This is a genomic window from Endozoicomonas sp. ALC020 (assembly GCF_049275935.1).
GTDB lineage: Bacteria > Pseudomonadota > Gammaproteobacteria > Pseudomonadales > Endozoicomonadaceae > Endozoicomonas_A.
Genome location: NZ_CP184830.1, coordinates 3,380,343 through 3,438,013, shown reverse-complemented (window position 1 = coordinate 3,438,013; position 57,671 = coordinate 3,380,343). Strand labels below are relative to the sequence as shown.

The window sequence follows — 57,671 nt, the reverse complement described above, 5'->3', positions numbered from 1 at the left end:
CATAAATTCGATCACCACAGCGGACAAAAAACCTGTGTCTTAACCGTTGTCGGGGAGGATGGCCTGCAGCGACCCTGCGGAAGAGTCTGCAAGAGCGCCAGGTCCTTGTCGTCTCACAAGCTTGGATACCACAGCGGGCAAAAAACCTGCAGTATGCTCATTGCCGATAAGGATGGCCAGCAGCAGCCATGCGGGAAGATCTGCACGAATGTCAACGCTCTGCGGTATCACAAAAAAAGCGCTCACACCGAGCAACAAACCTGTAACCTTATGATGGCCGGGGAGGATGGCCAGCAACGGCCATGCATGACGATCTGCAAGAGTCCTGCCATGATGAATCACCAAAGAAGATACCACTCCGGGCAACAAACCTGTGAAGTAACCGTGACTGGGGAAAATGGCCAACCTCGGACATGCGGCATAGTCTTCCAGAATGTTAACGCTCTGGAGTATCATAAAAAAAACGCTCACACCGGGCAACAAACCTGTGTCGTTAATATGGTTGGGGAGGGTGGTGAGCGACGGCCATGCGGAACAGTTTGCAAGAATAGCCGAGTCCTTCGTAATCACAAAAGAAATGCCCACGGCGAGCAACAGACCTGTGACCTTATGATAGTCGGGGAGGATGGCCAGCGACGACCATGCGGGAAGGTCTATAAGAATAAGTCGGTCCTTGCGGATCACAAAAAAAACGTTCACACCGGGCAACAAACCTGTGACGCTATGATAGTCGGTGAGGAAGGTCAACAGCGGCCATGTGGAAAGGTTTACAAGAATGCCAAAACCCTGACTGCGCACAAAAGAACACATCGAAAACGCAAGCCTGTTGATGTGAACCAGAAAGACAGTCTCAACCCTCCATAAGATAAAGTAAATAAATAACGACCTTTAGCAGAAGGTTTTTGAAAGAAAAAAAACTCACTTTCTTGATCTATCCTTCCTGTCTGTATACCCGGAGGCAAGGATAAAGTCATTAAATACTCACTCTTAGCGGCACCTCTGCTGCTACTTTCGCTGACTGTCGCCTGTCAGCCAGAAACCTTGACCAGGCGTTTTATTGTGGAACTTAAACAAGATTCAGTTTTTTCAAACCAGAGTTTTTCTATAAAAAAAGACCAACGTTCACTGCCGTATAGCCCGTCAGATATTACCGACAAAAACGGCTTTAAAAGACCAGATTTATCCTCCGAATATAAACGACAGTACTTTTTTAGTTACGAAGAAAAAACAACCCTCACTGAGTCGATTTCCTGGCAGTTGCTTTACGCCACGAATTTGCTTGTTGTCTTCGAACTGATCATGACCAGCAAAGCCCCTCCTCTGAGTGCTACCTCTTATTTATGGCTACCGGTAGAAGGGATTGTCACTGTCGGCTGGCTTTTGAAAAGCTATTGGAGCCCCGACTCACTTCTGTTTAAACCGATTGAGCAATCAGAAATCAGGTTGACACAGGGGAATCAGCCCTTTGCGATCACTACTATGATGCACGGCTCCGGTTATGACCAACAACAACCACAGCAACAGCCACAACAGCAAAGCCAGTCACCAGAGTCATCAGGCCAACAAGCCAAAGGCCGACCAACAAGTGCTTTCACCAGCCCTCTATCTGCTGGCTCCGGTGACGGCTACGAAGACCCTCAACAACACGCACATACTTTAGGTTTAGATTGTTTCGTTCACCCCTGTCATGGCGTTTGTAAATTCCGACCATCTTCCGAAAACATGGGGCCAGCTGAAAGGTCGCTGAATTCTGAAGAAAGTCTGGCAAACCCAACAGGAGCAACACCCGGACAAAACCCCTGCCCCCATAATTGTCTCTGCTATCGTTGCAACTGGCATTCTGATTCTGCAAATGAAACATCAAATAATCTCTTTGTCATTCAACTCCAATGCGCTTCTGGCCAAATTTTTCAAGTACATGACATTGACCGCAATTCGGTCAATACAACCGCTCCGGTGCCAGTCCCCTGTAACCTGACAAGACTTGATGAGGATGGTCAGCTACGGAATTGCGAGAAAGTCTACAAGAGTGCTCAATCCCTTTTGAATCACCAAAAAAAATTCCACACCGGCAAAAAAACCTGTCTCGCACCCGTGATCGCGGAGGATGGCCGACTGCGACCATGCGGGGAGGTCTGGAAAAATGCCGATGCCCTGTCGGGTCACAAAAAAAAGGCCCATACCGGGCAACAAATCTGTGCAGTCATAATGGTCACAGAGGATGGTCAGGAGCGGCCATGCGGAAAGGTCTGCATGAATGCCAGCGCCCTGTTGACTCACAAAAAAAGCGCCCACACCGGGCAAAGAATCTGTGATGTAATCGTGGTCGGGGAGGATGGTCAGCCGCAGCCATGCGGGAAACTCTGCAATAGTGCTGGCTCCCTCTCATGTCATAAATTCAAACAACACACCGGGAAAAAAACCTGTGACGTAACCATGGTCTCAGAAGATGGCCAGCCGCGACCTTGCGGAACGGTCTGCAAGAATGTCGGCGCTCTGCAGTATCACAAAAGAAGCACCCACACCGGACAACAAACCTGCGACGTTATGATGGTCCGGGAGGATGGCCAGCGACGGCCATGCGGAAAGGTTTGCAAGAATGCCTGTACCCTGTCAGATCACAAAAAAAGAAATCACAGCGAGCAAAAAACCTGTGATGTGATCGTGACCGATGAGGATGGCCAGGAGCGGCCATGCGGGAAAGCCTGCAAGAGTGCCTGCGTTCTACAGGAGCACAAAAGAGACACTCACTCCGGGCAACAAACCTGTGACGTTATGATGGTCGGTAAGGATGGCATGCGACGGCCATGCGGAAGAGTTTGCAAGAATCGCCGAGCCCTTTGTAATCACAAAAGAAATACCCACGCAGGGCAACAAACCTGTGACGTAATGATAGTCGGGGAAGATGGCCAGCGACGACCATGCGGGAAGATCTATAAGAATAAGTCGATCCTTGCGGATCACAAAAAAAACGGCCACACCGGGCAACAAACCTGTGATGTTATGATAGTCGGGGAGGATGGTCAACAGCGGCCATGTAGAAAAGTTTACAAGAATGCCAAAACCCTGTCTGAGCACAAGAGAACACATCGAAAACGCAAGCCTGTTGATGCGGACCATAAAGACAGTCTCAGTCCTCCATAAGGTAATGTGAATAAGTAACCACCTTTGGCAAAAAGTTTTCGACAGAAAACCACGCTTACTTTCTTGATCTATCCTTCCTCTCTGTATATCCGAAGACAAGGATAAAATCATTAAATACTCACTCTTTGCGGCACATCTGCTACTACTTTCGCTGACTGTCGCCTGTCAGGCTGAAACCTTGACCAGACGTTATATTGTCGAGCTTCAAAAGGATGCAGTTTTTTCAAACCAGATTTTTTCTATAAAGCCAGAGCAACGTGCATTCTCGGAGAATCCGTCAGGCATTGCCGACAAAAACGGCTTTATAAGATCAGATTTACTCTCTGTTGATAAACGACAAAGATTATTCAGTTACGAAGTTAAAACAACCCTCATTGAATCGATTTCCTGGCAGTTGCTTTATGCCACAAATTTGCTGGTTGCCTACAAACTGACCATGACCAGCAAAGCCTCTCCTCTGGGTGCTACCTCTTATTCATGGCTACCGATAGAAGGGATTGCCACGGTCGGCTGGCTTTTGAAAAGCTATTGGAACCCCGACTCACCGCTGTTTAAACCGGATGAACAATCAGAAATGAGGTTGACACAGGGGAGTCAGCCCTTTGCGATCGCTACTATGATTCAAGGCTCCGGATATGACCAACAACAACCACAACAACAAAGCCAGCTACCAGAGTCATCTGGCCAACAGGCCCTGCAAGCCAGCCGCCAGCCAACAAGCGTTTTCACCAGCTCTCTGTCTTCCGGCTCCGGTGACGGCTACGAAGACCCTCAACAACACTCACACACTTTGGATTTAGATTGTTTCGTCCACCCCTGTCATGGCGTTTGTAAATTCCGATTACATTCTGATTCGGCAAACGAAAGGTCAAATGATCCCTTTGCCATTCAACTTCAGGCACATGGCATTAATGACAACCCGGTCAATACAACCGCTCCTGCAGCGCCAGTCTACTGTAACCTGACAACGGTCGATCAGTATGGCCAGCTATGGAATTGCAAGGGAGTCTACAAGAACGCTAAATCCCTTTTGGATCACCAAAGAAAAGTCCATTCCGGTGAAAAAGCCTGTGTCGTGCCCGTGGTCGGGAAGGATGGTCAACAGCGACCATGCGGTAAGCTCTGCAAGAATGCCAAGACCCTGTCGGATCACAAAAGAAGGTCGCACTCCGGGAAAAAAACCTGTGACGTAACATTGGTCACAGAGGATGGCATGGAAAGGCCATGCGGGAAGGTCTGCAGGCATGCCATGGCCCTGTCGGATCACAAAAGAAACGCCCACACCGGCCAAAGAACCTGTAATCTTGCCTTGCTCGGGGAGGATGGTCTGCGACGGCCATGCGGGAAGGTCTGCAAGAATGCCATCGCCCTGTCGGATCACAAAAAAAACACTCACATCGAACAGAGAACCTGTGGCCTGACCATGGACGGAGAGGATGGTCTGCAGCGGCTATGCGGGAAGGTCTTCAGAAATATCAAAGCCCTGTCGAATCACAAAAGAAACGCCCACATCGGACTAAGAATCTGTAAGGTGCGACTGGTCCGAGAGGATGGCCAGCAGCGGCCTTGCGGAAAGGTCTGCAAGAGCGTCAGAGCTTTGTCGTATCACAAGCTTAGATACCACAATGAAAATAAAACCTGTGAAGTAATCGTGGTCGGCAAGGACGGTAAACCGCAACCATGCGGGAAGGTCTGCAATAATGCCTACATCCTGTCACTTCACAAAAAAAGAAACCACAACGGGCAAAGAACCTGTGTTGCAATCGTGGCCGATGATGATGGTCAGCAGCGGTCATGCGGGAAGGTCTGCAAGAGTGTCGGCGCTCTGCGAGATCACAAAAGATACACTCACAACAGGCAACAATCCTGTGACATAGCAGTGGATGGTAAGGATGGTCGGCAGCGGCCGTGCGGGACGCTCTGCAAGAGTGCACAAACTCTTTCAAGTCACAAAAAAACACATCAACAACGCAAGCCTGTTGATGTGGACCAGAATTAGCAAAAGGTTTTTGTCAGAAAAACAAGCTTATTTTCTTGATCTATCCTTCCTATCTGTATACCAGAAAGCAGGTATAGAATTATTAAACACTCTCTCTTTGTGACACCACTGCTGCTATCGTTGTCTGTCGTTAGTCAGGCCGAACCGTTGACAAAACGTTTTGTTGTCGAGTTCCAACAGGATCCAGGTTCTCCAAACCAGGGTTTTTCTGTAAAGCCTGACCGACGTAAATTGGCGGGTAAGCCGCCAGACATTAATGGCTTAAAAAGATATTCAGAGCCTTCTCTACATTATTTCAAACGACAAAGATCGTATGGTTATCGCATAAAAACGTTCATCATCGAGTCGATTTCCTGGCAATTGCTATACGCCACCAACCTGCTGGTTACTTACGAACTGATACTGACCACAAAAGGTACTCCTCTGAGCCCCAGCTTTTATTCATGGCTTCCTTTAGAAACAGTTGTCGCTGTCGGCTGGCTTTTAAAAAGCTACTGGAACCTCTGTTCACCACTGTTCAAACCAATTAAACTACAGTCGGCTTTTATTTTGGCACTGGGGATGCATCCTTTTTCGGTCACTATTATGATGCCTGGCTCTGAAAATGAACAACAAAAGGGCCAACCATCAGGATGCTCTGACCAACAAACCCCCGTTACAACCACACATCCTATAAGCTATTTCACCAGACTTCAGTATTCCGGCTCTGGTGATGGTGACAAAGCCCCCCACCAACAACACACGTTGGATTTAAACTGTTTTGTCTATTCCTGCAATGGCGTTTGTAGATTTCGATCAGCAGCCGGACCGGGCCCACACTGCAACTTGATTGAAGGACACTGCTCGAGATCCATCAATGATTTTGATGCTTTAAGCGCTCCGGATTTCCGACAAAACCCACTTTTTGAAACATTGAACAGTCTACCTGACATTCAACACCATAATGCGCAAATACCCGGGAATGAATCTGCCACCACTGAAGATTTGATTATCATCAACGGGTTACTCAATCTTCGAAATCAAAGCTCTTTTAAAGTAACACAACAAACGACAACAGGATCATACCAATGGGTTAAAAAACCACGTCATCTTTCAACAGGTATCAGGCATGCCAGTGATCACAGCAGGAAACTAACCTGTGATGCGTCAGTGATTGGAGAAGATGGCCTACAGCGGCCATGCGGGAAGTCCTCTAAGAATACTAAATCTCTGTCGTCTCATAAAAGTAGAGTTCACACCGGACAGCGAACCTGTAACAAAAAACTGGTCGGGGAGGATGGTCGTCAGCGGCTATGCGGTGCCCTGTACAAGAATGCCGGGGCTCTATCGAATCATAAAATCAGAGACCACACCGAACAAAAAACCTGTGACGCGACAGTGGTTAGAGAGGATGGCCAGCCGCAAGCATGCGGAATTCTCTGCAAGAATGCCAGAGCAATGTCAGATCATAAAAGCAAATACCACACAGGACAAAAAACCTGTAAAGAGATCCTGATCGGGGATGATGGAGAGCTACGGCCATGTAGAATGGTCTGCAAGAATGCCATTGCGTTGTCGAATCACAAAAGAATACATCGAAAACGAAAGCCTGTTGCTGTGGATCAGGATTAGGAAATGTTATTTGACAGAAAAGCACGCTTATTTTCTTGATCTATCCTTCCTCTCTGTATACCAGAAGGCAAGGATAGAATTATTAAACACTCACTATTTGCGGCAGCGCTGTTACTGCTATGGTTGTCTGTCATCAGTCAGGCCGAACCCTTGACAAAGCGTTTTATAGTTGAGCTGCAACAGGATACAAGTACTCTAAACCAGAATTTTACTATGAAGCCGGACGGGCTTAAATTGGCGAGTAACCCGTCAGACGTTGCTGACACAAATTTAGAACGTCAAATGACGTATAATTATGACATAAAAATGACCTTCATTGAGTCAATTTCCTGGCAATGGCTCTACGCCACTAACCTGCTGCTTGCTTACGAGCTGATCCTGACCACCAAAGACATCCCTCTGAGTCCCACCCCTTATCCATGGCTACAGATAGAAACGGTTGTCACCGTCGGCTGGCTTTTAAAAAGCTATTGGAACCCCAATTCACTGCTGTTTAAACCGATTGAACGACAGTCTGAATCTATATTGACACAGGAGGGACTCCCGTTTGTGGTCACTGCTATGGAGCCAGATTCCGGAGATGAACAACAAGGCCAACCATCAGAATCATCTGACCAGCAAGCACCCGAAACACCTAAACGCTCTAAAGGCTATTTCATCAGCGTTCAGTATTCGGGCTCTGGTAATGGTGACGAAGCCCCTCAACAACACCAACACACATTAGATTTAAACTGTTTCATCTATCCTTGTCATGGCGTTTGCAGATTTCGATCAATGAATAGTCTTCAGCGCCAATGGGCTTCTGGCCAAACCTTTCAGCCTCAGACACATCAACCTGATAATCTGCGAATGCCCGGGGGTGTGTCTGTCACTTCTGATGATTTGATTATAATCAACGGATTACTCAGTCTTCGTAATCAAGGCCCTCTTAAAGAAACCGTAATTTCCTGTGCGCCTGTGCATTTCACCCCGTCAATGGAAACTTTAGTAACAGAACAAACGACAAAACCATCCCAATGGGGGAAAAGCCCACCCCATCTCTCTCAGAAAGGCACAAGTGAAGCCAGAAGCCACAGCGGGAAACGAACTTGTGACTGGATGCTGGCCGAGGAGAATGGCCAACGGCGACCATGCGGGAAGGTCTTCAACAATATTCACTCCCTGTCGGCCCACAAAAGCAGATACCACAGCGGGCAAAAAACTTGCGACGCAGAAGTGGTCGGGAAGGATGGCCTGCAGCGACCTTGCGGAAAGGTCTGCAAGAATGCTACCGTCCTGACGAATCACAAAAGCAGATACCACACCGGGCAAAGAACTTGCGACGCAAGAGTGGTCAGGAAGGATGGCCTGCGGCGACCTTGCGGAAAGGTCTGCAAGAACGCTCGCGTCCTGACGGATCACAAAAGAAAAGCCCACAGCGGACAAAGAACCTGTACTCTGATGGTGACCGGAGAAAATGGCCTGCGGCGACCATGCAGAAAGGTCTGCCTGAATGCTCGCGCCCTGACGAATCACAAAAGAAAAATCCACGGCGGACAACAAACCTGTGATCTGATGGTGATCGGAAAAGATGGCCTGCAGCGAACATGCGGGAAGAGCTACAGTAGCGCCAGAGCCCTGTCTGATCACAAAGGCAAATACCATACCGGGCAAAAAACCTGTGACGCGACATTGCTCGGGGATGACGGCAAGGAGCAGCCATGTGGAAAGGTCTGCAGGAATATTCAAGCCCTGCGGGATCACAATAGAAGGTACCACACCGGACAACAAATCTGTGACGCGACATTGCTCGGGAATGACGGCAAGGAGCAGCCATGCAGAAAGGTCTGCAGGAATCTTCAAACCCTGCGGGATCACAATAGAAGGTACCACACCGGACAACAAATCTGTGACATAAAACTGGTCGGAGAAGATAGCCAGCAGCGAACATGCGGGAAGATCTGCAAAAATTTTGCGGCCCTGTTGACTCATAAAATCAGAAACCACAGTGAACAAAAAACCTGTGAAGCAACCGTGGTCGGAGAGGATAACCAGCAGCGGCCATGCGGTAAGGTCTACAATAGTGCCAGAGCCCTCTCTGATCACAAGTGCAAATACCATACCGGGCAAAGAACCTGTGATGTGATAGTGGTCGGCAATGATGGTAAAAAACGACCATGCGAAAAGGTCTGCAACAATATTCAAGCCCTCTCGGATCACAAAAAAAAAGACCATACCGGGCAACAAATCTGTGACGCTAGAGTGGTCGGGAAGGATGGCCAGTGGCGATCGTGTGGAGAGGTCTGCCAGAATGCTATCGCCCTGTCGAATCACAAAAGAACACATCGAAAACGCAAGCCTGAAAATGTTGACCGGGACGGTGACTTCAGCCCCCGAAAGATAACGCAAATAAGTAACGATCTTCAATAGCAGGTTTTTGACAGGGAAACACGCTTACTTTCTTGATCTATCCTTCCTTTCTGTATATCGGAACGCAAGGACAGGATTATTAAAAACTCACTTTTTTCGACACCACTTTTTCTGCTACTGTTCTTATCTGCCATCGGCAAGGCCGAACCGTTGACAGGTCGTTTTATTGTCGAGCTTCAACAGAATTCAGGTCTTCCAAAACAGAGCTTTTCAATCGAGTCATACCGGAGTAAATGGTCGGATAAACCGTCAGGCGTTGCCGACATCGACATTTACTCAAGACTAGATTTACCATCCTGTAATGTACGTCAGATATCTAACAATTACGAAGTAAAAACAACTATCATTGAGTCAATTTCCTGGCGATGGCTTTACGCCTCGAATTTGCTGACTGCCGTCGAACTGATCTTTACCGCCAGAGTCTCCAATCTGAACTCTACGCCCTGTTTATGGCTACCTGTAGAAGCCGCTATTGCTGTCAGTTGGTTTTTAAAAAGCTATTGGAGCCCCAGTTCACTGCAGTTTAATCCGATGGAGCATCAAGAGGAGCAACAAGAGGCGACATCCATTTTGAGACATGGAGATCTACCATTTACCAACATCGCTATAATGCTTGGCTCTGGAAATAACCAACAACCCTGTCAACAACAAGACCAGTCATCAGAATCATCCGGCCAGCACGCTCCGGTAGCCACGGGCTATTCTACCAGTGTCCTGTATTCTCGCTCGTGTGACGGTAACGAAGACCCTCAACAACAGCAACATACCTTAGGTTTAAAATGCTTCGTCCAGCCCTGTTATGGTGTTTGTAAATTCCGACCCTCTTCCGAAAGCACGGGGCCAGCTGAATCGTCGCTGAATTATGAAGACGGGGTCGCCTTAGACGGGGTCGCCTCGAAATCAATGGGTACAAGGGCAACCGATAGGGTGGCCTCTGCCGGGCAGGCAACCTGCAACGTGGTAGTGTTTGGGGACGTCGGGCAGCTGAAGCAATGCCAGAGAATCTTCAAAACTGCTCAAGCCCTGCGTAATCACAAAAAAAGAGTCCATACCGGGCAAAAAATCTGTGATGTGGCCGTGCTCAGGGAAGATGGCCAGCTGCGGCCATGCGGAAAAGTCTACAAAAATGTTGATTCTCTGTCGTCTCACAAAAGAAACTTCCACAGCGGACAAAAAACCTGTAATTCATCCGTGGTTGACGAGAATGGCCAGCTGCGGCCATGTGGAAAGCTCTGCAAAAATGCTGATTCTCTGTCGTCTCACAAAAGAAACTTCCACACCGGGCAACAAACCTGTGACTCAACCGTGGCTGGGGAGAATGGCCAGCTGCGGCCATGTGGAAAGCTCTGCAAAAGTGCTCATTCTCTGTCGTCTCACAAAAGAAACTTCCACACCGGGAAACAAATCTGTGACGTCAATGTGATCGGGGGGAATGGCCAGCAGCAGCCATGCGGAACAGTCTGCAGGAGTGCTCAAAACCTGTCAGAACACAAAAACAAATTCCACGGCGAGCAAAAAACCTGTGAGGAGGTCATTATCGGGGAAGATGGCCAGCCGCAGCCATGCGGGAGGATCTGCAAGAATACTTATAACCTGTTGTTCCACAAGTACAGAGTCCACGGCAAGCAACAAATCTGTGACGCGATAGTCTTCGGGGGAGGTGGCAGGCAGCGACAATGCAAGAAGGTCTGCAAAAATGCTCTTTCACTGTCGGTTCACAAAAGCAAATACCACAGAGGGCAACAAAAATGTGACCATCGAAAACGCAAGCCTGTTGATGTAAAACAGGATGATGATCTCAGTAATCCAAAAGGCAAAGCCGACAGGTAACGGTCTTCGACTGAAGGTTTTCACAGAATAACATCCTTATTCTCCTGGTCTATCCTTTCTTTCTGTAAACCAGAACGCAAGGATAGAATTATTAAGTTCTCACTCTCTGCGACACTGCTGTTGCTGCTAACGTTGTTGCCCGTCATCGGCCTCGGCGAACCGTTGACAAAGCATTTTATTGTCGAGCTTCAAGAGAGTGCAGGTCATGCCAACAAAAATGGCCATGCAAGACAAGACTTACCGCTCGATAACAAACGACAAATATTCACCAATTATAGAGTAAAAAAAGCTATCATTGAGTCGATTTCCCGGCAATGGCTTTATGCCACGAATCTGCTGGTTGCCTTCGAACTGACCCTCACCACCAGAGACGCCACGACTCTGAGCTCCACACCTTGTTCATGGCTACCGGTAGAAGCGGCTCTGACTGTCGGTTGGTTTTTAAAAAGTTATTGGAGTATCAATTCATTGTTGTTTAACTTGGTGGAACAGCAAGAGGCGACACCCATCCTGAGACAGGGAGATCAGCTATTTAGCAACATCGCTATAACGTTTGGCTCTGGAAATAATCAACAACCCTGTCAGCAACAGGACCAGCCATCAGCATCACCCGATCGGCAAGCTCCGGCAGCCAAAGGCTATTCCACCAGCGTCCAGTATTCTCGCACGGGGGACGGTGAAGAAGGTCCTCAACAACAGCAGCAGCATACTCTGGGTTTAAATTGCTTCGTCCAGCCCTGTTATGGTGTCTGTAAATTCCAACCATCTTCCGAAAGCACGGGACCAGCTGAATGGTCGCTGAATTGTGAAGACGGGGTCGCCCCGGACTCAATGGCTATAAGGGCAACCGATAGAGGGGCCTCTGCCGGGCAGGCAACCTGTAACCTGGTAGTGGTTGGGGAGGTTGGGCAGCTGCTGCAATGCGGAAAAGTCTACAAAAATGCTGATTCTCTGTCGTCTCACAAAAGACGCTTCCACACCGGGCAAAAAACCTGTGACGTCTCCGTGATCGGGGAAGATGGTCAGCAGCAATGCGGGCAAGTCTGCAAGAATGCTGTAGCCCTGTCACATCACAAAAGCAAATTCCACAGCGGGCAAAAAACCTGTGACTCGACCGTGATTGGGGAGAATGGCCCGCTGCGGCCATGCGGGAAAGTCTGCAAGAATGCTCTAGCCCTGTCAAATCACAGAAGCAAATTCCACAGCGGGCAAAAAACCTGTGATTCAACTGTGGTTGGGGCGAATGGCCAGCTACGGCCATGTGGAAAGCTCTACAAAAATGCTGATTCTCTGTCATCTCACAAAAGACGCTTCCACAGTCAGCAAAAAACCTGTGACTCAACCGTGGTTGGGGAGAATGGCCAGCTGCGGCCATGTGGAAAGGTCTACAAAAATGCTCATTCTCTGTCGTCTCACAAAAGAAACTCCCACACCGGGAAACAAATCTGTGAGGTCAATGTGATCGGGGGGAATGGCCAGCAGCAGCCATGCGGAACAGTCTGCAAGAGTGCTCAAAACCTGTCGGAACACAAAATCAAAGTCCACGGTGGGCAAAAAACCTGTAACGTGGCCATTATCGGGGAAGATGGCCAGTCGCAACCCTGCGGGAGGATCTGCAAGAATACTTATAACCTGTTGTTCCACAAATACAGAGTCCACGGCAAGCAACAAATCTGTGACGCGACAGTCGTCGGGGAAGGTGGCAAGCAGCAACAATGCAAGAAGGTCTGCAAAAATGCTGCTGCCCTGTCGGCTCACAAAAGCAACTATCATACCGGACAACAAACCTGTCATTTGACCCTGGTTGGGGAGGATGGTCAGCAGCAGCCATGCGGGAAGGTCTACAAGAATGCTCGTGCCCTGTCGGATCACAAAAGAAGACACCACACCAAGCTAAAAATCTGTGACGTAATCGTGGTCTTGGAGGATGGCCAGTCGAGGCCATGCGGGAAAGTCAGCAAGAATGCCTGTGCCCTCTCCGTTCACAAAAGCGGATACCACACAGGGCAAAAAAACTGTGACGTGACCGTGTTTGGTGAGAATCAGCAACCACGACCATGCGCAAAGGTCTTCAAGTGTGCTCGAGCCCTGTCAAATCATAAAAGCAGATACCACAGCGGACAACAAACCTGTAGCACGACCGTGATTGGGGTGGACGGCCAGCCGCGACCATGCGGGAAGGTCTGCAAAAGTGCTAAAGATCTCTTGAGTCACAAAGGAACACATCGAAAACGCAAGCCTGTTGATGTGAAACAGGATGATGATCTCAGTAATCCAAAAGGCGAAGCCGACAGGTAATGGTCTTCGACTGTAGGTTTTCTTGACATCCTCCCCACCCTAAAGAGGGTATCGCAAAACTCTCTCCGGCGTGGGAACGCGTTGACTCCCGTCATTGCCGGCTTCATTCTCGTCATTCCCGGCTTCATTCTCGTCATTCCCGCGAAGGCGGGAATCCACACTGACTCTCCACCAGAACCCTACTGCCCGGTGTCCCCCTGGCCTTGTCATCCCCGAGAAGGCAGAGATCCACCGTTGGCGCTGGATTCCCGCCTTCGCGGGAATGACGACTTCAGAGCGTGAGAACGAGCGGTTGAAGTTTTGCGACACCCTCTAAAAGTACGGGGTTTTACGCTCATTCGATAAAGTAACGATAAAGTAACATCCTTATTCTCCTAGTCTATCCTTCCTATCTGTAAACCAGAACGCAAGGATAGAATTATTAAGTTCTCACTCTCTGCGGCACTGCTGTTGCTGCTAACGTTGTTGTCCGTTATCGGCCACAGCGAACCGTTGACAAAGCATTTTATTGTCGAGCTTCAAGAGAGTGCAGGCCATGCCAACAAAAATGACCATGCAAGACAGGATTTACCGCCCGATAACAAACGACAAATATCCGCCAATTATGGAGTAAAAAAAACCATCATTGATTCGATTTCCCGGCAATGGCTTTACGCCACGAATCTGCTGGCTGCCTTCGAACTGCCCCTTACCACCAGAGATGCCATGACTCTGAGCTCCACACCTTGTTCATGGCTACCGGTAGAAGCGGCTCTTGCTGTCGGTTGGTTTTTAAAAAGTTATTGGAGTATCAATTCATTGTTGTTTAACTCGGTGGAACAGCAAGAGGCGACATCCATCCTGAGACAGGGGGATCAGCCATTGACCAATATCGCTATAATGTTCGGCTCTGAAAATAATCAACAACCCTGTCAGCAACAGGAGCAGCCATCAGAATCATCCGGCCAGCAGACCTCGCTGGCCATAAGTTATTTCACCAGCGTCCTGTCTTCTCGCTCGAGTGACGGTAACGAAGACCCTCAACAACAGCAACATACTCTGGATTTAAATTGCTTCGTCCAACCCTGTTATGGTATCTGTAAATTCCAACCATCTTCCGAAAGCACGGAGCCAGCTGAATGGTCGCTGAACTGTGAAGACGGGGTCGCCTCAGACGGGGTCGCCTCAGACGGGGTCGCCTCAGACGGGGTCGCCTCAGACGGGGTCGCCTCAGACGGGGTCGCCCCGAACTCAATGGCTACAAAGACAACCGATAGGGGAGCCTCTACCGGGCAGGCAACCTGCAACGTGGTAGTGGTTGGGGAGGTCGGGCAGCTGCTGCAATGCAAGAGAATCTTCAAAACTGCTCAAGCCCTGCGTAATCACAAAAAAAGAGTCCATTCCAGGCAAAAAATCTGTGACGCGCCCGTGTTCAGGGAAGATGGCCAGCCGCAGCCATGCGGAAGAGTCTACAAAAATGCTGATTCTCTGTCGTCTCACAAAAGACTCTACCACACCAGGCAACAAACCTGTGACGTGACCGTGGTCGGGGAGGATGGTCATCAGCCGTGCGGGAAAGTCTGCAAGAATGCTGCAGCCCTGAAACATCACAAAAGCACATTCCACAGCGAGCAAAAAACCTGTGACTCAACCGTGGTTGGGGATAATGGCCAGCCGCGACCATGTGGGAAAGTCTGCAAGAATGCTGCAGCCCTGTCACAACACAAAAGCACACTCCACAGCGGGCAAAAAACCTGTGACTCAACCGTGGTTGGGGATAATGGCCAGTCGCGACCATGTGGGAAAGTCTGCAAGAATGCTGCAGCCCTGTCACGACACAAAAGCATATTCCACAGCAGGCAAAAAACCTGTGACTCAACCGTGGTTGGGGAGAATGGCCAGCTGCAGCCATGTGGAAAGGTCTGCAAAAATACTCATTCTCTGTCGTCTCACAAAAGAAACTTCCACACCGGGAAACAAATCTGTGCCGTCAATGTGATCGGGGGGAATGGTCAGCAGCAGCCATGCGGAACAGTCTGCAGGAGTGCTCAAAACCTGTCGGAACACAAAAACAAATTCCACGGCGAGCAAAAAACCTGTGACGAGGCCATTATCGGGGAAGATGGCCAGCCGCAACCCTGCGGGAGGATCTGCAAAAATACTTATACCCTGTTGTACCACAGATACAGAGTCCACGGCGAGCAAAAAATCTGTGACGCGATAACAGTAGGGGAAGATGGCAAGCAGCGACAATGCAAGAAGGTCTGCAAAAATGCTCTGGCACTGTCGGTTCACAAAAGCAAATACCACAGAGGGCAACAAAACTGTGACGTGTCCGTGGTCGGGGAAGATGGCCTGCCGCAGCCATGCGGGAAAGTCTGCAAGAATGCCAGTGCTCTCTCCGTTCACAGAAGCAGATACCACAACGGGCAACAAACCTGTAACACGATCGTAGTTGGGTTGGACGGCCAGCCGCAGCCATGCGGGAAGGTCTGCAAAAGTGCTAAAGATCTCTTGAGTCACAAAGGAACACATCGAAAACGCAAGCCTGTTGATGTGAAACAGGATGATGATCTCAGTAATCCAAAAGGCGAAGCCGACAGGTAATGGTCTTCGACTGTAGGTTTTCTTGACATCCTCCCCACCCTAAAGAGGGTATCGCAAAACTCTCTCCGGCGTGGGAACTCGTTGACTCCCGTCATTGCCGGCTTCATTCTCGTCATTCCCGGCTTCATTCTCGTCATTCCCGGCTTCATTCTCGTCATTCCCGGCTTCATTCTCGTCATTCCCGCGAAGGCGGGAATCCACACTGACTCTCCACCAGAACCATACTGCCCGGTGTCCCCCTGGCCTTGTCATCCCCGAGAAGGCAGAGATCCACCGTTGGCGCTGGATTCCCGCCTTCGCGGGAATGACGACTTCAGAGCGCGAGAACGAGCTGTTGAAGTTTTGCGACACCCTCTAAAAGTACGGGGTTTTACGCTCATTCGATAAAGTAACGATAAAGTAACATCCTTATTCTCCTGGTCTATCCTTCCTTTCTGTAAAACAGAACGCAAGGATAGAATTATTAAGTTCTCACTCTCTGCGGCACTGCTGTTGCTGCTACCGTTGTTGCCCGTCATCGGCCACGGCGAACCGTTGACAAAGCATTTTATTGTCGAACTTCAAGAGAGTGCAGGCCCTGCCAACAAACATGGCCATGCAAGACAAGATTTACCGCCCGATAAAAAACGACAAATATCCAACAATCACGGAGTAAAAAAAACCATCATAGAGTTGATTTCCTGGCAATGCCTCTATGCCACGAGTCTGCTGGTTGCCTTCGAACTGACCTTTACTACCAGGGACACCAAGCCTCTGAGCTCCATACCTTGTTCATGGCTACCGGTAGAAGCGGCTATAGCTGTCGGTTGGTTTTTAAAAAGTTATTGGAGTATCGATTTACTGCTGTTTAACCCTCTGGGACGTCAAGAGAAACATCAAGAGGCGACATCCATCCTGAGACGGGGGGATCAGCCATTTAGCAACCTCGCTATAACCTTTGGCTCTGGAAATAATCAACAACCCTGTGTGCAACAGGACCAACCCTCAGAATCAACCGGCCAGCAGACCTCGGTGGCCATAAGTTATTTTACCAGCGTCCTGTCTTCTCGCTCGGGTGACGGTAACGAAGACCCTCAACAACAGCAACATACTCTGGGTTTAAATTGCTTCGTCCAACCCTGTTACGGTGTCTGTAAATTCCAACCCTCTTCCGAAAGCACGGGGCCAGCTGAATGGTCGTTGAATTGTGAAGACGGGGTCGCCTTAGACGGGGTCGCCTTAGACGGGGTCGCCTTAGACGGGGTCGCCTTAGACGGGGTCGCCTTAGACGGGGTCGCCTTGGATCGAGCCAACACGGAGTCAATGGGTTCAGGGGCAACCAATACATCGGCCCCTGCCTGGCAGGCATGCAACATGATAGTGGTCGGAAAGGATGGCCAGCTTCGGCAATGCGAGAAAGTCTTCAAGAGTGCTCAAACCTTGTCGAATCACAAAAGAACAGTCCATTCCAGGCAAAAAACCTGTGACGTGACCGTGTTCAGGGAGGATGGCCAGCTGCAGCTATGTGGAAAGGTCTGCAAAAATGTTAACTCTCTGTTGTCTCACAAAAGAAACTTCCACACCGGGAAACAAATCTGTGACGTCAAAGTGATCGGGGAGAATGGCCAGCAGCAGCCATGTGGAAGAGCCTGCAGGAATAATCAAGAACTGTCGTATCACAAAAAAATATTCCATAGCGAGCAAAAAACCTGCGACGTGACAATGATCGCGGAAGACGGCAAGCCGCAACCATGCGGGACGGTCTGCAAGAATGCCCACACCCTGTTGTCCCACAAATACAGATTCCACGGCAAGCAACAAATCTGTGACATGATAGTCGTTGGGGAAGGTGGCAAGTTTCGACAATGCAGGAAGGTCTGCAAAAATCCTCCTGCCCTGTCGGCTCACAAAAGCAGATACCACAGAGGGCAACAAACCTGTGACGTGACCGTGGTTGGCGAGGATTACCAATCATGGCCGTGCGGAAGGGTCTGCGAGAGTGCTCAAAGCCTGTCAAATCACAAACGCAAATTCCACAGCGGCCAAAAAGCCTGTAACTCGACCCTGATTGGCGAGAATGACCTGCCGCAGCGATGCGGGGTAGTCTGCAAGGATTCTCAAACTCTTTCGGATCACAAAAGAAGAGACCACACCGGGCAAAAAATCTGTAGCTCTAACGTGATTGGGGAGGATGGCCAAATGAGGCCATGCGGAAATATCTGCAAGAATGCTAAAGCCCTGTCTACTCACAAAAGCACATTCCACAGTGGACCAAGAACCTGTAACTCAACCGTGGTTGGGGATAATGGCCAGCCGCGGCCATGCGGGATGGTCTGCAGGAATTATGGAGCTCTGTCGGATCACAAAAGAAGAAACCACACCAAGCTAAAAATCTGTGACGTGACACTGGTCTGGGAGGATGGCCAGCCACGTCCATGCGGGAAAGTCTGCAAGAATGCCAGTGCCCTCTCCATTCACAAAAGCGGATACCACACAGGGCAAAAAAAATGTGACGTGACCGTGATTGGTGAGAATCAGCAACCGCGACCATGCGCAAAAGTCTTCAAGTGTGCTCGAGCCCTGTCAAATCACAAAAGCAATTGCCACAGCGGACAAAAAACCTGTAACACGACCGTGATTGGGGTGGAAGGCCAGCCGCAGCCATGCGGGAAGGTCTGCAAAAATAATAAAGATCTCTCAAATCACAAAAGAACACATCGAAAACGCAAGCCTGTTGATGTGAAACAGGATGATGATGTCAGTGGTCCAAAAGGTAGAGCCGACAGATAACGCTCTTCAACTGAAGGTTATTGACAGAGTAACACCCTTATTTTTCTGGTCTATCCTTCCTTTCTGTAAACCAGAACGCAAGGGTAGAATTATTGAACTCTCACTCCATGCGGCACTGCAGTTGCTGTCAGCTTTATTGCCCGTCATCGGCCAGGCCGAACCGTTGACAAGCCATTTTATTGTCGAGCTTCAACAGAGTGCAGGCCTTCCAAAACAGAGCTTTTCAATAAACCCAGAACAGCGTACATGGTCGTATATCCCGTCTGGCCCTGCCTGCCAAAACGGCTATGCAAGGCCAGATTTAGCCACCGATAACACACGACAAATAACCCCCAATTATGGAGTAAAAAAAACTATCATTGAGTCGATTTCCTGGCAATGGCTTTACGCCACGAATCTGCTGGCTGCCTTCGACCCGCCCCTAATTACCAGAGACCTCACACCTCTGGGCTCCACACCCTGTTCATGGCTACCGGTAGAAGCGGCTGTAACTGTCGGTTGGTTTTTAAAAAGTTATTGGAATCTCAATTCACTGATGTTTAACCCGATAGAACATCAAGAGGAACAACAAGAGGCGACATCCATCCTGAAACAGGAGAATCAGCCATTTAGCAACATCGCTATAATGTTTGGCTCTGGAAATAACCAACAACCTTGTCAGCAACAGGACCAGCGATCAGAATCAACCGGGCAGCAGACCCCGATGGCCGTAAGCTATTTTACCAGCGTCCTGTATTCTCGCTCGGGGGACGGTAATGAAGATCCTCAACAGCAGCAGCACACATTGGGTTTAAATTGCCTCGTCCAGCCCTGTTATGGCGTTTGTATATTCCGACCATCTTCCGAAAGCACGGGGCCAGCTGAATGGTTGTTGAATTGTGAAGACGGGGTCGCCTTAGACGGGGTCGCCCTAGACGAGTTCGCCCTAGACGAGTTCGCCCTGGACGAGTTCGCCCTGGACGAGTTCGCCCTGGACGAGTTCGCCCTAGACGAGTTCGTCTTTGACGGGGTCGCCTTAGACGGGGTCGCCTTAGACGGGGTCGCCTTAGACGGGGTCGCCTTAGACGGGGTCGCCTTAGACGGGGTCGCCCCGAACTCAATGTGTGCAGGAACAACCGAGACAAGAGCCTCTGCCGGGCAGATAACCTGCAATGTAGAAGTAGTAGTTGGGGAGGGTGGCCAGCTTCAGCAATGCGGGAGAGTCTTCAAGAATGCTAAAGCCCTGTTGATTCACAAAAGTAAATTACACAGCGGGCAAAAAACCTGTGACTTGGCCATTATCGGAGAAAATGGTAAGTCGCAACCATGTGGGAAAGTCTACAAAAATGCCCTTGCCCTCTCCGTTCACAAAAGCGGATACCATACCGGGCAACAAACCTGTGATTTAACCACAGTCGGGGAGTATGGTCAGCAGCGGCCATGCGGGAAAGTCTGCAAGAATGCCCTTGCCCTGTCCGTTCACAAAAGCGGATACCATAGCGGGAAAAAAATCTGTGACTTTCCCCTGGTTGGCGAGGACAACCAACTGCGTCCATGCGGAACAGTCTGCAAAAATGCTCATTCTCTATGGTCTCATAAAAGAAACTTCCACCCCGGGAGACAAATCTGTGACGTCACTGTGATCGGGGTGAATGGCCAGCAGCAGCCATGCGGAACTGTCTGCAGGAGCGCTAGCCTGACGTATCACAAAGACAAATTCCACGGAGGGCAAAAAATCTGTAGCGTGACCGTGGTTAGCGAGGATCAGCAATCATGGCCATGCGGAAGGGTCTTCCGGAGTGCCCAAACCCTGTCAAATCACAAATACAAATTCCACAGCGGCCAGAAAACCTGCAACTCGATCGTGATTGGGGAGAATAACCTGCCACGACCATGTGGGTTAGTCTGCAGGGATTCTCGGGCTCTTTCGGATCACAAAAGAAGACACCACACCGGGCAAAAAACCTGTAACTCTAAAGTGATTGGGGAGGATGGCCAACTGCGGCCATGCGGAAATATCTACAAGAATGCTAAAGCCCTTTCAACTCACAAAAGCTCATTCCACAGTGGAGAAAGAACCTGTAATTCTAGCGTGATTGGGGAGGATGGCCAGCTGCGGCCATGCGGGATGGTCTGCAGGAGTTATGGAACTCTGTCGAATCACAAAAGAAGGGACCACACCGGGCCAAAAACCTGTGACGAGATCCTGGTCGGAAAGGAGGGTCAGCAGCAGCCATGTGGGAAAATTTGCAAGAATGCCAGTGCTCTCTCCGTTCACAAAAGCAGATACCACAGCGGGCAACAAACCTGTAACACGACCATGCTTGGGGTAAACGGCCAGCAGCGGCGATGCGGGAAGGTCTGCAAAAGTGCTCAAGATCTCTCGAATCACAAAGGAACACATCGAAAACGCAAGCCTGTTGATGTGAGCCAGAACGCTGACCTCAGTGCTTCAGAAGGTAAAGCCAACAGGTAATGATCTTTAATTGAAGGTTTTTGATGGAGTAACACCCTTATTTTCTTGATCTATCCTTCCTTTCTGTAAACCCGATCGCCAAGGATAAAATTATTAAACTCTCACTCTCTGCAGCACTGTTGCTGCTACCGTTGTTATCTGTCTTCAGTCAGGCCGAACTGTTGACAAAGCATTTTATTGTCGAGTTTCAAAAGAGTGCAGGTCTTCCAAACCAGAGCTTTTCAATAAAGCCATACCAGAGTAAATGGTCAGATAACCCTTCAGGCCTTGCCGACACAAACGGTTATGCAAGATCAGATTTACCACCCGACAATAGACGACAGATAACTAACAATTACGAAGTAAAAACAACCATTATTGAGTCGATTTCCTGGCGATGGCTTTACGCCACGAATCTTCTGGCTGCCTTCGAACTCATCTTTATCACCAGAGTCTCTCCTCTGAGTTCAACATCTTGTTCATGGCTACCGGTGGAAGCGGCTATAGCTTTCGGTTGGATTTTAAAAGACTATTGGAGCCCCGGCATACTGCTGTCTGACCTGATGAAGCATCAAGAGGCGACATCCATCCTGAGACAAGGGGATCAACCATTTACCAACATCGTTATAATGTTTGGCTCCGACCATAACCAACAACCTTGTCAGCAACGAGACCAGACAACAGAATCTTCCGGCCAGCATGCCACGCTGGCCACAGGCTACTCCACCAGCGTCCTGTATTTTCGCTCGGTTGACGGTAACGAAGACCCTCAACAACAGCAGCATACTTTGGGTTTAAATTGTTTTGTCCAAACCTGTTGTGGCGTCTGTAAATTCCGACCATCTCCCAAAAGCATGGAACCAGTTGAACTTTCTCTGAATTGTGAAGACGGGGTCGCCTTAGACGGGGTCGCCTCAGACGGGGTCGCCCAGAACTCAATAGCTGCAGGGGCAACCGATACACCAGCCCCTGCCGGGCAATCAACCTGCAACGTGATGCTGGTCGGGAAAGATGGTCTGCTTCGACAATGCAAGAGAGTCTTAAAGAGTGCCAAAGCCCTGTCGAATCACCAAAGAAGAGTCCATACCAGGCAAAAAACCTGTGACGTGACCGTGTTCAGGGAGGATGGCCAGCTGCAGCTATGTGGAAAGGTCTGCAAAAATGTTAACTCTCTGTTGTCTCACAAAAGAAACTTCCACACCGGGCAACAAACCTGTGATGTTACCGTGATCAGGGGGAATGGCCAGCAGCTGTCATGCGGAAAGATCTGCAAGAGTGCTCAAGCCCTGTCAATTCACAAAAGCAAATTCCACAACGGGCAAACAACCTGTATAGAGAAAATTGTCGGGGAAGATGGCAGGCCACAGCCATGTGGGAAGGTCTTCAAGAATGCTTATGCAGTGTCGCTTCACAAAAACAGAGTCCACGGCAAACAACAAATCTGTGACGTTACAGTGATCGGAAAAAATGGCCAGTTGCTGCCATGCAGGGCAATCTGTAAAAACGCTAAAGCTTTTTCGGATCACAAAAGAAGATTGCATAGCGGGCAACAAACCTGTGACGTGACCTTGGTCGGGAAGGATGGTCAGCAGAAGCCATGCGGGAAAGTCTGCAAAAGTGCCTGTGCCCTCTCCGTTCACAAAAGCGGATACCACACCGGACAAAAAACCTGTGACTTTACCTTCTTTGGTGAGGATCAAAGACCGCAGCCATGCGGAAAGGTCTGCAAGAATGCTCAAGCCCTGGCAAGTCACAAAAGGAAATCGCACAGCGGGGAAAAAACCTGTGACTCAGCTGTGGTAGGGAAGGATGGCCAGCCGAGGCCATGCGGAATGGTCTGCAAGAATTACGAAACTCTGTTGGATCACAAAAGAAACTTCCACGCCGAGCAACAAATCTGTCAATTGACCGTGGTAGACGAAGATCAACAACTGCGGCTGTGCGGAAAGGTCTTCAAAAGTCCTCAAGCCCTGTCAAGTCACAAAAGCAAACTCCACAGTGGGCAAAGAACCTGTTATACGACAGTGATTGGTGAAGATGGCCAGCTACTACCATGCAGGACAGTCTGCAAGAATGCTAAAGATTTTTCGAATCACAAAAGAAGACTCCACACCGGGCAAAAGGTATGTGAACTAACTGTGGTCGAAAAGGATGGTCGGCAGCAGCCGTGCGGTAGAGTCCTCAAGAGTGCCTTTGACTTCTCCGTTCACAAAAGCAGATACCACAGCGGACAACAAACCTGTGACTTTCCCCTGGTTGATGAGGATCACCAATCGCGGCCATGTGGAGAGGTCTGCAAGAATGCTCAAGCCCTGTCAATTCACAAAAGCAAATCGCACAGTGGGCAAAAAACCTGTGACTTTACCGTCGTTGGGAAAGGCGGCCAGCCGCGACCATGCGGGAAGGTCTGCAACAACCGCAGAGCACTGTGGGATCACAAAAGATGCCAACACACCAGGCAAAAAACCTGTGACGTGACCATGGTTGGCGAGGATCACCAACCGCGTTTGTGCGCTAAGCTCTGCAAGAGTGCTCAAGCCCTGTCAACTCACAAAAGCAAATTCCACAGCGGGCAAAGAGCCTGTGACTCGACCGTGATTGCGAAGGATGGCCAGCCGCAGCCATGCGGGATGATATGCAGGAACTCTGGAGCTCTGTCGTATCACAAAAGAAAAGAGCACAGCGGACAACAAACCTGCAACGAAATCCTGATCACAGAAGATGGCCAGTCAGAGCTATGCGGGATGGCCTGCAAAAATGCTCAAGATCTCTCAAGTCACAAAAGAGTACATCGAAAACGCAAGCCTGTTGATAAGTAGGACAATAACCTCACTCATCCAGAAGCTAAAACGAATCAGTAATGATCTTTAACAGAGAGACTTTGACAGAATACGTCCTTATTTTCTTGATCTATTCTTCTTCTCTGTAAACCAGAACGCAGTGATAGTATTATTAAACACTCATTTGCGGCATCGATGTTGCTGTTAGCGTTGCTGCCTGTCATCGGCCAGGCCGAATCGTTGAAAAAATGTTTTACTGTCGAATTTCAACAGAGCAAAGGTCTTCCAAGCCAGAGCTTTTTTATAGAACCAGACAAAAGTACATGGTCGGATAACCCGTCAGACTTTGCTGAAACAAGCAGCTATGCAAGACCAGATTTATCAACGGATAGTATACGACACAAAAATAACAGTTACAGAGTAAAAACAACAATCATTGAGTCGATTTCCTGGCAACGGCTTTATGCCACTAACCTGCTGGTTGCTTACGAACTGACCCTGACCACCAGATGCACACCGCCGACCCCCACCGCTTATTCATGGTTACTGATAGAAACGGTTCTCGCTGTCGACTGGATGTTAAAAAGTGTTTGGAACCCCGATTCACCTCTGTTTAAACCAATTGAACTACAGCCGTCATCTATATTGACACAGGGGGGGCACATATTTGCGATCACCACTGTGGAGCCAGGCTCTGGACAAGGGCAACAACAAGGCCAGCTATCACAATTAGCTGACCAACAGACCAAACAGCCAACCCGCCAAACTGCAAGCGCTATGAGCCACGCCCTCTATTCCTGCCCCGGCGATGGTAATGGAGACTCTAAACAACACTCACATACTCTGGGTTTAGATTGTTTCGTCCATCCCTGTCATGGCGTTTGCAGGCTACGAACTTCATCCGATCCTACACATTCAATGACTACAGGGACTGCATGTGCTGACCCTGTAGTGTCACTGAGAGATGAAGTTCCAACGCCCGGGAATTTGCCTGCCAGCACTGAAGATCTGATTATAGTCGAGGGGTTACTCAGTCTGAGTAAATACAAACCTCACGAAGAAACCGAAATTTCCTTTACACCTGTCCATATCACATTCCCAATGGCGATTTCAGCAACCCGACAAACAACAGGATCACCCCAATGGGACCAAAGCCCGCCTCGTCTTTCCCGGACAGGCACCAGACAAGTCACTGACCACAGCGGGAATCGAACCTGTTACGAGACCCTGTCGGGGGATAATGGTCAGCAGCGACCATGTGGTAAAATCTGCAAAAGTACTTCGGCCCTGAAGGTTCACAAAAGCAGATACCATAGCGGGAAAAGAAGCTGTTACACGGCCGTGGTTGGAGAGGATGGTGGAAAGCGACAATGCGGAAAGATCTGCATCAATGCTCAAGCACTGTGGGAGCACAAAAAAAGAGACCACAGCGAGCGACAAATCTGTGACGTAACAGTGGTCAAAAAGGATGGCAAGCAGGGACCATGCGGGAAGATCTACAAGAATGTTCCTACCCTGTCGATACACAAAAGCAGATACCATACCGGGCAAAGAACCTGTCAGTTGACAATAGTCAGGGAGGATGGCCAGCAGCGGTCATGCGGAAAGGTCTGCAACAATCTTCAAGCCCTCACGGATCACAAAAAAAGAGACCATACCGGGCGACAAACCTGTGACTCAAGAGTGGTCAAAATGGATGGCCAGCAGCGACTATGCGGGAAGGTCTGCCAGAATGCTCGCACCCTTCTGGATCACAAAAGAAACACCCACAGCGGGCCAAAAACCTGCGACTTAACAGTGGTAGGACAGGATGGCCCGCCGCAGCAATGCGGAAAAATCTTTAAGAGTTCCCAGGCCCTGTCAACTCACAAAAGCAGATTCCACAGCGGGCGAAAGAGCTGCGACTCGACCGTGGTTGGGGAAGATGGCCAGTCACAGCCATGCGGGAAGGTCTGCATAAGTGCTAAAGCTCTCTCGAATCCTGAAAGAATACATCGAAAACGCAAGCCTGATGATGTGAACCAGGATGATGACCTCAGTGCTCCAGGAGGTAAAACCAAAAGGTAATGATCACTACAAGAATTTTTTTACAAAAAAATATCTTTATTTTCCTGATCTATCCTTGCTTTCTGTAAACCAGAACACAAGGATAGAATTATTAAACACTCACTCTTTGCGGCATCAATGTTGCTGCTACTGTTGTTATCTGTCATCGCTCAGGCCGAATCGTTAACAAGGGGTTTTGTCGTCGAGCTTCAACAGGATCCTGGCTCTCCAAACCAGAGTTTTTTTATAAACTCAGACCCGCTTACATTGTCGGGCAAACCGTCAGTCATCACCAAAAGCTATTCAGGATCAGATTTTCCACCTTATGACAAACGACAAAGACCTGACAGTAACAGGGTAAAAACACCCCTTATCGAGTCCATTTTCTGGCAATGGCTTTACGCCACTGATCTGCTGGTTACCTACGAACTGACCCGGGCCACCAGAGGTACAGCACTGAGCCCCACTCCTTATTCATGGCTACTGATAGAAATGGCTGTCGCTGTCGGCTGGTTTTTACAAAGTTATTGGAACCCCGATTCATTGCTGTTTAAACCATTTGGTATACATATGTCGTTTATATTGACATTGGAAGATCACAGGTTTGTGATCACCACCATGGTGCCTGGCTCTGAACAACAGCAACAACAAGGCCAGCTATCACAATCAACTGGCAAACAGGCCCCACAAGCCAGCAGCCAACCTGCAAGCGCTTTCAACAGTCCCCTGTATTCTGGCTCTGCCGACGGTAACGGAGACTCTCAACAACAGTCACATACTTTGGGTTTAAATTGTTTCGTCCATCCCTGTCATGGTGTTTGCAAGTTCCGATCATTATCGGATCATACCTATTCAATGAGTGCATGGACTGCTTGTGCTGACCCTATCGGACCACCCGGTAATAAAGCAACAATACCCGGGAATTTGCCTGCCAGCGCTAATGACTGGATTATAATCCAGGGGCTTCTCATTCTGGGTCAGCACGGAACTGACAATGAAAACGAAATTTCCTCTACACCTGCTCACTTTACCCCCTTAATGGTGACTTCAGAAACACAACAAACCGCTACAGAAACACCTCAATGGGGTCAAAGGCCACCTGGTCTTTCCCGGACAGTCACCGGGCAGGCCACTGAACAAAGCGAGAAACTAATCTGTGACCTGACCCTGTGCGTTGAGAATGGTCAGCAGCGATCATGTGGAAAGTTCTACAGGAATGCTCATGCCCTGTCACTTCACAAAAACGGATACCACACTGGGCATAGAACCTGTGACGTGACTGTGGTCGGGGAAGATGGTAAGGAACGATCATGCGGAACATTCTGCAACAATGCTGCTGCCCTGACGAGGCACAAACAAAAAGAGCACTCCGGGCAACAAATCTGTGACACAACAGTGGTCAGGAAGGATGGTCGGCAGCGACCTTGCGGGAAGGTCTGCAAGAACGCCATAGCTCTGTCGAAACACAAAAGACACATCCACAGCGGACAAAGAACCTGTGTCATAAAAGTAGTCAGGGAGAACGGGCAACAGCAGCCATGCGGGAAGGTCTGCAAGAATGTACAAGCCCTGTTGGCTCACAAAATAAACAACCATAGCGAGCAAAAAACCTGTGACCTGACCGTGATCGGGGAGGATGGTCAGCAGCGGCCATGCGCAAAGGTCTGCAAGAATGGTCAATTACTTTTGTATCACAAAAGAAGCCTCCACACCGGGCAACAAACCTGTGACCTGACTGTGATCGGCGAGCATCACCAGCCGCAGCCATGTGGAAAGGTCTGTAGTAGTACTCAAGCCCTATTAATACATAAAAGCAGATTCCATACCAGGCAAAGGACCTGTCAGGTAAAAATAGTCGGGGAGGATGGTCAGTCACGACCATGCGCGACGCTCTGCAAGGGTATTGGAGCACTTTCGGATCACAAAAGAAGAGACCACACCGGAAAACTAACCTGCAACGTGATCCTGGTTCCAGAGGATGGCCAGCCGCAGCAATGCGGGAAGGTCTGCATAAGTGCTAAAGCTCTCTCAAATCACAAAAGAACACATAGAAAACGCAAACCTGTTGGTGGAAACCAGGATGTTGAAATCATTGCTCCAAAAGGCAAAGCCAACAGGTAAAGATCCTTAACAGGAGGTATTTGGTAAGGAAACACCTTGATTTTCTTGATCTATCCTTCCTCTCTGAATACCAGAACGCAGGGATAGAATTATTAAACATTCACTCTTTGCAGCACCAATGTTGCTGCTACTGTTGTTATCTGTCATCGGTCAGGCCGAACCGTTAACAAGGGGTTTTGTCCTCGAGCTTCAACAGGATCCTGGCTCTCCAAACCAGAGTTTTTTTATAAACTCAGACCCGCTTATATTGTCGGGCAAACCGTCAGTCATCACCAAAAGCTATTCAGGATCAGATTTTCCACCTTATGACAAACGACAAAGACCTAACAGTAACAGGGTAAAAACACCCCTTATCGAGTCCATTTTCTGGCAATGGCTTTACGCCACTGATCTGCTGGTTACCTACGAACTGACCCGGGCCACCAGAGGTACAGCACTGAGCCCCACTGCTTATTCATGGCTACTGATAGAAATGGCTGTCGCTGTCGGCTGGTTTTTACAAAGTTATTGGAACCCCGATTCATTGCTGTTTAAACCATTTGGTATACATATGTCGTTTATATTGACATTGGAAGATCACAGGTTTGTGATCACCACCATGGTGCCTGGCTCTGAACAACAGCAACAACAAGGCCAGCTATCACAATCAACTGGCAAACAGGCCCCACAAGCCAGCAGCCAACCTGCAAGCGCTTTCAACAGTCCCCTGTATTCTGGCTCTGCCGACGGTAACGGAGACTCTCAACAACAGTCACATACTTTGGGTTTAAATTGTTTCGTCCATCCCTGTCATGGTGTTTGCAAGTTCCGATCATTATCGGATCATACCTATTCAATGAGTGCATGGACTGCTTGTGCTGACCCTATCGGACCACCCGGTAATAAAGCAACAATACCCGGGAATTTGCCTGCCAGCGCTAATGACTGGATTATAATCCAGGGGCTTCTCATTCTGGGTCAGCACGGAACTGACAATGAAAACGAAATTTCCTCTACACCTGCTCACTTTACCCCCTTAATGGTGACTTCAGAAACACAACAAACCGCTACAGAAACACCTCAATGGGGTCAAAGGCCACCTGGTCTTTCCCGGACAGTCACCGGGCAGGCCACTGAACAAAGCGAGAAACTAATCTGTGACCTGACCCTGTCCGGTGAGAATGCTCAACAGCGACGATGCGGAAAGGTCTGCAAGACTTCTCATGCCCTGTCGCTTCACAAAAGCAGATACCACAGCGGGCACAGAACCTGTGCCGTGACTGTGGTCGGGGAGGATGGTAAAGAGCGATCATGCGGAAAAGTCTGCAACAATGCTAACGCCCTGACGAAGCACAAACGAAAAGATCACTCCGGGCAACAAATCTGTGACACATCAGTGGTCAGGAAGGATGGTCGGCAGCGACCTTGCGGGAAGGTCTGCAAGAACGTAATAGCTCTGTCGGAACACAAAAGAAACATCCACAGCGGGCAAAAATCCTGTGACCTGACTGTTGCCGGTGAAGATAGCCAGCTGCGGCTATGCGGATTGGTCTGCAATAATACTCAAGCCTTGTCTTATCACAAAGTCAGAGAGCATCGCGGTCAACAAACCTGTAAGCTAATTATGGTCGGAGAGGATGGCCAGCAGAGGCCATGCGGGAAAATCTGTAAAAATGCCTATAGCCTGTCATATCACAAAAGAAAAGAGCACAGCGGGCAACAAACCTGTGAACTGACCCTTGTCGGGGAGGATGGCCAGCCACAGCCATGCGGGACGACCTGTAAAAATGCCCAAGCCCTGTATTATCACAAAATCAAAAACCACACCCGGCAACAAACCTGCAACGTGAATCTGGTCACGGAGGATGGTCTGAAGCGGCCATGTGGGACGACCTGTAATAATGCCCTGGCCCTGTCATATCACAAAAGAAGAGACCACACCGGGCAACAGACCTGCAACGCGATTCTGGTCACGGAGGATGGCCAGCTGCAGCCATGTGGGACGACCTGTAATAATGCCCTGGCCCTGTCATATCACAAAAGAAGAGACCACACCGGGCAGCAAACCTGCAACGTGGCCCTGATCTCAGAGGATAGCCAGCCAAAGCTATGCGGGAGGGTCTGCAAAAACGCTGATGCTCTCTCGAGTCACAAAAAAAGACATCGAAAACGCAAGCATGATGATGTGAACCAGGATGATGACCTCAGTGCTCCAAGAACTAAAACCAACAGGTATTGACATCCTCCCCGCCCTAAAGAGGGTGTCGCAAAACTTCAACAGCTCGTTCTCACGCTCTGAAGTCGTCATTCCCGCGAAGGCGGGAATCCAGCGCCAACGGTGGATCTCTGCCTTCTCGGGGGTGACAAGGCCAGGGGGACACCGGGCAGTATGGTTCTGGTGGAGAGTCAGTGTGGATTCCCGCCTTCGCGGGAATGACGAGAATGAAGCCGGGAATGACGAGAATGAAGCCGGGAATGACGAGAATGAAGCCGGGAATGACGAGAATGAAGCCGGGAATGACGAGAATGAAGCCGACAATGACGAGAATGAAGCCGACAATGACGGGAGTCAACGCGTTCCCACGCCGGAGAGAGTTTTGCGACACCCTCTAAAGGACGGGGATTCCTACCACCAGACGGTCATGCCCGACCGCAGTGTATACCTTACCCAGTAGCGGCATACACCTTATTCGACAATCTGCTCTACCTTTCGGATTGTCTAGGCGACCCCGTTAACAAACACGGGCAGAAAGCGGAAGGTATTTTACTTCTCCTGTCAGGTAGCGTAATCGCAAAAAACACCTGACGGATAGCAAAGTAGCACAAGGGGCTTGCTTTGCAAGCCGAGCTTACATCCCCGTCCTCAAGAGGGTGTCGCAAAAGGGTATGGTCAGCAGGATATATCAAGATCGTCGTTCCCGCGCAGGCGGGAACCCACCACGAACAGTGGATCTCCGCCTTCGCGGAGATGACGGTTTGAAGCTTGAAGCGTTTTAATTGACCTTTTGCGACACCCTCTCAAAGTACGGGGTTTTACGCTCATTCGATAAGATATCGTCCGGTGCGGCCTCTGGTTTTTAACTGTGTTTTTTAACAAAGTGTCTTCGACAGAAAAACATACTTATATTCTTGATCTATCTTTCCTCTCTGTATATTGGAATGCAAGGATAGAATTATTAAACTCTCACTCTTTGCAGCACTGCTAATACTGCTAATATTGTCCTCTTTTGTCTGTCAGGCCGAACCATGGTCAGGAAGCTATATTGCTGAGTTTGAACAGGATGCAATTTCGCCAAACTGGAGTTTTTCCATTAAAAGTGACCTGCAAACATTGCCGGACAACCCGTTATATATTTCTGATACAAACGGCTATACAGGACCCGATTCGCCGCCTGATGACAAACGACAAGTAGCAGGTGGTTACGAGGTAAAAACGACCATCATTGAGTTAATTTCATGGCAGTACCTTTACGTTTCTCATCTAACAGTTGCTTACAAACTGATCCTGACCACCACCCCTTTGAGCTCCAAACTATATTCATGGCTACCTCTAGAATTAGCTGTCGTTGTCGGCTGGCTTTTAAAAAACTATTGGAGCCCCTATTCACAGCTGTTTAACCCGTTCGAACAACAGGCGGCAGTTATTTTGACACAGGGCGACTACCCGTTGGCAAACATCACTATTATGTTTGGCTCTGGACATAACCCTCCACAATACCAGCCGTCAGAATCATCTGGTCAGCGAGCCCCACAAACCTCCACCCAACCTACAGGCAATTTAACTGAACTCCTGCATTCTGGCTCTTTTGACGGCAACGGAGACCCTCAACAACTCCATCATACTCTGAGTTTGAATTGTTTTCTCTCTCCCTGTCATGGTGTTTGTGAATTTCGATCATCATCTGATAACCTCGGGCCTGCTGAATGGTGGCCCAACCCCGACGAAAGCCCGACAAGATACGCAAGAGTAGCACCCGGACAAAGTGCATGCCCCCATTTGGCTGATGGATACTGCTTTATTTGCATCAGTCAATTGGCTCCTTTAGATACTATAAATCCCCTACAAAGTTCACTATTCATAACAGCGAATGATTCCCCTGCCATTGAACCTCAAAACGACTATGGTCAACTGGTTAAGCCAGATACAAATCAGTCACAGATGCATGGCGCTGATAGCAGCCCTGCCAATAGCTACAACTTTACAGACGAACTTACCTCAGACTCAGTAACTATCGTGACGACCAATATCCCCCCCGCCGACAGGCAACTAATCTGTGACGTAACCATAACCGGGAAGGATGGCCAGCCGGTGACATGTGGAGTCATCTCCAAGAGGAAAAAGGCACTGTCAGTTCACAAAAGCAAATACCACTCCGGGCAAAAAGCCTGTGACGTGACCCTGGTTGGGGAGGATGGCCGTCGGCGGCCATGCGGGAGGCTCTGCAAGCATGCTGAAGACCTCTCGGATCACAAAAGAAGAGAGCACACCCTGCAACAAACCTGTTATGTCACCGTGATCGGTGTGGATGGTCTGCTGCGGACATGTGGGGCCATTTGTAAGAATGCCAAGTCTATGTCAGATCACAAAAGCAAAAACCACTCAGGGCAAAAAGCCTGTCAGGTCATGGTGATCGGGGACGACAGCCAGCTGCGGCCATGCGGGTTGGTCTTCAAATGTTTGAGAGCCCTGTCAGATCACAAAAGAAAAGAGCACAGCGGTGAAAAAATCTGTAATCTGACTCTGATCAGTGAAGATGGCCAACCGCAGCCATGTGCGTTTCCCTGCAAAAATGCCAAAGCTTTTGCAAATCACAAAACCAGATTCCATAGCACTGAGCACAACTGTGACTTTACAGTGTCCGACGAAGACGGCCAGCAGCGACCATGCGAAAAATTCTTCAAAAATAGTAAAGCCCTGAAGAGTCACAAGAGAAACGTTCACAGCAATCAACAAATCTGTGACGAAACCGTTATCGGGCAGGATGGCCAGCTGCGGCCCTGCGAAATGGTGTGCAAGAATCTTCTAGCCCTGAAATACCACAATAAAAAAGACCATAGCGGGCAACAAATATGTAAGGTTGGCGTGTTCACAAAGGATGGCCAGCAGCGGTCATGTGGATTTGTCTGTAAGAATACTCAAGCCCTTCGGTATCACAAATACAGAGACCACACAGGGCAACAAACCTGCAGTGCAATAGTGTTCGCAGAAGATGGTCAGAAACGGCCATGTGGAAAGGTCTGCAAGAACGCTCAATCCCTGCGAAATCACCACAGAAGCGACCACACCAAACCAAAAGTTTGTTTCTATGAAGTCGTTGGCGAACAGAGTCAGCGCCAGTCATGCGGGAGGGTTTGCAAAAGTGCTATAGACCTTGTAAATCACAAAAGAACAGCCCACAGTGGGCAGGCGATATGTGACGCAAATATAGTTGGCAAGGATGGCCAGCAGCGGCTATGCGGAAGGACCTTCAATAATATTCAAAACCTTTCGGTGCACAAAAGCAGATTCCACGGCACGCAAAAAATCTGTTACTCGACAGTGGTCGGAGAGGATGGCCAGCCGCGACCATGCGGAAAGACATTAAAAAATTCTAAAGGCCTGTCGAATCACCGAATGAAAGAACATTCCGGAGAACAAACCTGCAAAATAGCAGTACACGGGGAGGATGGTCAGCCGAGTCCATGTGGAAAGGTCTGTAAGAATGCTATGGCCCTGTCTTATCACAAAAGAGTACATCGAAAACGCAAGCCTGATGATGGGGACAAGTAAATATCTCCATCTTATCCCTACCCTGTCATTCTTTTGACCTACTTTCCTATCTGTATACGAGAAAGTAAGGATAGAATCATTAAACACTCTCTCTATCTGACCCTGCTATTGCTTTCATTGTCTGTCGTCTGTCAGGCCAAACCGTTGACAAGTCGTTTTATAGTTGAGCTTCAACAAAGCACAGGTTATCCAAACCAGAACTTTTCTATGAGGCGAGACCTGAATACATCGTCGGGGAACCCGTCACAGAGAACGTATGATTACGAGGTGAAAACAACCATTATTGAGTCGATTTCGTGGCAATTGCGCTATGCCACGAATCTGCTGATTGCATACCAACTGATCCTGATCTCCAAGTACTCTCCCGCATGCACCATGTCTCATTTGTGGCTATCTCTGGACGCCATTGTGATTGTCAATTGGCTTTTGAAAAGCAGTTGGAACCCCGATTCACCGCTGTTTAATCCGATTGAACAACAGGTGACATCTATGTTGGCACAGAGGAGTCAACCGTTTGCGATCATGAAAATGATTTTTGGCTCCGAGCATCACCAACAACCCTACCAGCCATCAAAATCATCGGAGCAGCACGCCCCGGAAGCCACCAGGCACTCTGAAGGCTCTGTCATTAGCCCTCTGCAACCTGGCTCTGGCGGCGGTGGCGAAGGCCCTCAACAACATTTGCACACTTTAGGTTTAAATTGTTTTGTTTATCCCTGTAATGGAATTTGTCAATTCCGACTGTCACCCGATAATACCGGGACCGCTGAGTTACACTGTGAGCGGCCCTTCATGCCAATACAGATTCCAGAGACAATAACAGGAATGCAAATCTCTCAAACAGAAGCATCACCCGAACAAGGCTTATGCCCACATTTGACTCAAGGATACTGTTTTCATTGCATGATTGAGTCTGATTCTTCAGAAGCTATACTTCGCGAACAAAACCAGCTTACAGAAATATTGAATAATTTCCCTGATGATATTCAGCTCCTGTGCGATTCTGATGAACTATTTCAGCCATATGATATTGATGGCAGCCCTCTGGGAGGATTGACCATAGACTCAATAAGCGCTGAGGCAGCCTGTGCAAACGATCCTGCCGGGCGACCAACCTGCAACCTGGCACTGGCTGGGGTGGTTGACCAACTGAGACCTAACGGAAGAGTTTACAACAAAGTTCAATCCCTGACGTATCATAAAAAAAGAGCCCTCTCCGGTGAAATAACCTGTGAGGTGACTGTGGTCGGAAAGGATGGCCGACCACAGCCGTGCGGGAAACTCTGCAAAAATGCCCCATCTCTCTGGTCTCACAAAAGTAAAATCCACAGTGGGCAAAAAATCTGTGATGCGACCGTGGTCGGTGAGAATGGCCAGCCGGGTCCATGCAGGAAAGTCTGCAAGAATGCTGCAATTCTGGCGACTCACAAATACAAAACCCATGGAAGGCAAAAAAACTTTGAAATGACCATGATCGGGGAGAATGGCCAGCTGCGTCCACGCAAGAAGACCTTCAAGAATGTCAGAATCCTGAGGGATCACAAAAACAGAGAGCGCGAAAGGCAACAAATTTGTGATGTGACAGTGGTCGGAAAGGAAGATCAGCAGCAGCCATGCGGCAAGGCCTTTAAGACTATTAGAGTCCTTTTGGATCACAAAAGAAGAGATCACTCCGGGCAAAAAACCTGTGACGCGACCACGGTCGGGAAGGACGGCCAGCGGCAGCCATGCGGAAGAGTCTGCAAGAGTCAAAGAAGCCTGACGGATCACAAAAGAAGAGACCACACCGGGCAGAAAATCTGTCAGGTAACCGTGATCAGGGAAAATGGCCAGCTGCACCTATGCGGGAAAATCTGCAAGAGTGCTCAAGCCCTCTCAGAACACAAAAGAAGGGATCATACCGGACAGCAAATCTGTGACGAAACAGTGATCACAGAGGATGGCCAGCTGCAACCATGCGGAAAGACCTGCAAGAATGCTGAAGCCCTGACGAATCACAAAAGAATACATCGAAAGTACTAGGAGGCCGACCGAGAATAGCGCCCGTAGCGAGGACGGCAGAAAATTGAGGATGAAAATTCGGTTTTGTGAGGAGAATAGCGAGCTATTTGACGAACAAAAGCGGATTTTTAGACCAATTTGCTGCCGCCGCAGTAGGGCAGTCTATTCTCGGTCGGCCTCCTAGGAGCCTGTTGATGCAGACAAGGGGAAACGCCTCAGACTTCGAGAAAGTAAAATGAATAAGTAACGACAGAGCCGCTTTATGACGTTTACCTGGTCAAACTTTGATTTTTAACAAAAGGCCTTTAACAGAAAAACACCCTTATTTTCTTGATCTATCCTTCCTCTCTGTAAGCCAGAAAGCAGGGATAAAATTATTGAACACTCACTCTTTACGTTACTTCTGTTGCTGCCACTTTCATTGCCTGACACTGGCCAGACCGGACCATTGTCAGAACCTTATATTGTGGAGTTTCAACAAAGCTCAGGCTCTCCAAGTTACGACTTTTCCATGACACCAGATCGACACACATTATCGGTCAACTTGTCAGACAGTGACCAAACACACGACTATGCCGAATCAGGTTCACCACCGGATAACAAACGATACAGACCTGACGTTTACAGGATAAACACGGCCCTCTTTGTGTCGATTTCCTGGCAGTTTCTTTACGCCACGAATCTGCTGGTCGCTTACGAACTGACCCTGGGCAGCAGAGATGCCCCTCTAATCGCCCCCCCCTGTTCATGGTTACCTGTAGAAGCCGTTGTCAGTGTCGGTTGGCTTTTACAAAGCTATTGGAACCCGGATTTACCGCTGTTTAACCCGATCGCACGGCAGTCAACGTCTATGTTGACACGGGGGAATCCCCCGTATACTGCCATCACAATTACGTTCAGCTCCGGGGATAACCAACAGCAGCAACAGCAGCACCAACAATATCAATCATCAGAATCCTATGGCCAGCAAGCCCCACTGATATCTACCCACTCTGCAGGCTCTATCAGTGGCACTCTTTACTCTGGCTCTGGTGGCGGTGACGAAGACCCCGAACAACATCAACATACTTTAGATTTAAATTGTTACTTCAATTTCTGTCATGGCGTTTGTCAGCACCGACCCTCATTCGACAGCACAGAGTTCGCTGAATCGCCGCTGAATTTTACGGAGATTTCAATTGGCCACACAGGAGATATGCTCCAACAAAGCTTTTTATCTGATTTGTTGAATAGACACTGCCATAGTTGCATAGGTCATTTTAATTCTGTGAGCGCTACAGATTCTCAAGTTGAGCCGATTTTCGAAACATTGAATAATCTCTTTGACACTGAAATCCTGGGCTACGGGCAATCATCTCAGCTACAGACTCAGAACATGGATGACAAACTATTCAATAGCTTCAGTCTCTCAGAGTGGGCTGCCTCAGACGGGGTTAACTATACAACTGACGCCAGTGTGTCACTGAACGATGACGTGCAAATATCCGGGAATTTGCCTTCCACGGATAATGATTTTTTAGTCATCAATGGTTCACCCTCTGCACAGTGCCTTCTCGAACAGCACGAGGTTTTCCTTACAATGGGCCATTCAGAAACACAGCAGACAACCACTGAATCATCCCTTTTGGATCAGCGCCAACCTCATCTTTACCAGACAGCAACATTAACAAGCCTGTTGGATCAAAAAGGCAACAACCGTACCAGACAATCAACCTGCAAAGTAAACGTGATCGGGGAGGATGGCCAACATTGGCCATGCGGGAAGGTCTGCAAAGATAATCAAGCCCTGTCGAAACACAAAAGAAAAGACCACAGCGGACAACAAACCTGTGGTGTGACAGTCATCGGGGAAGACGGCCAGCCAAGGCCATGCGGGAAAGTCAGCAAGAATACTAAAGCCCTGTCATCTCACAAAAGCAGAGACCACTCCGGGCAAAAAACCTGTTACGTGACAGTCACCGGGGAGGATGGCCAGTTGCGGCCATGTGGAAGGGTCTTAATGAGCGCTCGAGGGCTGACAGATCACAAAATAAAAGACCACAGCAAGCAAAAAACCTGTGTCATGACAGTGATCCGTGAAGATGGTTCGCCAAAACCCTGCGGGGTCATCTGCAAAAACGCCAAAAGCTATTATGATCACAAAAGATTCGCCCACAGCGGGCCGAAAACCTGTGACTTACCCGTGGTCGGGAAGGATGGTCAGCCGCAGCCATGCGGGAAGATCTGCAACAATGCTCAAGCCTTGTCGATCCATAAACTCAGAACCCACAGCGGGAAAAAAACCTGTGAAGTGAAAATAGTCGCAGAGGATGGACAGCTGCAACCATGCGGAAAAGCCTGCAAGAATGCTGGTGCGCTGAATGAACACAAAAGAGCACATAGAAAACGCAAGCCTGTTGATGTTAAACCGGACAATGACTTGAGTCGTCAAGAAACTAAAGTGAACAAGTAACGATCTGACTCCAGTCCTGTCAGAAGCTTTTCAAGAGGAGGCCTTTGACGGAAAAACGTGCTTATTTTCTTGATCTATCCTTCCTATCTGTAGACCTGAACGCAGGGATAGAATTATTAAACACTCACTCTTTTCGGCATCGCTTTTTCTGCTACTGTCGCTGTCTGTCGTTTGTCAGGCAAGACCATGGACAGGACGTTTTACAGAACCGGATCAGCCGCCTGATTACGAACGCTACGGAGCGGGTTATCAGGCAAAAGCCACGATCATTGAGTCGGCTTCCTGGCAATGGCTTTACGCCAGTGACCTGCCGATTGCTTATGGTCTGATCCTGACCACCAACGACGCTTCTCTTCGCTCAACCCCTTATTCATGGCTACCTGTAAAAATGGTTGTTGCTGTCTGCTGGCTTTTAAAAAGCTATTGGAACTCCGATTTACGACTGTTTAACCTCATTGAACAAAAAAAGATGAGTCAAAATCCCCCGTTTGTGATCACCCTTATGATGCCTGGCCCTGGACATAACCAACAACGATACCCGCCATCAAAATCATCTGGCCAGCCAGCCCAACAAGCAATTAATCACCCTACAGGCTCTTTCATTAGCCCTCTGTATTATGGCTCTGGTGGCAGTAACGGAGGCTCTCAACATCATCAACATACTTTGGGTTTAAATTGTTTCGCCTATCCATGTCATGGTGTTTGCATATTCCTGTCATCATCCTTTAGCAGCGAGCCCGCCGAATGGCCGCTGAACTCTGAAGGCAGTTCGACAGACCAAACAGGATCACTCAATGATGATGTGACTAGGCCCGGGCAAATGTTTGTCAACGTTGATGACGTGGTTATAATCAACGGGCTACTCAAACTGCAAAGTCGGAGCCTTCCCGGAGCGACCGGGATTTCCTGTATGCTTACCCGCTCTTTCCCTCCGATGGAGACTTCAGAAACAAACCAGACAACAACAGAATCATCCCAATGGGATCAGAGCACACCTCATCTTTCCCAGTCACCCCCAACAGCAGTAGCTATATTCACGACATCAAACCAAAGAACCTCAAAAACGGGAACGCTTGGATTGACAGGAATTTCACCTTCGGATTGTCTTCCCTCCGAAGAAACTAGACATTGCCAACAAACCCTGTCGAATCACAAAAGAAGAGACCCCTGCGGGCAACGAATCTGTGTCATGACATTGGTCGGAGATGACGGTCAGCCGCATCCATGCGGGAAGGCCTTCAACAATGCTCAAGCCCTGTATGATCACAAAAAAAGAAGCCACACAGAGCAACAAACCTGTATCTTGACAGTGGTCGGAGAGGATGGTCAGCAGCGGCCATGCGGGAAAGCCTGCAAGAATGCTCGCGCTATGACGGACCACAAAAGAAGGGTTCACACCGGGCAAAAAACCTGTGAGGTAACCGTGGTCGGGGAGGATGGTCAGCAACAGCCATGTGGTATAGCCTGTAAAAATGTTAAAACCCTGTCGGATCACAAAATAAGACACCACACCGGGCAACAGACCTGTTACGTGCCCCTGGTTGAGGAGGATGGTCAGCAGCGGCCATGCAGGGCGGTATGCAAGAATGCCCGAGCCCTGACGGTTCACAAAAGCAGAGTGCACAGCGGGCAAAAAACCTGTGTCGTGTTATTAGTCGGAGAGGATGGTCAGCAACGACAATGCGGGAAGATCTGCAAGAATACTCAAGTCCTGATGGATCACAAGAGAAGAGACCACACCGGACAACAAAACTGTGAGCTGACTCTGCTCGGAGAGAATGGTCAGCAACGACAATGCGGAAAAGTCTGCAAGAATGCTCAAGCACTGAAGGATCACAAGAGAAGAGACCACACCGGACAAAAAATCTGTGACTTTACCGTGGTCGGGTTGAATGGAGTGAAGCAGCCATGCGGAAAAGTCTGCTGGAGTACCAGCGCTCTATCGAACCATAAAAGAGAACATCGAAAACGCAAACCTGTTGATGTAGATCAGGACGATTGATCTGCTACCCGCCATTTCATAAGGTTTTACCCGGTGCCATCTTTGGTCCAGGTTTTTTTACGGTAGTTCCCTGACAAAAAAGCACACCTATTTTCTTGATCTATCCTTCCACTCTGTAGACCAGAATGCAGGGATGGAATTATTAAACACTCACTTTTTGCAATACCTCTGTTGATGATACTCTCGTGTTTTGTTGTCTGTCAGGCTGATCCATGGACAGAACCGTTTATTATCAGGTTTGAACAAAATAAAGGTTCTCCACTACGGAACTTTTCTATAAAGCTTGACCGTCAAACATTGCCGGGAAGTCCCTCAGACATTGCCCACACAAATGGCTTTACAGAATCAGATTCTCTGCCTGATGAAAAACGACAAAGACCTGGTGATTATGGAGTAAAAAAGGCCATCATTGAGTCGATTTCATGGCAATGTCTTCACGCCAGTCATCTTCTGGTCGGTTATCAGCTGATCCTGACTAACAAAAACACACCTTCAGACTCCATCTCTTATTCATGGCTACCTGCAGAAGTGGTTGTCGCTATCGATTGGCTTTTAAAAAGCTATTGGAACCGGGACTCACCGCTGCTTAACCCGTTTGAACAACAGGAGGCGACATGTATGTTGACACAGAGGTACCAACCGTTTTCAGCCATCACTATGACGTTTGGCTCCAGAGATAATCAACAACAATATCAGCTATCAGAATCATCGGAACAGCCAGCTTCACAAGCCAGCCACCAGTCTACAGGCGATTTAAACAGTCTCCAGTACTCTAACTCTGGCGACGGTAACAAAAGTCCGGAACAAAACCTGCATACCTTGGGTTTAAATTGTTTTGTTCATCCCTGTCGTGGCGTATGTAAACTCCAACAATCATCCGATAGCAAGGAGCGAGCTGAATTACACTTTGGGGAGACCTCTGCCCCGATAAAGACTTCGGATGCAATGACAGAAAAACAAGCCGCTGAACCAGAAACAATACCCGGACAAAGACTGTTTACTCATTTGGAGAATAGACACTACCTCAGTTGCATAGGCCATTCTGATTCTGTAAAAGCTACACATTCCGAACAAAAATCACTGTTCAAACTATGGAATGATTTTTCTGACATTTACCCGCCATTTTATAGTGACCAATTATTTGAGCCACAGCCGCATGACATTAATGGTCATCTGGCCAATAGCATTAACTCTTTAGACGGAGTCGCCTCAGACGGGGTCGCCTCAGACGGGGTCGCCTCAGACGAGTTCACCTCAGACGAAGGCGCCCTGGAAGGAGCCTCCTTCGACGAGGTATCCATAGACTCAATGGGTACTGTGGCTGCTTTTAGCACATTCCCCGCCGGGTCACTCAACCATGAAATGTCAATATCCGGAAATTGGTCTTCCATCACTAATGAATTTTCGGTCATTGACAGTCCATTTGGACCAGATCGTTTTCTCGAAGAAAACATTTTTCCCCCTACATTTATCAAGTTCTCCCCCCTGAAAGGAGCTTCAGAAACACAACAAAACACCACTGAATCATCTCATTCGGTTCATAGCCAACCTCATCTTTCCTGGACAGGCGTAGAAGGGGCCGATAACAAAAGCAAAATCAACACCGGGCAAAAAACCTGCAACGTGAACGTGGTCGGGGAGGATGGCAAGCAGAGGCCTTGTGGATCAGTCTTCAAGAATGCTAAATCGCTGTCATCTCACAAGCACAGATACCACACCGAGCAAAGAATTTGTAACTTGACTGTAATCAGTAAGAAGGGGCAGAAACAGCCATGTGGGAAGATCTGCAAAAATACTGGAAGCCTGTTGGATCACAAAAATAGAGTCCACAGTGGGCAACAAACTTGCGGCCTGACCCTGGTCAGGGAAGACGGCCAGTCACAGCCATGCGGGGTGGTCTTAAAAAATGCAAATGCTCTGGCGAATCACAAAAAAAGAGACCACACCGGGCAACAAATCTGTCACGCAATAGTGACCGGGAAAGACGGCCAACAGCGACCATGCGGGAAGACCTGCAAGAATGTAAAGGCCTTCTACATTCACAAAAGCAATTACCACGGCGGGCAGCAAGCCTGTGGCTTGACGGCGGTCTCAGAAGATGGCCAACAGCGGCCATGCGGGATAGTCTGCAAGAATCCTCATGCCCTTGCGGTTCACAAAAGAATTGCCCACACCGGGCAACAAAGCTGTGATGCAAAAGTAGTCGGGAAAAATGGCCAACCAAGGCTATGTGGGATCATCTTCAAGAATTTCAATTCTTTGTCATCTCACAAATCGAGAATCCACAGCGGGCATCAAACCTGTGACGTGACCGTCGTCGGCAAGGATGGTCGGCCGGGACCATGCGGGAAGATCTGCAAGAATGCTGGCGTCCTGTCGAATCACAAAATAAAACATCGAAAACGCAAGCCTGTTGATATGGACCAGGACAATGACCCCGATCATCCATCAGGTAAAGAGAAAAAGTAACGACCAGTAAAGCGTTTCAATGAAGTTTCACCCGTTACAACCTTTGGTTTTTAACAAAGTTTATTTAACAGTGGGTCTTTAAAGGAAATTCTTTGACAGAAAAGCACGCTCATTTTCTTGATCTATCCTTCCTCTCTGAAGACCAGAATGCAAGGATAGAATTATTAAATGCTCACTGTTTGCAATGACTCTTTTGATATCACTGTCGTTTTTTGTTGTCTGTCAGGCTGATCCATGGACAGGACGATTTATTATCGAGTTTGAACTAAATTCAGGTTTTCCAAACCGCAGCTTTTCTGACCAACACAGATTACCGGTCAACCCATCAGACATCGCCGAAAAAAAAGACTATACGGAATCCGATTCGCTTTCTGATATCAAGCGACAGCAAACTTACATTTGCAGAGAAAAAACGACCTTCATCAAGTTCATTTCGTGGCAATGGCTTTACGCCACTCACCTGATGGTTGCTTATGGGCTGACCCTGAGCACCAGATATGCTCCTTCAAGCTTCATTTGTTACTCATGGCTACCTGTAGAAGTGATTGTCGCTGGCGGCTGGCTTTTAAAAAGCTATTGGAAACCGGATTCATCGCCGTTTTATCCTTTTGCACGACAAGTGTTATCTATATTGACACAGGAGGATCAATGTTTGGCGATCATCACCATGATGCCTGGCTATGGACGTAACCAACAACAAGGTCAACCATCAGGATCATCTGACCAGCAAGCCCCCCAAACATATACTCATCCTTTAGTCCATCTGACCAGTCTTTTGTTTTCCAACTTTGGCGATGGTAACCAGGGCCCTCAACAACACCAACATACGTTGGATTCGAATTGTTTCATCCATCCCTGTCATGGCCTATGCAGATTCCGACCATTGTCCGATTCGTCCAACAACGGAACTCTGAACTCCTTACAGAGTTCGACTGGGCACACAGAGGCAACACCCAGACAAGACTCATGCCCGCATTTTGCCGATACAACCGCCTCTGCCGGGAAAGTAGTCTGCAATGTGATTATGGTCAGGCAGGATGGCCAGCTAAGGCAATGCGGGACGGCCGTTAAGAATGCCAAAGCCCTCATGTCTCACAAAAGCGGATACCATACCGGGAAAAAAAACTGTGACATGCCCCTGATCGGTGAGGATGGCAGGCAGCGACCATGCGGGAAGCTCTGTAAGAATGCTCACGCCCTGTCATGTCATAAAAACAGATACCACTGCGGGCAAAAAACCTGTGATGTGAATCTGGTCGGTGAGAATGGCCAGTTGCAGCCATGCGGGAAGGCCTGCATTAATTCTAAAACCCTGAAAGAACACAAAAGAAGAGACCACAGCATGCAACAAACCTGTGTCGCGATCATGGTCGGGGAGGATGACCAGCAGCGGCCATGCGGGAAGACTTTCAAGAATATAGAAACCCTCTACTCTCACAAGAGCAAATACCACAGCGGGCAAAGAGCCTGTGACGAAACAGTAGTCGGAAAGAATGGCCAACAGCAGCGATGCGGGAAGACCTTCAAGAATGCACAAACCCTCTACACTCACAAAAACAATTACCACAGCGAGCAGCAAACCTGTTGCCTGACCGTGGTCGGGGAGGATGGGCAGGAGCAACAATGCAGCAAGGTCTGCAGGAATGCTAAAGCCCTCTCGAATCACAAAAGAAGAGACCATACAGGACAACAAACCTGTGATAAAACCCTGGTCTCAGAAGATGGCCAACAGCGACCATGCGCAAAGGTCTGCAGGAATTTTGGAGCCCTGCAGGCTCACAAAAGAAGAGCCCACACCGGTCTACAAACCTGCGACACTACACTAATCGGAAAGGATGGCCAAGCAAGACCCTGCGGGGTAAATTTCAAAAATCTTCAATCTCTTTTATCTCACAAAAACAGATACCACACTCGGGAAAAAACCTGTGACATGACCGTCGTCGGGAAGAATGGCCTGCAGCGCCCATGCAGGAAGGTCTGCAAGAATGCAGGATCCCTGTCGGATCACAAAAGAAGACATCGAAAACGCAAGCCTGTTGATGTGGACCAGGGCGATGACCTCAGTCATCCAGAAAGTAAAAAGAAAAAGTAACGACCAGTACATGGCTTCAATTAGGTTTACCGGGTGCAAGCTTATTTTCTTGGGCTATCCTTCCTCTCTGTAAACCAAAATGCAGGGATAGAATTATTAAACGCTCGCTCTTTGCTCTGACACTATTGATGGTATTACCGGTTTCTTTCGTCTGTCAGGCTGAACCATGGACAGGACATTTTATTATCGAGCTTGAACAGAATTCAGGTTTTCCAAACCCGAGTTTTTCTATCAAGCGCGATCAACTCACATTATCTGGAAACCCGCCAGACATCACCGACACAAACGACTATGCAAAATCCGATTCGCCGCCTGATGACAAACGACACATACCTGACGATTATCAGGTAAAAACGACCCTCATTGAGTCGATCTTCTGGCAATGGCTCCACGCTGCCAAGCTGCTGATTGCCTACGAACTGATCCTGACTACCAGAGACGCTCCTCCAGGCTCAAAACGGCTACCTGTAGAAGTGGTTGTCGCTGTCGGCTGGCTTTTAAAAAGCTACTGCCCCCCCTGTTCACCGCTGTTTAATCCAATTAAACTGCAAGCGGTATCTATGTTGAAACAGGATGAGCTCCCGCTTGCAATCACCATTACGATGCCTGGCTATAAACATGAACAGCAAGGTCAACCATCTGAATCATCTGACCAGCAAGCTCCCGAAACACCTGCCCGCCCTTCAGGTTATTTCTCCAGTCATCTGTCTTCTGATTATGGCGACGGTAACGAAAGTCCTCGACAACACCAACATACGTTGGATTTAAATTGTTTCGTTCATCCGTGTTATGGTCTATGCAGATTCCGACCTCCATCGGACAGCGGAGCGCTGAATTCCGTGGAGAGTTTGATTTGCCAAATAGAATCAGCACTCAGACAAGGGCCATGCCCTCATTTTGCCAATAAAAACTGCTATCGTTGCAATTTAATGGATGGGGTCGCCTCAGACGGGGTCGCCTTAGACGGGGCTACCTCAGACGGAGTCGCCATAAAATCAATGGGTGCAGTGGCAACCCATACAAACGCCTCTGCCGGGAATGCATTCTGCAACATGATGGTGATCAAGCAGGATGACCCGCTGCAGCAATGCGGGATGATCCGCAGGAATGCTAAAACCCTTTCGGATCACAAAACAATAGACCACGCCGGGCAACAAACCTGTGATATGACCCTGGTCTCAACAAATGGCCAACAGCGGCCATGCGGGAAGGTCTTCGCGAATCCTGCCAGCCTGAGGGTTCACAAAAGAGGTGCTCACACTGGTCAACAAACCTGTAACGTAACAGTGGTCGGGAAAAATGGCCAACAGAGGCTATGCGGGGTAGTACTCAAAAATCTTCAATCTCTGTCATCTCACAAATCCAGAATCCACAGAGGGCAACAAATCTGTGATGTGACCGTGGTCGGGAAGGATGGCGAGCGGCGACTATGCAGGAAGGTCTGCAAAAATGCCGGAGTCCTGGCGAATCACAAAAGAAAACATCGAAAACGCGAGCCTGTTAACTTTGAACAGGAGGATGACCTCTGTCCTCCGAAAGGTAAGAAGAGAAAGTAACGACCAGTATGGCTTCAATGTGGTTTTACCACGTGCAACCTTTGATTTTTAACAGCGTTTTTTAAAAAAAAGTTCTTTGACAGAAAAGCAAGCTAATTTTCTTGATCTATCCTTCCTTTCTGTAGACCAGAATGCAAGGATGGAATTATTAAACACTCACTCTTTGCAATACCTATATTGATGACACTGTCGTTTTCTGTCGTTGGTCAGGCTGAATTTTGGAAAGGTCATTTTATTGTCGCGCTTGAACTGAATGCAAGTTGTCCAAATCTGAGTTTTTCCATCAAGCGCGACCAACCTGGATTACCGGGAAACCCGTCCGACATTGCTGACACAAACAACTATGCAGGATCTGACTCTCTAGCCGAAGACAAACGACAAAGAGAAGATGGCTATGGAGTTCAAATGTTCCTCAATGAGTTGATTTCCTGGCAGTGGCTTCATGCCACTAATCTGCTGATTGCTTACGAACTGACCCTGTCGACCAGAGACGTTCCTCTAAGCTACCCCCCTTTTACACGGCTGCCTGTGGACGTGGTTGTCGCTATCGGCTGGCTTTTAAAAAGCTATTGGACCCCCAATTCACTGCTGTTAAACACAATTGAAAGACAATCGGCAGTTATATTGAAAAAGCGGTATCAACCATTTTCGATCACCACTGTGATGGCAGGCTGTGAACATGACCAACAAAAAGGACAATCATCAGAATCATCTGTTCAGCAAACCCCCGCCACTCACATCTGCCCTCCAGGCCATTTCACCAGCATACTGTTTTCCTCTTCTGAGGAAGGGAACGGAGACCCTCAGCAATACCAACATACGTTGGATTTAGACTGTTTCGTCTACCCCTGTAATGGCATTTGCAAATTTCGACCATCATCCGAAAGCGGAATGCTGGATTTCCTGAACAGTTGGACAGACGACACAGAATTGACATACGGACAAAGCTCATACCTACAATTGGCCAATAGACCTTCCTATGGTTGCCTCAGTCATTCTCAGACTGAAAGCACTGGACATCACCAGCAAAACTCACTTTTGGAAGCATTGAATAATCCCCCCGCCATTCAACTGCAATATACTTCTGGACAACTCATTCGGACACACGACACTGATGGCAACCGACCCTATAATCGCAGCTCTTTTGACGGGGTCGCCTTAGACGGGGTCGCCTTAGACGGGGTCGCCTTAGACGGGGTCGCCTTAGACGGGGTCGCCTTAGACGGGGTCGCCTTAGACGGGGTCGCCTTTGACGGGGTCACCTTAGACGGGGTCGCCCTGGACGGGGCTGCCTTAGACGGGCTCGCCCCGGTCTCAATGGGTGTAAGGACAGCCACAGCCCTGGTCAAACAAGAAGCCTGCAACGAAATAGGGACCATGAATAATGATCAACATTGGCGCTACGGAATGGTCAGTGAGAGTTCTAAAGCCATGACAGAACACAAAAAAGCAGCCCACAGCGGACAACAAACCTGTGCTGTAACCACAGTTGGAAAGGATGGCCAGCAACAACCATGTGGGAGGCTTTTTAAGAATGTCCGGTCATTGTCAAGTCATAAAAGCAAATGCCACGGTGGGCAAAAAACCTGTGACATGACAGTGGTCGGGGAGGGTGGCCAGGAGAAGTCATGTGGGACAGTCTGCAGGAATCCTGAAGCCCTGCGGACTCACAAAAGAATTGCCCACACCGGACAACAAACCTGTATCGTGATCGTGGTCGGAGAGGATGGCCAGCCACGACCATGCGGAACGGTCTGCAAGAACAAAGAAAGCCTGATCTCTCACAAAAGCAAAATCCATAGTGGGCAACAAACCTGTGCCGCGACAGTGGTTGCGGAGGGTGGCCAGCGGCGTCCATGCGGGAAGATCTGCGAGAATGCAAAATCCCTCTACACTCACAGAAGCCTATGCCACAGCGGGCAACAGACCTGTGTCTTGACCGTCGTCGGGGAGGATCGTCAGGAGCGACAATGCGGGAAGGTCTGCAAAAATGCTATAGCTCTGTTGAATCACAAAAGAAGCAAACATGCCAGGCAACAAACCTGTGGTGTGATCCTGGTCAGCATGGATGGTCAGCGGAGGCCATGTGGGAAGGTCTGCAGGAATCCCGGAGCCCTGCAGAATCACAAAAGAATTGCCCACACCGGACAACAGACCTGTAACTTAACAGTCGTCGGGAGGGATGGCCAAACGGGGCAATGCGGGGGAGTTTTCAAGAATCTTCAATCCCTGAAATCTCACAAACTCCGGATCCATAGTGGGCAAAGAACCTGTGACGAACCCGTCGTCCGGGAGGACGGCCAGCAGCGGCCATGCGGTAAGGCCTGCAAGAATAATGCAGCTCTAATGTATCACAAAGGCATACATCGAAAACGCAAGCCTGTGAATGTGAACCAGACCGGTGACCTCAGTGCAACTGAAAGTAAGAAGAAAAAGTAACGACCATTAGACGACTTCAATGAGGTTTTACCCAGCGCAACCTCTGATTTATGGCAGAGGTTTTTTACAAGAAGTTTTTTGACAGAAAAGCACACTTATTTTTGATCTATCCTTCCTCTCTGTAGACCAGAATGCAAGGATAGAATTATTAAACACTCACTCTTTTCAGCAGCGTTGTTGTTGCTCCTGTCCTTCCCTTTCATCTCCCGGGCTGAGTCGTTAACAATACATTTTATTATCGAGCTTGAACAGAATACAGACTTTCCACCTGATAAGAAACCATACAGAGCCACCAGTTATGGCGTGAAAACGTTCCCTTTGAGCTCCAGGCCCTATTCATGGGTACTAATAGCAGCCTTTGTTGATGTCGGCCAGCTTTTAAAAAGCTATTGGAATCCGGACTCAGCCCTGCTTAACCCTATTGAACAAATGGAGGCGACCTCTATGCTGACACAGGGAGATTACTCGCTTGCGACTATCACTGCGATGTTTAGCTCCGGGCAAAACCCACCACAATACCAACAATCAAAATCATCTGGCCATCAAGCATCACAAGCTAACAAACAACCTGCAGGCTCTTTCATTAGCCCTCTGTATTTTGGTTCTGGCGGCGGTAAAGGAGGCCCGCAAAAGCACTCACATACTTTGGGCTTAAATTGTTTCATCTATCCCTGTTATGGCGTTTGTCGATTCCGATCATCATTCGATAGCAGAGCATCCGCCGGGTGGCCTCTGGGTTCAGTTGGAAGCTCGACAGACCACACAGGGGCGTTACCTGAACAAAGTTCATGCCCTCATTTGGCTAATGGATACTGCTTTAGTTGTATAGGTCATTTTGATTTTCTAAACGCTACAGACTTCCGACAAGGTTTGCCTTTCGAGAGCATGGAGTTTTTTTCTGACATTCAACTCCAATGTACATCTGTCCAACTATTTCAGGCGCATAGCATTGTTAGCAACCCAACCAGAAGCTGCAACTATGAAGAAGAGGTTGATTCAGGTGAGGTCAATATAGAGGAGGCCGACTCAGACGAAATCGACGTAGAAAAGATCGACTCAGACGAAATCGACGTAGAAAAGGTTGACTCAGACGAAATCGACGTAGAAAAAGTTGACCCAGCCACAATAGGTCCCAGGTTAACCTGTAGAGTAGACCCTTCCAGGCAGCGAAGCTGTGAAGTGGTCCTGGTCAGGAAGGAGGGTCAGAAGCAACTATGTGGGGTGCTCTGCGTGAATGCGAAAGCCTTGCAGGAACACAAAAGAAGAGAGCACGGCGAACAAAAAATCTGTTACCTGACCAGAGTCGGAAAGGATGGTCAGCAGCAGAGATGTGGGATGGTCTGCAAGAATCCTAAAGCCCTGTCGGATCACAAAAGAAAAGACCACTCCGGGCAACAGGCCTGCGACAAGATCGTTGTCACAGAGGATGGCCAGAAGCGACTATGCGGGAAGATTTGCAAGAATATTCAGGCGCTTTCATGCCATAAAAGCAGATACCACACCGGTCGCAAAACTTGTAACCTGACCGTGGTCACAGAGGATGGCAAACAACGGCAATGTGGGTTGACAGTGGCGAATGCTCGCGCCCTGGCGGATCATAGAAGTAGACATCACACCAGGCAAAAAACCTGTGACTGGATAGTGATCGGAAAGAATCGACAGCAGCGACTATGCGGGAGAGTCTGCAGAAGTACCAGAGCCCTGTCGGATCACAAAAGAAAAAACCACAATGGGCAAAAAACCCGCGACGTAACAGTGGTGTGGAAGGATAGTCAGCGGCGGCCATGCGTGATGGCCGACAAGACGACCCAGGTCCTTTACAGTCAAAAAAGAACACATCGAAAACGCAAACCAGTGCCTGACGATAACTCAGGTCTCTGACAGAAAAATTCACTTATTTTTTGATCTATCCTTCCTCTTTGTAAACCAAAAGGCAAGGATAGAATTGTTAAACACTTACTCTTTGCGACACCGCTGTTATTGCTGCTTTCGTTGTTTGCAGTCTGTCAGGCCGAACCCTGGACAGGACGGTTTACTGTCGAGCTTGAACAGGATACAGATTCTCCGGGCCAGAGCTTTTCTATAAAGCATAATCAACATACATCGTCAGGCAATCCATCCGATATTGCTCACAAAAACGGCTGCACAAGATCAGCTTCGCCGTCTGGTGAAAAACGACAAAGATCGGGCAGATACGAGATTAAATCGACCATCATTGAGTCAGTTTCGTGGCAATGGTTTTGTGCGGTTCATCTGTTGGTTGCTTACGAACTGCTCCTGACCACCAAAAACAACCCTCTAAACTCCTGCCCTTATTCGTGGGTACCTTCAGAAGTGGTTGTCGTTGTCGGTTGGCTTTTAAAAAACTATTGGAATCCCGATTCACCTTTATTTGACCCAATCGAACAACAGACGACATCCATGTTGACACAGGAGGATTATCTGTCTCAGATCCTCATTACCATGTATGGCTATGGACAAAATCCAACACAACATCAGCCATCAGAAGCATCCGGTAAACAAACCCCACAAACCACTAATCTCCCAAAAGACTCTCTCACTAACCCGCTTTATTCTGACACTGGCGGCGGTAACGGGGGCTCTGAACAACTCTCACATACTTTAAGTTTAAATTGTTTCGCTCACCCCTGTAACGGCGTTTGTCGATTCAGACCATCAACCGATGGCAAAAGGCCCGCTGAATGGACGCTGAATTACCAGGAAATCTCGTCAAACTGCACAGAAACGCACCCCGGACAAGGCTTATACCCTCATTTTGCCAATGGACATAACCCCTCCCAACGACAAGCGCATCAGCCTGATGATGCAACAACGCTCAAGCATTTACCTGTCAACACTGATGATTTGGTTATAATCAGCGGATTGCTCAATCTACGTAATCAAAGTTGTCCCGAAGAATCCGAAATCTCCTTCACGCTTAGCCATCTCACATCCCGTGCGGGGATTTCAAAAACAGAACAAACAGTCACTCACTCATCCCGATTGGATCAAAGCTCATCCCATATTTCCCGGACAAACAGAGTACAAGCCATAAACAATAACGAACAACCAGCCTGTGGCTTAACAATAGTTGGCGAGAATGGCCAGCCGCAGCCGTGCAGGACAATCTGCAAGAATGTTAATGCCTTGTCGGTTCATAAAAGCAAATACCATACCGGACAAAGAGCCTGCTACGTGATGGTGGTCGGGGAAAGTGGCCAGCAACAGCAATGCGGAAAGATCTGCAAGAATGCCAGTGCACTGGCAAATCACAAAAGAAGAGAACACACCGGAAAACAAATCTGTGGCGTAACGGTGGTCCTGGAAGATGGCCGGACACGACTATGCGGGACGGTGTGTAAGAATGCCGATACCCTGTCTACTCACAAAAGAAGACACAAAACCGGTCAACAAACCTGTAACGCGACCGTTGTCGGGAGGGATGGTCAGCAGCAGCCATGCGGAAAGATTTTCAAGAATGCCTGCACGCTGGCGGATCACAAATACAAATATCACCGCGGCCAACAAACCTGTTCTATGTCCATGGTTGGAGAGGATGGTCTCTCGCGGCCGTGCGGGACGGTCTGTATGAATACTTATTCACTGATGAATCACAAAAGAAAATATCATACCGGACAACAAACCTGTGACCTGAACGTGATCGGCGAGAACGGCCAACAGAAGTGTGGGAAGGTCTTCATGAATGCCAAAGATCTGTCGACTCACAAAAGCGCCTGCGATACCAGACGACAAACCTGTATGCTGCCAGTAACCGAAGACGGTGCCCAGCCGCAGCCATGCGGAAAAGTCTGCAGCAATAAGAGTAAGCTGGCGGGTCACAAATACAAACACCACAGCGGGCAGCAAACCTGTTATATGACCGTGGTCGGAGAGGATGGCCTTCGACGATATTGCGGGACTGTCTGGAAGAATCCTAACTCCCTGATGAATCACAAAAGAAGACAACACACCTCAGAACAGACCTGTTACGTGACAGTGATCGGGAAGGATGGTCGGCAGCGGCGATGCGGGAAGGTCTGCAAGAATGCAAGCTCGCTGGCGGATCACAAATACAAATATCACAGCGGGTACCACACCTGTCATATGAACGTGGTCGGAGAGGATAGTCTCCCCCGGCAATGCGGAATGGCCTGGGAGAATGCCAATTCCCTGACTAACCACAAAAAAAGATACCACACCGGACAACAAATCTGTGACGCGACCCTGGTCGGTGAGAATGGCCAGATGTATTCATGCGGGAAGCTCTTGAATAATGCAAAAGCCCTTTCGGATCATAAAAGAATACATCGAAAACGCAAGCCTGTTGATGCAGACAGGGACAAAGACCTCAACCCTTGATCTGACAGCAGCCATTTCATGAGGAAGACAAAAAAACACGCTTATTTTCTTGATCTATCCTTCCTCTCTATATCCCGGAACGCAAGGATAGAATTATTAAACTCTCACTCTTTGCGGCACTGCTGTTGCTACCGTTGCTGTCTTTCGCCAGTCAGGCCAAAGCATGGACAGGGTGCTTTACTGTTGAGTTTGAACAGAATACGGGGTTTAAAAAACAAAAATTTTCTATAAAACCTGACCGGCCCACATTGTCGGCATTGCCGGGCAACCCGTCAGACGTCACTGACACACGCGGCTATGGAGGATCGTATACACGGCCTGATAAAAAACAACACAATTCGAGTGGTTACCGGGTAAAAACAACCATCGTTGCGTCAATTTCGTGGCACTGGCTTTACACCACGAATCTGCTGGTTGCTTACGAGCTGATCCTGACAACCAAAACTTCCCCACTGAGCTCCAGCAATTATTCTTGGGTACCTGTAGAGGTGGTTGTTGCTGTCGGCTGGCTTTTGAAAAGTTACTGGAACCTCGATTCAGCCCTGTTTAACCCGTTGGAACAACTCAGTCTGAGCGAACAACAAGAGACGACATCTTTGTTGAAACAGCAGGACCATCCGTTTGCGTCCATCATCACTGTCTACGGCTCTGGATATACCCCACCGCAATATCAGCCTCCAGAGTCATCCGGCCAGCAACCCCCACAAACCACTCCTCTGCCTATAGGCTCTCTCACTAATCCGCTATATTCTGGCACTGGCGACGGTAACGGGGATCCTGAACAAATCCTGCATACTTTAGGTTTAAATTGTTTCGTCTACCCCTGTCATGGCATTTGTCAATTCCGATCATCACCCGAAAACAGAGGGGCCAATAAGTGGCCACTCAATGATGATGCGCCAATGTCAGGACATTTGCCTATCTCCTCTGATGACTGGGCTATGGTTAGAGGGTTACTCAATCTACGTGGTCATAGTCTTCCTGAAGAAACCGGTATTTCCTGTATACCTATCCCTTCAACAGAGACTTCGGTAGCACAACCAACAAGACAATCATTCCAATCGGGGCAAAGTCCACCTCATCTTTCCCAGACAGGCAAATTACAAGCTTCGGAAACGCTTGAATTAGCTGGAACTTCACCTTCGGGTTGTTTTCCTTTTAAAGGAGACACCCACTGCCGACGAGCCCTGACGAATCACAAAAGTAAACGGCAGGCGGGGGAAAAAACCTGTGACGTGACCATGGGGGATGACCAGCAGCGGCCATGCGGGACAGCCTGCAAGAATGCTCTATACCTCCAGAAGCACAGAAGAAAGGACCACACCGGACTTCAAACCTGTAGCATGGCCATAGTCGGGAAGAATGACCAGCGGCAACCATGCGCAAAGATCTTCAAGAACGCTCATGCTCTGTCGGTTCACAAAAGCAAATACCACTCCGGGCAAAAAACCTGTGACGTGGCAGTGCCCGGGGAGGATGGCCAGCAGCAGACATGCGGAAAGATCTGCAGGAATGCTCAAGCGCTGTCGGATCACAAAAGCAGAACCCACACAGGACAAAAAGTCTGTGATTTGACCCTGTTTTTGGAGAATGGTCTTAAGCGGCCGTGCGGAAAAGTCTGCAAGAATACGCTAAGTCTCCTGGAGCACAAAAGAAGCGTCCACGGCAGACAACAAAAACAAACCTGTAGAGTGCTCATCGTCGGGAAGGATGGTCAGCAGCAGCCATGCGGGGCAGTCTGCAAGAATGCCAGATACCTCTTCGAACACAGAAGAAACGCCCACACCGGACCACAAACCTGTAGCATTACCGTAGTCGGGAATGACGACCAGCAGCGACCATGCGGAAGAGTTTACAAAAATGCCAAAGCCCTGTCCGATCACAAAAGCAGAGTTCACAGCGGGCGAAAAACCTGCAACGTGACCATAGTCGGGGAGGATGGTCATCAGCAACCATGCGGGAGAGTCTGCAAGAGTGCTGTATGCCTCATGGAACACAGAAGAAGTGCCCACACCGGACTGCAAACCTGTAGCATGATCATAGTCGAGGAGGATGGCCAGCAGCGACCATGCGGAACTATTTGCAAAAGTGCCAAAGCCCTGTCGGATCACAAAAACAGATTCCATAGTGGACAACGAACCTGTGACCTGATCATAGTCGGTAATGATGGTCAGCAGCAACCGTGCGGAAGTGTTTGCAATAGTGTCAAAGCCCTGTCGGATCACAAAAGCAAAATCCATAGTGGACAACAAATCTGTGACGTGATCATAGTCGGTAATGATGGCCAACTGCGACCATGCGGGAGTGTCTGCAAAGGTGTCAAAGTGCTGTCGAATCACAAAAACAGAGTCCATACCGGACAACAAACCTGTGACGTGATTGCGGTCGGGAAGAATGGCCAGCAGCAGCCATGCGGAAAATTATACAAGAATCTTGGCAGCCTGCAGGATCACAAAAGAAGAGAGCACGGCGGGCAAAGAACCTGTAACCAAAAAGTGGTCGGGGAAGACGGTCAGCAGCGGCTATGTGGAACGGTTTGTCAGAATTTTCAAACCCTGTCAAAACATAAAAGAATACATCGAAAACGCAAGCCTTTTGATGCAGGCCTCAACAATGACCCCAGCCCTTGATCTGATGCCTGCCCTTTCATAAGAAAGACATAAAAAGAGACTTATTTACTTGATCTATTCTTCGTATGCCAGAAAACAAGGATAGAACCATTAAACGCTCACTCTTTGTGGCAGCACCGTTGTTACTACTTTTGTTCTCTGTCGTCTGTCATGCAGAACGATGGACGGGGCATTTTACTGTCAAGTTTGAACAGAGTCATGGTTTTCAAAAACAAAACTTTTCTCCGGACAACAGACCTGTGACATAAGCGTGGTCGGGGGAGATGGTCAGCAGCGACTCAACGCCAATGTGCTTATTGCCAACACTTTCAGCCTCGGACTTATCAACCTGATGATGCACAAAACTCCAAAACACAAACCTGCTGATATTGACCAGAATAATGACCTCAGTCATCAAGAAGGTAAAATGAATAAGTAAAGATCTGACTCCAGTCCATTCATAATGATTTTGCCCTTCACGGCCTTTAATTTCTGACAGAAAGTTTTGATAGCAAAACACGATTATTTTCTTGATCTATCCTTCCTCTCTTTAAACCAGAAAACAAGGATAGAATTATTAAACACTCACTCTTTGTTGTACTGCTCTTAGAGCTACTTTTGTCATCTGTCGTCTGTCAGGAGGAATTATTGACAAGAAATTTCATAATTGAGCTTGAACAAAATGTCGGCTCTCCAAAAGAGAACTTCACTATAAAGCCTGACCTGAATACATCGCCGGGTTGCCATTCAGACATTGCTGAAACAAACGGCTATGAGAGGTCAGACACGCCGCCTGATAACAAACTAGACAAAACCTGCGGTTACTACGTTAAAACGAACCTCATTAAGTCAATTTCACGGCAATGGCTTTATATCACGACTCTGCTGATTGTCTACGAACTGAGCCTTACCACCAAAGACACTCTCCTGAACTCCAACCCTTATTCATGGCTACCTGCAGAAGTGGCTGCGGCTGTCGGCTGCCTTTTAAAAAGCTATTGGAACCAGGATTCATTTCTGTTTAACCCGATTGATCAACAGTCGACATCTATTTTAACGCATGAGAATCGCCCGTTTACGACCGTCACAACAATGTTTGGCTCAGGGTGCAACCCACCACAACAGCCGCCGCCAGAATCATCCGACCAGCAAGCGCCAGAAGCCACCACTCAGACTATCGGCTATTTCACCCGCCTCCTTTTTTCTGATTCAGACGACGGTGGCGAGGACCCTGAACAACACTCACACACTTTAGCTTTAAATTGTTTTGTTGATCCCTGTCATGGTGTTTGCCAATTCAGAGCAGTTAGCGGAACGGCAGCTGAATGGCCACTTGATGATGCGCAGACGCCCTGGAATGAGTCTGCCTTCTCAGATGATTTCAGCATAATCAATGGGTTAATCAATTTAAGTAACACTGAGCCTCTCGAGGAAACCGGAACTTCTTTCACGCCTGCCCTTTCAACACCGCCAATAGAGACTTCAGAAACACAACAAACAACAGGGTCATCACGATTAGGTCAAAGCCTGAGTCCTCTTGTCCATTTACGCCCAAAGCAAGCCACAGTCCACAGCAGGCAACGAGTTTGTAACCTGGCCCTGGTCGGGAAAGATGGCCAGCAGCGGCCATGTGGGAAGGTCTTCAAGAACAGAGATTCACTGTGGTCTCACAAAAGCGGCGTCCACACCGCACAAAAAATCTGTGAAGTCAGAATGATCAGGGAGAATGGTCAGTGGCGGCCATGCGGGAAAATCTGCAGGAATGCTAAAGCCCTGATTAATCACAAACACAATCACCACAACGAGCGGCAAACCTGTGACGTAACCGTGGTCAGGGAGGATGGTCTCCCGCAGCCATGCGGAATACTCTGTAAGAATGCTAGCGCCTTGACCGATCACAAAAAAAGACATCATAC

At 48.7% G+C, this 57,671-nt stretch carries 30 protein-coding genes (2 of these 30 cut by a window edge); 28 read left to right on the top strand and 2 right to left on the bottom strand.

The genetic code is table 11. The features are described from left to right. The 16 genes from ACOJUO_RS12810 to ACOJUO_RS12735 form a co-directional block, all read left to right on the top strand. Positions 1-864: the 3' portion of a hypothetical protein gene (locus ACOJUO_RS12810; RefSeq protein WP_422140018.1), read on the top strand. 1,914 nt of this gene lie to the left of the window's left edge; only the last 864 of its 2,778 coding nucleotides appear in the window; its start codon lies beyond the left edge, outside the window; its stop codon occupies positions 862-864. A 195-nt stretch (positions 865-1,059) separates the two neighbouring features. Next, the gene (locus tag ACOJUO_RS12805) at positions 1,060-3,144 is read left to right on the top strand and encodes a hypothetical protein (RefSeq protein ID WP_422140017.1); all 2,085 of its coding nucleotides are present in this window, start codon (positions 1,060-1,062) and stop codon (positions 3,142-3,144) included. A gap of 178 nt (positions 3,145-3,322) precedes the next feature. Then, positions 3,323-5,143: a hypothetical protein gene (locus ACOJUO_RS12800; protein WP_422140016.1), complete on the top strand. Its 1,821-nt coding sequence runs from the start codon at positions 3,323-3,325 to the stop codon at positions 5,141-5,143. Positions 5,144-5,290: 147 nt separating this feature from the next. Next, positions 5,291-6,754, top strand: coding sequence for a hypothetical protein (locus tag ACOJUO_RS12795; RefSeq protein WP_422140015.1), 1,464 nt, complete (start codon positions 5,291-5,293; stop codon positions 6,752-6,754). 282 nt (positions 6,755-7,036) lie between these two features. Next, the gene (locus ACOJUO_RS12790) at positions 7,037-9,163 is read left to right on the top strand and encodes a hypothetical protein (protein WP_422140014.1); all 2,127 of its coding nucleotides are present in this window, start codon (positions 7,037-7,039) and stop codon (positions 9,161-9,163) included. Positions 9,164-9,313: 150 nt separating this feature from the next. After that, positions 9,314-10,993 carry a hypothetical protein gene (locus ACOJUO_RS12785; protein ID WP_422140013.1) on the top strand — a complete coding sequence of 560 codons (1,680 nt, stop codon included), beginning with the start codon at positions 9,314-9,316 and terminating at the stop codon, positions 10,991-10,993. A 162-nt stretch (positions 10,994-11,155) separates the two neighbouring features. Beyond that, positions 11,156-13,291 (top strand): hypothetical protein, encoded by a 2,136-nt coding sequence (locus tag ACOJUO_RS12780; RefSeq protein WP_422140012.1) that lies wholly within the window; start codon positions 11,156-11,158, stop codon positions 13,289-13,291. 81 nt (positions 13,292-13,372) lie between these two features. Continuing rightward, positions 13,373-13,573, top strand: a complete 201-nt coding sequence (locus ACOJUO_RS12775; RefSeq protein ID WP_422132394.1) for a hypothetical protein — start codon at positions 13,373-13,375, stop codon at positions 13,571-13,573. Positions 13,574-13,741: 168 nt separating this feature from the next. Further along, positions 13,742-15,877 carry a hypothetical protein gene (locus tag ACOJUO_RS12770; protein WP_422140011.1) on the top strand — a complete coding sequence of 712 codons (2,136 nt, stop codon included), beginning with the start codon at positions 13,742-13,744 and terminating at the stop codon, positions 15,875-15,877. A gap of 81 nt (positions 15,878-15,958) precedes the next feature. Beyond that, a complete protein-coding gene (locus tag ACOJUO_RS12765; protein ID WP_422140010.1) occupies positions 15,959-16,264 on the top strand; it encodes a hypothetical protein in 306 nt (101 codons plus the stop codon). Between the two features lie 147 nt (positions 16,265-16,411). Continuing rightward, on the top strand, positions 16,412-18,646 hold the full coding sequence (locus tag ACOJUO_RS12760) for a hypothetical protein (RefSeq protein WP_422140009.1): 2,235 nt from the start codon (positions 16,412-16,414) through the stop codon (positions 18,644-18,646). Continuing rightward, positions 18,606-21,101: a hypothetical protein gene (locus tag ACOJUO_RS12755; protein ID WP_422140008.1), complete on the top strand. Its 2,496-nt coding sequence runs from the start codon at positions 18,606-18,608 to the stop codon at positions 21,099-21,101. The genes ACOJUO_RS12760 and ACOJUO_RS12755 overlap by 41 nt, the downstream gene beginning before the upstream one ends. Positions 21,102-21,262: 161 nt before the next feature. Further along, on the top strand, positions 21,263-23,899 hold the full coding sequence (locus ACOJUO_RS12750) for a hypothetical protein (protein WP_422140007.1): 2,637 nt from the start codon (positions 21,263-21,265) through the stop codon (positions 23,897-23,899). 156 nt (positions 23,900-24,055) lie between these two features. Next, positions 24,056-25,927 carry a hypothetical protein gene (locus ACOJUO_RS12745; RefSeq protein ID WP_422140006.1) on the top strand — a complete coding sequence of 624 codons (1,872 nt, stop codon included), beginning with the start codon at positions 24,056-24,058 and terminating at the stop codon, positions 25,925-25,927. Between the two features lie 117 nt (positions 25,928-26,044). Beyond that, the gene (locus ACOJUO_RS12740; protein ID WP_422132387.1) at positions 26,045-28,027 is read left to right on the top strand and encodes a hypothetical protein; all 1,983 of its coding nucleotides are present in this window, start codon (positions 26,045-26,047) and stop codon (positions 28,025-28,027) included. Between the two features lie 118 nt (positions 28,028-28,145). After that, entirely contained in the window at positions 28,146-30,245 is a 2,100-nt protein-coding gene (locus ACOJUO_RS12735; RefSeq protein WP_422140005.1) for a hypothetical protein, read from the top strand. Between the two features lie 49 nt (positions 30,246-30,294). Here ACOJUO_RS12735 and ACOJUO_RS12730 read toward each other — a convergent pair whose 3' ends face one another. Then, the gene (locus ACOJUO_RS12730; RefSeq protein WP_422140004.1) at positions 30,295-30,579 is read right to left on the bottom strand and encodes a hypothetical protein; all 285 of its coding nucleotides are present in this window, start codon (positions 30,577-30,579) and stop codon (positions 30,295-30,297) included. A gap of 644 nt (positions 30,580-31,223) precedes the next feature. Between ACOJUO_RS12730 and ACOJUO_RS12725 the strand changes: the two genes are divergently transcribed. The 11 genes from ACOJUO_RS12725 (at position 31,224) to ACOJUO_RS12675 (ending at position 55,776) form a co-directional block, all read left to right on the top strand. Next, positions 31,224-33,776, top strand: coding sequence for a hypothetical protein (locus ACOJUO_RS12725; protein WP_422140003.1), 2,553 nt, complete (start codon positions 31,224-31,226; stop codon positions 33,774-33,776). Between the two features lie 267 nt (positions 33,777-34,043). After that, a complete protein-coding gene (locus ACOJUO_RS12720) occupies positions 34,044-35,798 on the top strand; it encodes a hypothetical protein (RefSeq protein WP_422140002.1) in 1,755 nt (584 codons plus the stop codon). Between the two features lie 385 nt (positions 35,799-36,183). Further along, positions 36,184-38,229: a hypothetical protein gene (locus ACOJUO_RS12715; RefSeq protein WP_422132381.1), complete on the top strand. Its 2,046-nt coding sequence runs from the start codon at positions 36,184-36,186 to the stop codon at positions 38,227-38,229. A gap of 469 nt (positions 38,230-38,698) precedes the next feature. Further along, positions 38,699-40,231, top strand: coding sequence for a hypothetical protein (locus tag ACOJUO_RS12710; protein WP_422140001.1), 1,533 nt, complete (start codon positions 38,699-38,701; stop codon positions 40,229-40,231). Between the two features lie 174 nt (positions 40,232-40,405). Beyond that, complete coding sequence (locus ACOJUO_RS12705; RefSeq protein ID WP_422140000.1) at positions 40,406-42,700, top strand: hypothetical protein; 2,295 nt, start codon at positions 40,406-40,408, stop codon at positions 42,698-42,700. Between the two features lie 184 nt (positions 42,701-42,884). Beyond that, positions 42,885-44,792: a hypothetical protein gene (locus tag ACOJUO_RS12700; RefSeq protein WP_422139999.1), complete on the top strand. Its 1,908-nt coding sequence runs from the start codon at positions 42,885-42,887 to the stop codon at positions 44,790-44,792. A 128-nt stretch (positions 44,793-44,920) separates the two neighbouring features. Beyond that, entirely contained in the window at positions 44,921-46,348 is a 1,428-nt protein-coding gene (locus ACOJUO_RS12695) for a hypothetical protein (RefSeq protein WP_422139998.1), read from the top strand. Positions 46,349-46,528: 180 nt separating this feature from the next. Beyond that, the gene (locus tag ACOJUO_RS12690) at positions 46,529-48,787 is read left to right on the top strand and encodes a hypothetical protein (RefSeq protein ID WP_422139997.1); all 2,259 of its coding nucleotides are present in this window, start codon (positions 46,529-46,531) and stop codon (positions 48,785-48,787) included. Positions 48,788-48,964: 177 nt separating this feature from the next. Next, a complete protein-coding gene (locus ACOJUO_RS12685; protein WP_422139996.1) occupies positions 48,965-50,668 on the top strand; it encodes a hypothetical protein in 1,704 nt (567 codons plus the stop codon). Positions 50,669-50,779: 111 nt separating this feature from the next. Further along, positions 50,780-53,146, top strand: coding sequence for a hypothetical protein (locus tag ACOJUO_RS12680; protein ID WP_422139995.1), 2,367 nt, complete (start codon positions 50,780-50,782; stop codon positions 53,144-53,146). Positions 53,147-53,271: 125 nt separating this feature from the next. Next, on the top strand, positions 53,272-55,776 hold the full coding sequence (locus tag ACOJUO_RS12675; protein WP_422139994.1) for a hypothetical protein: 2,505 nt from the start codon (positions 53,272-53,274) through the stop codon (positions 55,774-55,776). Positions 55,777-55,981: 205 nt separating this feature from the next. Here ACOJUO_RS12675 and ACOJUO_RS12670 read toward each other — a convergent pair whose 3' ends face one another. Continuing rightward, complete coding sequence (locus tag ACOJUO_RS12670) at positions 55,982-56,275, bottom strand: hypothetical protein (protein ID WP_422137027.1); 294 nt, start codon at positions 56,273-56,275, stop codon at positions 55,982-55,984. Positions 56,276-56,403: 128 nt separating this feature from the next. On the opposite strand from ACOJUO_RS12670, the gene ACOJUO_RS12665 reads away from it, so the two are divergent. Beyond that, on the top strand, positions 56,404-57,671 hold the 5' portion of the coding sequence (locus ACOJUO_RS12665) for a hypothetical protein (RefSeq protein WP_422139993.1). It continues 388 nt past the right edge of the window; only the first 1,268 of its 1,656 coding nucleotides appear in the window; it begins with the start codon at positions 56,404-56,406; its stop codon lies off the right edge, out of view.

What these genes read in the sequence shown, in the direction of transcription:
- ACOJUO_RS12790 (WP_422140014.1), top strand. Translation starts at nt 7,037, where the DNA reads ATGACGTATAATTATGACATAAAAATGACCTTCATTGAGTCAATTTCC.
- ACOJUO_RS12755 (WP_422140008.1), top strand. Translation starts at nt 18,606, where the DNA reads ATGATGATGTCAGTGGTCCAAAAGGTAGAGCCGACAGATAACGCTCTT.
- ACOJUO_RS12745 (WP_422140006.1), top strand. Translation starts at nt 24,056, where the DNA reads ATGTTGCTGTTAGCGTTGCTGCCTGTCATCGGCCAGGCCGAATCGTTG.
- ACOJUO_RS12740 (WP_422132387.1), top strand. Translation starts at nt 26,045, where the DNA reads ATGTTGCTGCTACTGTTGTTATCTGTCATCGCTCAGGCCGAATCGTTA.
- ACOJUO_RS12735 (WP_422140005.1), top strand. Translation starts at nt 28,146, where the DNA reads ATGTTGCTGCTACTGTTGTTATCTGTCATCGGTCAGGCCGAACCGTTA.
- ACOJUO_RS12710 (WP_422140001.1), top strand. Translation starts at nt 38,699, where the DNA reads ATGAGTCAAAATCCCCCGTTTGTGATCACCCTTATGATGCCTGGCCCT.
- ACOJUO_RS12705 (WP_422140000.1), top strand. Translation starts at nt 40,406, where the DNA reads ATGATACTCTCGTGTTTTGTTGTCTGTCAGGCTGATCCATGGACAGAA.
- ACOJUO_RS12700 (WP_422139999.1), top strand. Translation starts at nt 42,885, where the DNA reads ATGACTCTTTTGATATCACTGTCGTTTTTTGTTGTCTGTCAGGCTGAT.
- ACOJUO_RS12695 (WP_422139998.1), top strand. Translation starts at nt 44,921, where the DNA reads ATGGTATTACCGGTTTCTTTCGTCTGTCAGGCTGAACCATGGACAGGA.
- ACOJUO_RS12690 (WP_422139997.1), top strand. Translation starts at nt 46,529, where the DNA reads ATGACACTGTCGTTTTCTGTCGTTGGTCAGGCTGAATTTTGGAAAGGT.